We start from the raw sequence: 56,565 nt of genomic DNA on the forward strand, positions 1-56,565 counted from the left end.
TTTATGCGGTGATGAATTCGGGCTTCAAGAAGGTCAAGGGCGGCATTGGCATGGCAACAGTCGGCGCCAATGCGGTCTTTGCTGCCGTGACCGGATCCTCGATCGCCTCGGCATCGGTGTTTTCAAAGGTCTCTGTGCCGCAAATGCTGGCCTATGACTATAACCCGCGCTTTGCCGTCGGCGTGGTGGCAGGGTCTTCGGTTTTGGGCATGATCATTCCGCCTTCGGCCATGCTGATCATCTATTCCTTTGTTGCCGAACAAAGTGTCGGCGACATGTTTCTGGCAGGCGTGGTGCCGGGCCTTCTGCTGGCAGCTGCCTATGTGATCGCCATCTTTCTGATGGGCCGATTTGCACCCGCTTATGTGGGGGGACGGCCGGCGGAGGAAACCGAATGGATGTCGCCTTGGGAAATTGCGGAAAAGACCCTGCCGACGCTGTTTCTGATTTCCGTGGTTCTGGGGGGCATCTACACGGGTTGGTTCACGCCTGTTGAAGCCGGTGCCGCCGGTGCGCTTCTGGGCCTGGTTATCGCCGCCTTCCGGCGCCGTCTGTCGTTGCAATCGCTTTGGAGCACGCTTCTTGAAACGGGCCATATCACGGCTTCCATCCTGTTTCTGATTACCGCCGCTTCGATCTACAGCCGCATGCTGGGCCTTGCTGGCCTGCCGAATGAACTTGGCGACCTTTTGACCGAAACCCAGATGAGCTTTTTCTGGGTTATGGTCATCTACGTGGCGCTGATGATCTTCCTCGGCACTTTGTTGGACACAGCCTCGATCATCCTGATTGTCGTGCCGCTGTTTTTGCCTCTCGTCGAACCCATGGGACTGTCTCTGATCTGGTTCGGCATTGTCACCGTCGTTGGCGCCGAGATCGGTCTGCTGACACCGCCTCTTGGCATATCCTGCTTTGTCATCAAGGCAACGCTCAACGATCCGCGGATCTCCCTCAAGGATGTCTTTATCGGAGCGTTTCCCTTTGCAGTGGTGATGCTGATCGTTCTCATTATTCTGATCCGCTGGCCTTCTCTGAGCCTGGCCATACTGAACTAGGAGCTCTGTCATGCGTCACGTGACCAAGGACAACATTACTGACGTCTTCATGAGCTATTTCGGGCCCGACACGGATCCGAGATTGAAGGAAATTCTGAAGAGCCTCGTTACACATCTGCATGCCTTTGCAAAAGAGACCAACCTGACGCACGCAGAATGGCAGAAAGGGATCGAGTTTCTTGAATGGGCAGGCGATATCTCGGACAAGGAGCGCCATGAATTTGTGCTCCTATCAGATGTTCTCGGACTTTCGTCTCTGGTCGATATGCTTCATTCAAACCCGCAAGGCACGTCTTCAAGTGTGCTCGGACCGTTCCACATTACCGGTTCGCCGCCGCTGGCAATTGGAGGAGATCTCAGGCAAGACTTCAACGAGCAGGTTCTGCTTGCCAAGGGAACCATTCGGGATGACAAGGGCCAGCCGATCGAGGGTGCTGAACTCGACATCTGGCAAACGGCGCCAAATGGGCTTTACTCCAGTCAGGACCCTGATCAGGACACTTATTCCTTTCACGGCATTCAAACGACCGGCAAGGACGGACGATACGCTTTTACCACCGTCAAACCGGTAAGCTACACGGTTCCAAGTGACGGTCCGGTGGGCGACATATTAACGGCAAGCGGGCGGCACCCGTGGAGGCCCTCGCATCTCCACTATATTGTCAAAGCGCCAGGTTTCCGGCCGCTCGTTACGGAGATCTTCCCCGACGACGATCCCTACCTGGACCAGGACACGGTTTTTGGCGTACGTGCTGACCTCGTCATGACCTATGTCGAAGAAGCTGCCGGAACCTTTCCGGCGGAAGGCTTCGAGCTGTCCGGAAAAGTGGACGGACCGTATCTTGTGGCAGACTTCGATCTGGTGCTTGTTCGAGAATAGGGCTTTCAAAAGGCGGCATCAGGCTCAAACGAAACCCTGTGCAGTGAGCGCGGGTCAATGAGGCCTGACGGCAGAAGACGAGCATTTCAGCGTCGAGCCTCCGGGCGACCAAGCTGAAGAAACATACGGCAATATCACCGCTTTGCTTTTTGCGCTTATTCAGCAGCTTCGAGCGTAAAGTGCCTTTCCAGGAATGCGCCTGTCCGCTTGTAGTGATCCAGAAGCAGGGCGCAGGCTTCGTCCGCATCGCGATCGACCGCCGCGTTCATGATATCCTGATGCTCCTTGCCGATATCCCTCTTGGAATAGTTCAGCGCTTTGCCAGCTAGATACCGGTAGCGAATGTTGAGATCGTAAAGCTGGTTGCAGAACTTGAGCAGCACCGGCGAGTTGCATGCGCTGATGAGGTTCATGTGAAAAGCCTTATGAAGCTCCTCAAACCGCTCCACGTTGGCGCGCGGTTCGCGTATCATCCGGTGGTGGCTGATCACGAGCCGGTCTTCCCAAGCCTGATCTGCGACAGCCAGGCTTTCACGCATCGCCATCTCCTCAAGTTGGCAACGCAATTTCAGAATTTCGCTGAAGTTGTGCGGGCTGATTTCGGCGGTCCGGAAACCGCGCTGATCAAGGCGTTCCACCAGCAGGTCCGAGACCAGCAAAGTCAGCGCTTCGCGAATGGGAGATCCACCCATGTCGAGGATCTTGCGAAGATTCTCGATCTTCAGCTTCTGGCCAGGAGGCAGTTCTCCTACCAGGATCATTCGCCTGATGGACAAATAAGCGCGTTGCGTCGCAGAAGGCTCTTGTGCCGGATCAATGTGGGTTTGAATATTCATACCTGATAATATCGATATTATGGCTGTTGCGCCACTTTTAACTAGAAGTATTCCAGGTAAGGTCAAGCGAATCTGATAGGGAAATCGCCAATTTAAGCAATTGCATGCTGATTTTCAGTGCAGATCAGTTTTGAGCCTGATTCTCAATCAGAGTCTTGATGGCGGCTTTCCGGTCAACCATCCCGGGATGAGTGGAAAGAATATCGGTTCTCTCGCAGGATTCTCCGCAATCGGCGAGGACTTTGTCCAGGAGGCGCGTGACCGCGAGAGGATCTCTGCCTGATTTCAGCATCAGGTCAACGCTCACCCGGTCCGCATCGTGCTCGAACTCACGTGAATAGGCTCTGGATTGCAGAATGCCTGCCTGAGCGACCAATTCATCCAAGAGCTGACCGTCATCGCCCGTAACAGCGCCGACCAGCAGGTAAAAACCGGCAATTCGATAAATCTGTTGAAGAGAATGCTTTTCGGTGACATGTCCTATTTCGTGAGCAAGCACACCGGCCACTTCATCGAGTGTCTCGCTGAATTTGATAAGCTCATCTGTAACGACGATCGTCCCACCTGGCAGGGCAAATGCATTGGCGCCGAATACGCCACCTTTTCGAAACTCCAGTTTCATTCTGTCCGGTTCAAGGTCCGCGGTCTTCAGCAATTCCTCGAAGACAGTCTGATACTTTTGCCTTTCTTCGTCCGGCAATTCGGACGCAGAAAAGACAGACCTGTCGAGGGTCTGGAGAGTGCCGTAGTCGAGGATATCGGAATAAACAGTCGGAGTGACATGTGCCGCTGCCAGGGCGGCCAACGGCAAACCCCAACGATAGGCACTGAAGACGACGATAAGACACAGGACGAAGGCGGCTGCGGCCCACTTCAGTGAGCCTTCGAAACGGTTCAACTGGTCGACGAAACCGCCCTTGTGCCCGAAAAGCTCGTCAATACCGGCGTCGTCGTCGGTTTCGAAAACGGCTCCACCAGCGAAATAGACCTTCCTTGAAAGTCCATGAAGCTTGTCGCTGATACGGTCAAGTTCAAGCATTCTCGTGCTGGGCTGTCCATCGATATCGACAAGGATCAGCTCCCCGGTTTTTTTAATCTTTGCCGGGAGGCTTTTGGCCTCGCCGCTTTCGAAAAACTTGCCGTTTACTGTCTGCATGTTTGTTGGTTGCCGGTCTGGTTTGGGTACGGGCTCATAAATCAATTCTATCAGGCATCAATCAGGCGCGGACATCCGAGGAGAACCTGCAGGGTCATGCTTATGTATGGCTCAAAGACGTTGACACTGCAGTTCAAGACCTGATTGGCGTCCTTCGGATCGTCCGACACAGGATTGTCTTCTACGTTGCATTCTGTCCTGGACGGCCTGAAAGCATATTTTTATGCGTCCGTACTCCGGGAACAACCTGCTTTCATGCGCATTCACATGAAAGCAGGTTTTGGGTTCGGTGCCAGTGCGGCAATTGCTCCTTTCGCTCTAAAGCCCGAATTCGATGCCTTCCATGGCGGTGAACTCGGCAGCTGCAGCTGAACCTTCCTGGATGTTGTCACCGACAAAAGTGTCCAGCGGCTCCAGTGATTGCAATTGCGTCTGGTCCGCAAAATAGCGCCAGGTGCGCACTGCGGCCCAGGGGCGCATCAGACCCAGTGTGAACAGGATGACGACAAGGTTGGACAGCAGGATCCAGAGGTAACGCCGGCGGCTGAGGCTTGAGCGAAGACGGTGCCGGTTCTCGTTCAGTGTTGTGCTGTTGAAGGCGATATTGCGGACACCGGCAGCATAAAAGATGAAGGCAAGGACCGGCGCTGTATAGATCAACACGCCGAACAAAAGGAAGCTGAAGGCGAAACCGGTGGGAACAGCGTCATCACTTTCAAAGGCCGTTCCGATGCCGGAAAAATCGATACCAGAGAGCAGTGCCACCGCAACGGAAATGATCCCGATGACAATGAAACCGAGGAACATGACAAGGATGGTCATACCCCAGTTGGCATAAAGGTCGCCGAGGTTTGGATCAGTCTTGAACGAGGAGTTTCCATAACGCAGGCGATTGCCGATATAGGCGTTGTGCATGCGTGAGGCCACGGGTGCCAGGACGCCGGCTGTCAACACTGCCACCATCGGCATGACGAGGAAAACAAGAAAGGCTTTCCAGTAAGACGGTTCGAAATTGAAGCGCAGGTTCCGGTAACTTGTAACGCGTGCATTGAATCTGATGGATCGGTTGAACAACCAGGGAACGAAGCCGAGATAGATCAGGATCAGAATACCGGCTAGGGCGGGGGATATGAACGCAAGCGCTTGGTAGATCACGAGCGCGATGATCACGATGATACGGCCGATCAGAATGTTGATCGGTCTGGCGTGATACTCGAAATTGTGGCCATCAAGAACCGTGTTTCCGTAAAAGTAGCGTTGATGCCGAACTTTGGCCCAGGCGCTGTAAATGCCGATAGTGACAATCGTGAGCAGCAGATTGACGATCCAGATGCCGAAATACTCGCCCGCCCGGCCGTTAAATTGAAACGGATGGGTCACAGGCGTTGGTTGGGGGGTCGTGTCCATGTCTTTGGCCTATTTGAATAGAGAAACCTGAATGCTGAATAGTATGCCTTTGCGAGAATGGGCATTAGCACGGAATGATTTGCTGGTATGTGATCTGGATACCAGAATGGTCTGATTAATGGAGTTCAGACCCGAGCACAATCATACGTTTCAGCATGGTTAAGGACACCGGCCTCGAAACCGGTTGCCGGGCCGACCAACCTGGTATGTCTCGGATTGGATATGGTGGGAGTGGGCGAAGGCAGGCGGCCAGGAGATCCGCGATACTGCGGACTTTGCAGACTGGCTATCGAGCCTGTATAGAGAGTGCGAATTGCGTATCAGCTGCCAGATTGTCTTGCGCTGTACCAGGCACATTCAACAAAAAGAAAAAGCCCGATGAACGATTTCCTCGTTGCCGCACTCTATTCGTTTACACAGCTCGATGATTTCGAGGCGCTGCGTGACCCTCTGAAGGCATTCTGTGTCGCGCAGGATGTGCGCGGCAGTCTTTTGCTGGCATCTGAAGGCATCAACGGCACAATCTGCGGTCCGGAAAGCGGTGTGCGCGCAGTTCTCTCTCACTTGCGCGCGGACCCTCGTTTGAAGGATCTGCATCACAAGGAATCCTGGACGCATCGCCACGTGTTCAAGCGCATGAAAGTCCGTTTGAAACAAGAGATCGTGCGCCTGGCTGTCGACGGTATCGATCCGAATGAGATCGTCGGAGAATATGTGAAACCTGAAGACTGGAACGACCTGATCTCCGATCCGGATGTTGTCGTGATCGACACGCGCAATGACTATGAATTCGCCTTTGGCACTTTTGAAAAGGCGCTCAACCCGGAAACGCAATCATTTCGGGAATTCCCGGCTTGGGTGGAAGGCCAGAAAAGCTTGGAGAAGAAGCCCAAAGTGGCGATGTTCTGCACCGGCGGTATCCGCTGTGAAAAAGCAACCGCATGGATGCTGAAAAACGGGTTTGACGACGTCTATCATCTTGAAGGTGGCATCTTGAACTACCTGGAGAAGGTTCCTGAGGAAAACAGTCTGTGGAAAGGCGAATGCTTCGTTTTCGACGACAGGGTTTCGGTGGACCATCAGTTGCAACCACGCTGGGGCGAGTGGGTGCCGGAAGAAGCCAAGCACATAATCAATGAAGACACAGACTACGAAAAAGGTATCAGGGGCGACGAAGCCCAGACTGCGCAGACCAAGGTTTGACACGAGTTCAGTCCCGAATTGGCACGAAACGCGTTAACGATTGTTAACTTTTTCGCTTTAACCCATTGAAGAACTTCCCTAAAGTCAATGAGCAGAGCCGTTTCTGCACCAGACTGGGGGAAGTATCATGCGTCGCAGGTTCTGGAGCGCGGTCGCCGCGCTGGTGATTAGTCCATTGATGGGGTCAGCTGCATTCGCTGGCGGCCAGGCGCTTTCCTGCTATGAGCAGGCAACCGTGCCAGCTGTCTACAGGACTGTTCATGAGAAGGTTCTGGTACAGGCCGCGTCCAGCTACGTGGTGAAAAAGCCCGCCGTCTACGGCTATCAGAGCCGACGTGTTCTGGTCCAGCCTGAGCGTGTGACTTACCGCAAAAGCCCAGCCGTCTATCAGACGCAGCACCGCCAGGTTCAGGTGCAGCCAGCAAGCATCGGTTGGGAATACCGGATGATCAAAGGCCGCAATGTCTTGTGCAAGATCAAGCACCCAGCCGTTTTCAAAACCGTCAGTCAGAAGGTTCTGGTTCAGCCGGCATCGAAAGTTGCCGTGCGTCACCCAGCTGTCTACAGCTCGGTCAAGGAAAAGGTCCTGATCCAACCGGCAAGGAGCCATGTGGTCCAGAAGCCGGCAGTGTACAGAACAGTAAGTCGTCAGGTGCAGGTTCAACCCGCCAGGACAGTCTGGAGACCGGTAAGGGTTCGCGGCTGTCGTTATTGAGGCACCTTGCGATGATCTCTTATGTTTCCGGAGAAGGCCGATGATTTGTACCTTGATAGCCTCTTCCATTCTTTTGAGTGTCGAAGGCGGTTCGATGGCTGTTCTCATTCCGGAAAATCAGTCTGTGCGGATTTTCAACGAGAAGAACGCCAACGGTGAAAATGCGGTCGTGCATCTTTTCGGTGAGACCAAGATTCAGGTGCCGGGTGTGACCGCCGAACAGGTGATTGCTGCGCTGAAATCATGCGGCAAGGATCAACGCTGACAGGCGATCTACGACCCAGCGCTGAAATCACCACTCCGTGGCGGTTTCAGACAGCTTGTCCGCCAGAAAATCGACAAAAGCCCGGACCTTCGGCGCCAAGTTACGTTTGGAATTGTACAGCGCATAGACGTTGATGTTGAACGCGTTGAAGTCGGACAGGGTGGTTTCCAGCCTGCCTTCTCGGCGCTCCTTGGCGATCATGTATCCCGGTATGAGCGCGATTCCGCTTCCTGCAAGGACGATATCCTTGACCGCTCGCGCACTGTTTACCGCAAGCGGCCCGTTGACCTGAACGGATCGGATTTCCCGATCCATCTTGAAGGGCCAGGAATAGGCGTTTTGAAAGTTTGTGTCGATTACACATCGATGATGTTCAAGGTCGGTTGGATGTGCTGGTTTCCCGCACCTTCTGAAGTATTCGGTTGAGGCGCATAAGTGGATCGGGGCAGGTGCGAGCTTCCTTGCGATCAACGCTGAGTCCGCCAAATCGGCAATTCTGACGGCGACGTCAAAACCTTCGTCGACAAGGTCGATGTGCCGGTCTGTCAGATTTAGATCGACGGAGATCTCCGGGAACTTTTCGGTAAAGGCCGGCATCAGTGGGGCTATGAACATCTCGCCAAATGTTGTCGGCGCTGTCACCGACAGTCGGCCACGAGGGCTGGCTGCCTGGTTCTGGATCAAGGCCTCCAGTTCCTCAACATCTTCCAGGATCTGCCCGCACCGCCCATGGAAGATGCGACCAGCCTCGGTCAGACTGAGGCTTCTCGTTGTCCGGTTCAAAAGCCGTGTTCCCAAATGCGCCTCAAGCGCCTGTACCTTTTTGCTGGTCAATGTTTTCGACAAGCTCAGTCTGTCGCCGGCCTTGGTAAATGATCCTGTTTCAACCACGGCCAAGAAGGCGCGCATGCAATCGATAAGGTTCATATTGTGTACTTTTTTGATACTATAAGTTTCTAGTTCAGTTATTTATCGCATATTTTTCTTCAATTATGTCTCTGGAGCAACAAAAATCTGACTTCAGGGAATTTGTGATGATCGATACCAGGACCGCCCCTTATGCCGCGCTTGTGTTGCGCGTTTCGCTAGGGCTTCTCTTCCTTGCCCATGCCGGGCTCAAGTATTTCGTCTTTACGCCTGCCGGCACGGCTGGCTTTTTTCAGTCTCTTGGACTTCCAGGGGCTTTGGCCTACGTCACAATTCTGGCGGAGGTTATCGGTGCGCTGCTGCTCATCAGCGGGTTGTTTGCCCGGTATGTAAGTCTTGCGCTTTTGCCCATCCTTCTTGGAGCAATCATCTTTGTTCATGCGCAAAACGGCTGGCTGTTTTCCAATGAGAACGGCGGTTGGGAGTTTCCCGCGTTCTGGGCACTGGCGCTGATTGTTCAGTCTCTGCTTGGAGGCGGGGCCTATGCGCTCTCATTTGATGGTGGAAGAATAACTCTGCAACAGGAACCGGCGGCCTGACCATTGGCCCCTTTGACTGCTTAGCGAAAGGCAAGATCATGCTTGTTGATGGAAAGTGGAGTGCCGACTGGCACCCTTATCAAAAGAACGACGACAAGGGACGGTTCGTTCGCCAGACGTCCAGCTTCCGTTCGTGGATCACGTCTGACGGTAGTGCCGGGCCGGAAGGCCAGGCCGCGCACAAGGCGGTCGCCGGTCGTTATCATCTCTTCGTCAACTACATTTGTCCCTGGGCCGGGCGCACCCTGATTGCCCGCAAACTCAAAAAGCTTGAAGAGCTCATCTCAATATCTGTTCTGGAACCTGTGATGACCCGACAAGGCTGGAGCTTTGGCGCATTCCCGGGGTCCACTGGTGCGGACACGGAGATCGGGGCAAAATACATGCACGAGCTCTATTCAATGGCCGACCCGGGATATAGTGGTCGGGCTTCAGTTCCAGTGCTTTGGGACAGGGCAAGACAGACGATCGTCAACAATGAGTCCGCCGATATCATCAGAATTTTCGACACCGGTTTTGAAAGTCTGACCGGAGAGAAACCAAGCCTGACACCGACTGAAAAGAAGTCTGAAATTAAGGCGCTGAACAAGCTTCTTTATAACACTCTCAACAATGGTGTCTATCGGGCCGGCTTCGCGAGAAGCCAGGCTGCTTATGAAGAAGCGGTCAAAACCATTTTCGCGACGCTCGATACGCTTGAGACGAAATTGTCCGATGGGCGTACATACCTGACGGGAGACGATATCGTTGAAAGCGATATCCGTCTTTATGTGACGCTGGTTCGCTTTGATGCAGCTTATGTCGATCTCTTCAAATGCAACTTGAAGACTATTCGCGAGTATCCAGCCTTGAGCGGCTACCTTGCGCGGCTCTACAAACAGCCCGCATTTGGTGACAACACGCGGATAGATCACATCAAGGCGGGCTATTATTCAATCGAGGCGCTCAATCCCGCAGGTCTTGTTCCTGTAGGACCGGCATTGCCGTTTTTGAACAAAGGTGCTGTGGAACCAACACCGGACCGGTCAGCGGCCTGATGTTTTAAAGCGATAGGTTTTCCGGCCAATTTGGCCGTGGCCTTCGACCAGGAACAGGCCGCCTGAGAGTGTGTCAGGCTCGATGGCTGTTGGATCCGCCGGTTGCTTGATGCTGGTCACGATCAGATGATCCAGTTCCGGGCCGCAAAAGCAGGGCATGGTCGGTTTCTCAACGGGCATCCTGATCGCCTGTAGAAGATTGCCGTCAGGCGCAAAGCAATTCAGGACACCTGCTGAAACGCCTGCACTCCAATAGTTACCGGCAGCATCGACAGTTGCCCCATCGGGACGTCCGGTTTCATTTGTCTGCTGGGCAAAGAGCATCTTGGATCCGAGCGTGCCTGCGACAGGATCGAAAGAATAATACTCGATCCAGCCCGGTGAGGTATCGGAATGGAACATATACGTTCCGTCCGGCGTCCAGGCGAGGCCATTGGAACACAACAGTTCGTCGCGGATTTCAGCAGCCTCTCCGGAGGCATCGACCCGGTAAAGGCCGGCAATCGGATCGCGCGGCGAGTTGGTGTCCATGGTTCCGACCCAGAATGCTCCGTCCGGGCCGACCTTTCCATCATTCAAACGTGTGCGCGGCTGGTCAGGCTGGATCTCCGCCAGCACCTCACTGTTGCAGCTTTCCGTATCGAACAGCAGCACCTTGTCCCAGACCGCGACGATCAGTCTTTCGTCCTCTGTCAGGCCAAAGGACCCGACCTCATTGTCGAAATGCCAGGTTGTGATGTCATGGCTCTCCCAATCCATCGACTGGATCGTGCGGCCCTGAATATCAGCCCAGAGCAGGCGGTTTTTTCTGTCATCCCAGGTGGGGCATTCGGCAAGCTGGTAGGTCGTGTCGATAAAACGGGTGATCGTGTGAGACACCGGCGCGGGTTCCTTGAAAAACCAAGTCTTTGAATGGAGGCGGACTATAGCGGGCGGGGCTCGCGGCGTCGAGACTTCAAAAGGACGCCAGGCTGCCAGTGCAGCAGCGGATGAACATGGCCGCGACAACGTCCTTTGGTGACCACAGAAGCGGACGGACAAAGCTGCGCGTCATCCGTCGAGAAAAACAAATGAGTGCCTTGCCGAGGCCTACTCACCGTTGAGTGGTATTGCTGTGCGTCGGACGATCGGCCGGATTGCGAAGGAGGATTTCATGCGAAGGACGCCTGGCAACTGAGCCAGATGATCCCGATGTATCCTCTCAAAGTCCATTGGGTCATGCGCCGTCAGACGCAGGATATAGTCCGCATCGCCGGCCATTAGATAACATTCCATGATCTCGTCTGAGCGGGCGACCGCGCGCTCAAAATTCTCGAGCGTCTCCTTGGACTGTCCGACAAGCGAAATCTCGACAAAAACATCCATGTGTCTGCCGAGTTTCTTCTGATTGAGAAGTGCAACATATTTTTCGATGATCCCGGCGTCTTCCAGAGTGCGCATCCGGCGCAGGCATGCTGAAGGAGAAAGACCCACCTTGTCGGCAAGGTCCGCATTGGCGATGCGCCCTTCGCTTTGAAGCACATTCAGGATTTTTCGGTCGAGACGGTCGAGCTGCATTATGTTGCACCGCATATATTGCTGTCATGTAATGACAAGTTAGCAGAAAATTCGAAGATCGAGAACTCTTGCGCACAAATCGTGTGCTGCTTGTCATTTTAAGAACAGTGAACGCAAGCACATTCGACAAGAAGGCGCGTAGAATTGAAAGCAATCAAAAACGCTTTCAGAGGAGACGGAAATGCGTATTGGTGTGCCGAAGGAAATCAAGAACCACGAATACCGGGTCGGTCTGACACCGGACAGCGTTCTTGAAATGATTGCACATGGTCATGAAGTCGTTGTTGAAACGAAGGCTGGTGTCGGGATTGGTGTGAGCGATGCCGACTATGAAGCCGCTGGGGCAAAGATCCTGCCGACGGCGAAAGAGGTTTTTGACGCCGCTCAGATGATTGTGAAGGTGAAGGAACCGCAGGCAGGCGAACGCGCGATGCTGCGCCCGGATCATATTCTTTTCACATACCTGCACCTGGCTCCGGATGCCGAGCAGACAGCTGATCTGGTAAAGTCCGGTGCAACCTGCATTGCTTATGAGACTGTGACCGATGCGCATGGCCGTTTGCCGCTTCTGGTCCCCATGTCCCAGGTGGCGGGTCGGCTGTCGGTGATTGCTGGTGCCAAGGCGCTTGAAAAAGCCCATGGCGGCTCCGGCACCCTGATCGGCGGTGTTCCCGGTGTCGAGCCGGCGAAGGTCGTCGTGATCGGCGGCGGTGTCGTTGGCGCTCATGCCATTACCATGGGGATTGGACTTGGTGCCGATGTTACCGTGCTTGATCGCAACACGGCGGTTCTTGGTGAACTCGCTCTTTCATTCGGCCCGGCCCTCAAGACAGTTTATTCCAGCAGAGCAGCGCTTGAGAGCCATGTGCTGGAAGCTGATCTTGTTGTTGGCGCAGTTCTGGTTGCCGGTGCAGCAGCTCCGAAGCTTGTATCGAAGGATCTCGTCGGCCGCATGAAACCGGGTTCGGTGCTGGTGGATGTGGCCATCGACCAGGGCGGTTGCTTTGAAACATCACGGGCAACAACCCATTCAGATCCGACCTATATCATCGACGATGTTGTTCATTACTGCGTTGCCAACATGCCTGGCGCAGTGCCGAAAACCTCGACCTATGCGCTCAACAACGCAACGCTTCCGTTTGCGCTGGCACTTGCGGACAAGGGCGCTAAGCAGGCACTGCTCGATGACCCTCACTTCCTGCCGGGCCTGAACGTCATTGGCGGTCAGGTAACCTGTGAAGCTGTCGCGACTGCACTTGGATATGACTATGTCGATCCGAAGGTCGCACTGGAACAGGCTGGCGCCAGCCAGGCGGCCTGATCTGACACATACGAATCTGAAAGAGCCGGCTTTTCGAGCCGGCTTTTTTGTTGATCCAATCCTTGCCAAAAAGCAGGTGGGCAAAACAGTAAAAGCGTGAATTGTGGCCGCGTTCTAAAGGCGCGTTCCTGAATGCTCAAAGCCTTGAGTGGCTATTTTGTCGGTTTGAAAATCGTATCAATAGCTTCAAACATGGTGTGGTAGAGCCCGACTTCGTCTTTGGCGAAATCCCCGTGCGGCACGGTTTTCTTGGCTTGGTTGAGCAGGTCGGACTTTATGGCGTCCAGGTCAATCCCTGCAGTCTCGGCATGTTTTTCAAGTTCAACATGCAGCCGTTTGGCAATACCGGCATAGGCGACAATTGCCGTCACCATGTGGGTAGGTTCCTCCGGTATCTCAATTTTCATGAACTTTGGGTCCCTTGCGCTATCTTTGGGGGCATGCCGATGTATTGATAGTCACTCTATACATCCCGCCATCCATGTCTCCGATCAAATCTTTCTGAATGTGACTAGGATCACTTTCATGGATGCCATCTCAGAAGACACTGTTTCTGGAAACCAGGTATCAGTTGAGTGAACGTGCCACCGGCACAGAAGGCGAGTGAGTGGTTTGCCATGTTGAACTTAAAATCACCGGAGTTAAATTCTGTCGCCGTGTTAAGGCAGTTGACGAACAGCAATTATCTGAAGCGTGGCCGCAGAGGCCCAGAAATTGCGGCCGCACAGAAGGCGCTGGATCGGTTGGGATATGACATGACCCACTCAGAAAGCGTTCCCGGCGTCTTCGACGGTGTTTTTGGTGGTGGCACTGAAGCAACCATCAAGCTGTTCCAAAACCATCAGTACATAGTGGACGATGGGCTGGTTGGTCCGACTACAATCGGAAGGGTCGACACGGACCTTGCGTCTCTGCCATTTCCAACCGCCTCTGAGTTGGACGACACCTTCAAGATCATGGGTTCGGCTAAACCTGCCAACTTGAAAGAGGGGCACATCTGGCGGCCTTCCAGTTACGTACGCGCCGTGCGGGAGCAAATGGAGGATCTGTTCAAAACCGGAACCGTGCCGCGCGTTGTCTTCCATGCCTTTGGACCACTGCCGCGGAAAATTCGAGTTATCCCTGAGGGCGACCTGAAAAAAGCAGATGCCCGTTTCAAGCCGGCGAACGCAGGTCAGCCTCCACGTCTGTTCTTTACGCCTGGGAAGTATGTTCCGGGTTCGCCGTCCTACCTGGGGCCGGGCTTCAAGGCGGGAATGACACTGCTTCATGAGATTTTTCATGCAATGCGTGATTCAAATGGGAAATATCCATCCGATCAGAATGTTGCCGGACTGCATCCGGCGACCCATCCACCGGGAGAAGAAACGGGCTCGGTCAAAGCGGCCGATCGAAAGTTCTGGTTCAAGAACCGGGGCGAGTTTCTTGCAATCACTGTCGTCAACATTTTCAGGTCTGAGCTCAACCAGGAACCCCTTGGCAATGGACGGGTCGTCAAACTCTTGCGAAAGGATCATGGTTCTTCCTTCGAATTTCAGAAGATGGCCAGCCCTGAATTGTTTCACAAGAACCCAGAGTTTAGGGACCACCTCGACGAGCTGAAAAAAGAGCAAGGTGGCCTTTTCTTTCGCCTTGCCAAGGTGGATGCGCCTTTTAACCCGATTAGGGATTTCAGTTGAAGGCGATCTTTGAGTGTAGGTGCTATGAAGCTGCTGCGTGCGACGCGTTGCTAAAAGCAAAAAGACTGCCGCCAAGTTCAAGCAGAAAATCAACTCTGCCGCTGTCTTCGGCACGCGCTGGGTTACCTGCCTCACGATTTCAACGGTCATGGGTTGTCTGGGACACCCGTTCCAAACCATCAGAATTCGTATGATCGTGTTCAGAAACTGGTGCGTTTCAGCGATTGCAGTTGTTTTTCCATGTTCTTCGCTATCGCATTCAAACCAGCCCTTGAGGGCTTTAGAACTATGTTTTTCCATAGGTTTTTATTTGCCCAGTGCTGATCTACGTTTTGTAGATACTATATTTTTTGGAGAGCATTTATGGCTGACAATCCCTGTGATGTCCCTTGGGACAAATATTGGAACAAGGAAATCTGCAGTGTAATTTCAAACGCAAATGCACTCGGAGGCGAATTTGAAAATGCAGCAAAAGACCTTCGAGCACTCGCGCGGGCTACGAGCGACATTTACGCAGAGGGCAAGCTGAACGCAGCAGCAGACAGGCTCGATAAGGCAAGCAAGGCGCTGAAGCAGCCCAATAAAATCAATGAAGCATTCAAGGCTTTCAACGCGATCAAGGCCTTTCATGAGAACTACAAGAAAATCACCCCTCAGTTGATTGAAAAGGATCCCGATGCGGCTGCCGATGCGTTTGGAAGAGTGCTGGCTGCAGGGGGAGAGGCGTTCGACAAGATGGGCCCACCTTTCAGTGTTTACAGCAAGTTTTTAACGGATGCAGGTGAGCTTATAGATGGCGTATTGCACGGTCTGATGCCTGACAAACGCAAGGGTGCCGCTTGGGAAATGTACCGGAAAGCGATGAACGGCGAATTGAGGGGCGACAAGCATTTGCGGTGATGCTCAAGCGCACCTTTACCCAGTAAATCACAATGAAAGATATCAAGAGAGCGGAGCCGGGGTTCTGACACTCGGCTCTGCGAGTGGGTTAAAAGACTGTGAGGTAGCTGGCTGCTTTCTCATGCTGCAAATTGTCGTTCGTCGACAGGTTTTAAACCGGAGAAAGAAAGCTTCGCAAAAGTCTCGCTGCCCCTTGATGCCTCGGCAATAGCAGAATGTCCGATCCCCTCGCCAAACGTGATTGTCAGGCGGATTGGTCAAAGACCGCTTGCCGTTCCGCGCCTTTGATGTCGCGCAGTGCGTAGAGTGTAATTGTACTGCTTACACCGTTCTTTCGCAGACCTATGACATAGTTCAGCACTTCTTCCTTGTGCCACCGCATAAGATCTCTCAAACACCATCCCACTCCAGTCTGCACCAGGTGTTCTGGATCGTTTATCAACGCGTCACAGTTCGCGAGTGCAACATCCTTGTACAATCCAGACTTTGCAATTTTGCGGGTGAAAATGACGACGCTTGCTCTACGAAGCCATAGATCATCATCGCAGTTCCACGAAACAAGCAGTTCAAGCAGCTCAGCTTCATGGATCTTTAGCACCTGGTTCAAGAGTGACCCGGTATACGCGTCTATCTTGCTCCAACCCTGAAGACCTCTGATCAAGTCCTCCAAGAGATCAAACCGGTCCGGAGTGAAATACTCGGGAATACGTTCCAGCAGTGTCAGTGCAACAGTCTTTTGCTCACCGTATCCGGAGAAAACAAGTCGCTTTGCCAGACAAACCTTCTGTTCATTGTCGAGAATGGAGAAGTCAGTTTTCAGGTCAGAGAGCACACGTTTCATTTCCGGTGCTCTGACCCCATACCCGAGATAGCGTGGATCTGGCTCGTTCGCATCCGCTACATATGGCGAAGAGTCTCCGAGTGTTCTGAGTTTCAAAACGACCCGTTTGTGCAGCTCATCAATTGGAGTGTTCAATCAATGCCCTCCCAGCTGGTAATGCCTGTCTGACTTTAAAAACGAGCAAGCAATCTTCTGCATTATCTGCACAACCAACATCTAGAACGATTGCAGTGACATCGAAAATTACTCTGTTCGCAGACAATCGCAATTTGTAAGGACATAGCCAGATTGAAGGCAGCGCTCAAAACCGGTGGGCGTGAGCTGGACGCACGATTGCGCTCGTATTCCTCCTTATTGAAAGTTGTGGTTTCGGTTGTTATTTTCGCTCTATGGGGGAATTTGGGGGATTTAAGGTTGCGTTGCGCGGCCTGTTAAGGCGGATCGCATATCGTCTCATCAAACGGGATCTTGAAAAACAAGCTCCCGGCGTGAAAGTCGTTTTGCCTGAAGGTGAAAATCAAAAGCCCAGGGAACGTGAGAAGTAGGTTTTTTCAGGGTAGGTGCAACCGAACGGTTCTTGGGTGCTCTAAAACGGGCTTGGCCCGGACAAGCACGCAATGAAAGGGCGGCAGGGTATTTGGACGAAAACGAAGACCTGCTTGACCCTTACGGACTTCAACTGCGCCAAAGTCGCTTCAAACGAATTAGCCTCTGTGCTCGCAGCGATATCTTTGAGGTTTCAAGGACATCGAACTTTGTAAGGCGTTCCATATTCATCATGGGCGATGCAATTTCGTGGGGTAGTGACGACGCCGACAATGCCGCCGCCTACAGCGCCAAGGGCTGCGCCGGCTATGGTTGCGTTGACAGTCGATCCGGCAACCGCGCCAATCGTGGCGCCGGTCGCTGCGCCAAGCCCGGCGCCGATCAGCATTCTGTCCCGCTGGCTCTCGGTATTGGCGCAACCTGCCAAAAGAACGGCGAAAGCTGCCGCAGTTAGGATGGGTTTCATCCGAGTTTGCCCCCTGGCGAAATTCAGTCCGCCAAGGGTGGGGATTTATGGTTAACAGTTCCTTACCAGCCTCGGGTTATCCAAGGACGGATAGGCTGTTAAGGGCAGACAACCCTGTAGGGATTGCCGTAGCGGTCATACGCGACACAGTTTTTCGGTGTCGTTGCTGCCCCGACAATCGCGCCGCCTGCTGCGCCGATGGCAGCGCCGGCAAGCGCAGGTCCTGCACCGTTGCCGGCCGCAGCGCCGATGATCGCGCCTGTTGCCGCTCCAAGACCGCCACCAACAAGCGCGCGATCCCTCTGGCTGTCTGACTGGCAACCTGCCAGAAAGGCTGCCGATGCAGCAATAAGAAGCAGTTTTTTCATCATTTCCATCCTACCGGTCACATCACCGAGGTGTTGCCTGTGCGTCGCGTCTTACGGGCAAGCCACGCGGTACGGGTTACCGTAGCGGTCATAAGCAACGCAGTTTTTCGGTGTCGTGGCAGATCCGACAATCGCACCGCCGGCACCACCGATGGCTGCACCTACAAGCGCGCCGCCGACATCACCAGTGGCCGCGGCACCAATGGCTGCACCTGTTGCCGCGCCAAGGCCGCCGCCGACGAGGGCGCGGTCGCGCTGGCTGTCAGACTGGCATCCGGCCAGCGCAAGGCCGACTGCAGCGAGCAGTACAAGCTTCTTCATGGAATTCGTCTCCTTTCCGGCCGCACGTGACGGCGTGTCAATTCATTAAAAGTCTGACCGAAGGTAAGCTGCTTTGCCGTTCGGGGCAATCGTTCATTCTTCCAAGCGTTTTGCGGCCACCGGGATATCTGATCAGAGTTCTTCAACGATGTGAACCAGATAGCGCCGTTAGGGCGAAAGTATGACGCTGACACGCGTTCCAGAGCGCCCGTTGCCATAAACGTTAAAGTGTTGCTTTTCGACCGCTCGGAAATCGTTCAGCTTCTGAGCGCTGCCAACAGTCCTTTTGTGGAGGCATCTTTGGTGTCTGCACTCGCGTCGCCCTTGACCATCGGCAGTAGCGCGGTCGCCAGTTCCTTGCCCAGCTCAACGCCCCATTGGTCGAAGGAATTGATGTCCCAGATAACGCCTTCGACAAATACCCGGTGCTCGTAAAGCGCGATCAGGCGACCGAGTGCAAAGGGCGTCAGGCTGTCATGAACCAGCGTGATAGACGGACGGTTTCCCGGAAAAACCTTATGAGGTGCCAGCCGTTCGACTTCGTCATCGGTCTTGCCGGAAGCTTTCAAAAGAGCTTTTGCCTCTTCCAGCGTTCTACCCAGCATCAAGGCCTCTGACTGCGCAAGGCAATTGGCGACAAGCAAGTCATGATGGTGCTTCAGATCGTCTTCGTGCCCATTGGCTGCGATCAGAAACTCACAAGGGATAACTGTCGTGCCCTGGTGGAGCAATTGGTAGAAAGCATGCTGGCCGTTTGTGCCGGGTTCGCCCCAGACGAGTGGGCCGGTTTCCTGAGTAACGGGTGTGCCATCCAGTTTGACGCTCTTGCCGTTGGATTCCATATCCAGCTGCTGCAGATAGGCGGGCAGTCTCGACAGGCGCTGGTCATAAGGCAGGACAGCCCGTGCGCTGTATCCAAGAACATCCCGGTTCCAGATGCCGATCAAGGCCATCAATACAGGAAGATTGCCAGTAAGGTCGGCCTCCTGAAAGTGCTTGTCCATGGCATGGGCACCTTCCAGAAAGTCTGAGAAGGCATCGGGACCAATGGCAATCATCAATGGCAAGCCAATGGCCGACCAGACGGAATAGCGGCCGCCTACCCAATCCCAAAACCCGAAGACGCGCGACTGATCGATGCCGAATGCGGCTACTTTGTCGAGCGCGGTTGATACCGCTGCGAAGTGGCTGCCGACCGCATCTTCGCCAAGCGTGTCGGCGATCCATTTGCGTGCGGTTTGCGCGTTGGTCATGGTTTCAATGGTGGTGAAGGTTTTGGAGGCGACAATGATCAGCGTTGTCGCAGGATCCAGCTTTGCCAGCGTATCGGCAACATGGGCTCCATCCACATTGGACACATAATGGAGTTCCGGCCCATCGTGATAAGGTGCCAACGCCAGCGTGGTCATGACCGGGCCGAGGTCTGAACCGCCGATGCCGATATTGACGACATCGGTAAAGGGGGTGCCCGTGGACGATGTCAGCTCCGCGGATCGCACCGCTTCGGAGAAGTCTGCCATGGCGTCCAGAACTGTACGCACATCCGGCATAACGTCAGTGCCGTCGACAATCACGGGATCGTCCGACCTATTGCGCAAGGCCGTGTGCAGCACGGCCCGGTTTTCCGTGCCGTTGATTTTTTCACCGGAGAACATTGCGGTGCGCCGGCCTTCAACGTCGGCAGCTTTTGCCAGATCGACAAGCTGAGCCAAAGCTTCGGCATCGATGATCGATTTGGAATAGTCGAGAAGAAGATCATCGGTTTTTGCTGAAAACGCATTGAAGCGTCCGGGGTCGTTCGCGAACAGATCCCGAAGCGTGGTGTTTTTCAGTTTCTCGGCATGCTGGCTGAGCGAAACGAATTGGGCTTCGAGTGCCATGAACGTCTCCTTAAATCGGTTTAATCATCTGAATTTAACCGTATTTTGGTTTCCGCGCTTCCATTAGCACAGGCTGTTCGGAAGGGGGAGGTCAAAATAGAAAATATGCTGCCGGCGACGGTCTCGCGATTTCCAGCCGGGTTCCACCACGCGAGCCTCGCGCGCTTGTGACAAGTAAATTGCGTGTTGTGTCAATTACAAATTTTTTCAGGTGTGCCTACCATTGCAACCTGAGGGGGACGTGATTCTCTGCCCAATCTTGCAGGGCAAGACCAGTTTCTCAATGTTTGGCAACGAGCCGGAGCAAGGTTTGCGGCATGACGACGGAAAGCAGTGAAAATACCCTGTTTCACCTCAAGGATCAGCCGGATGCCGAGGAGGAAGTGCTCGTCGTTGATTTCGACAACCTTTCAGTGGTCAACGCCGTGGTCTCAAATGTCAATGAATGGGGGTGCCGTCTGACATCTGTCGATATTCAGCAACTTTACAAGAATATTGGCATTCGGGCCAAGGACGCTGGCAAGCTGGTCAAGGCGCACGTGACTTCCGTGAAGGGTAACGATGCGGCCGTCGTTTTTGCCAAGCAGGAGAAAATGGGTTCCGACAAGCGCCGTGAAAAGCGCAACGACGTCAAGATCCCAGTCAAGATTGCTGACCTGGACGGCATCACCGAGATCGAAGGAACCATTGTCGATGCCGGCAAGAACGGGTGCCGCGTCAAGGCCAAAGGCCTGACGGCACTGCCTGAGGAAGTCCTGCTGACGATGAACAAGTTCGACAGACCGGTGGTTGCCGAATTTGCCTGGCGAAATGAGTCCTCTGCCGGAATGCGCTTGTTGTGGAACAGAACGCTTGAACAAGACGACACCACGGCAGGTGGCGCAGCCGATGATGCCGATATGTCTTCGGAAGACGATCCCATGCAATCGGCAACCGAGTTCTGAGCTTCCCGTAAGCGAAGCCCAGCCTGATCATCGGATTTCTAGTCGTTCAGACCAGCGGCTGCACGCGCGCGTTCCTCGATACCCGACCAGTCTTCTGAAGCGATCGCCTTGGCATCGGCAATCCAGGAGCCGCCGACGCACAGTACGTTCGGCAGTTGCAGATAGTCCGGTGCCTTGTCCAGACTGACGCCCCCCGTCGGGCAGAACTTGGCTGTTGCGAGCGGCGAGGACAGGGACTTCAGATAAGAAGCGCCACCAGCCTGTTCGGCAGGAAAGAATTTAAGACGCTCGTAGCCACGCTCCAGGAGCCTCATGACCTCCGATGCGGTCGCCGCACCCGGCAGGAGAGGCACGCTGTGCTGATCAGCTGCATCCAGCAGCGCATCGGTGGCACCTGGTGACACGATAAATCGTGCACCGGCCGAAACGGCAGCATCATACTGCCTGTCATTCAGAACTGTACCGGCACCGACGATTGCACCATCCACGTGCTCGTTTACCGCATCGATTGCTTCCAGCGCGTGTGGGGTGCGGAGCGTGATCTCGATGGCTGGAAGGCCGCCCCGGACGAGCGCCTTGGCCATTGGCACAGCCTTTTTCGGATCTTCAACGACCAGAACCGGGATCACCGGAGCAGCGCACATCACACGTTCGATCTTTTCAATGTCCTGGGCCATATCGCCTCCAAAGTCTCTTTCTGGTCTCTTTGTTGAACGCAGTGGACAGGGCCAAACCTACCAGCGTCTCTGCCTCGGCCCTGAGGGACTGATTGTGTGTCCCTGCTTTTCGCTGCGTTCCTGCCGGGTGGTCGGTGGTGTTGTCCACCCTGGCTCTCGCATAGATTTTTCCTTAAGCGCCAAACACATGGGCGCCGGTATCGGCAGTGCCGACGGCGTTGCGGAAGACTGAGAAGAGGTCACGGCCAACGCCATCCTGGTGTTCGCTCAGATCTGCTTCTGCAAGCGGCCGCGCATTGAACTCCGCCTCATCAACCAGAACAGTCAATTCACCGCTGATCGCATTGACGCGGATCATATCGCCGTCGCGAATTTTCGCGATGGGTCCACCGGCAGCAGCTTCAGGTGTCACGTGAATGGCCGCCGGTACCTTGCCGGACGCGCCAGACATGCGACCATCGGTGATCAGCGCTACCTTGTGGCCTCTGTCCTGCAGAATGCCGAGGCACGGGGTCAACTTGTGAAGCTCGGGCATGCCGATTGCCTTTGGCCCTTGAAACCGTACAACCGCGGCAACATCTCCGGTCAGTTCCTTGTTGTTGAAGGCAGTCAGAAAATCGTTCTGGTCGTGGAAGACACGGGCAGGGGCCTCAATGATGTGACGTTCCTTGGCCACCGCGGATATCTTGATAACTGCCTTGCCCATGTTGCCGGTCAGCATTTTCAGCCCACCCGTTGGCTGGAAGGCTTTGGAAACAGGCGCGAGGACGGTTTCATCACCCGATGTCTGAGGCACCGCTTGGCGTTGCAGATTGCCTTCTGAATCGAGTTTCGCCTCAACGGTGTAGCCGGAAAGATCGGTGCCATAGACGGTCTTCACATCCTGATGCAGGTAGCCTTCACCAAGCAGTTCGCGGATCAAGAAGGCGAGGCCGCCTGCTGCCTGAAAGTGGTTCACGTCTGCCTTGCCGTTGGGATAAACACGCGCCAGGAGCGGGACAACGTCGGAAAGGTCCGATATGTCATCCCATGTCAGGCGGATGCCGGCTGTCGCTGCGATTGCGACCAGATGCATGGTGTGGTTTGTGGAGCCGCCAGTGGCGTGCAGGCCAACAACGCCGTTGACGATCGCCTTTTCGTCGATGACCTCCCCAACCGGTGTGAATTCATTGCCAAGTGCGGAGATGGCAAGAGCGCGTTTTGCGGCTTCTTTTGTCAGCGCGTCGCGCAGCGGTGTGCCCGGATTGACGAAGGATGCACCTGGCATGTGCAGGCCCATGATCTCCATCAGCATCTGGTTCGAATTGGCGGTGCCGTAGAAGGTGCAAGTTCCCGGAGAGTGATAGGCTTTGGACTCGCTTTCCAGTAGCGCATCCCGGCCAACCTTGCCTTCGGCGTAAAGCTGTCTGACCTTGGCCTTGTCATCGTTCGAAATACCCGTCGTCATCGGGCCCGCCGGAATGAAGACAGTTGGCAGGTGGCCGAATGACAAGGCCGCGATGGCAAGACCTGGAACGATCTTGTCGCAGATCCCGAGAAAAACCGCTGCATCGAACATCTGGTGCGACAGGCCAACGGCTGCACCCATGGCAATCACGTCGCGGGAGAAAAGCGACAATTCCATGCCTTCCTGACCTTGGGTAACACCGTCGCACATTGCCGGGACACCACCTGCAACCTGAGCCACTGCGCCAGCTTCCCGCGCAGCGTCACGGATCAGAGCAGGATAGGTCTCATAGGGCTGGTGAGCCGACAGCATGTCATTGTAGGAAGTGATAATCCCGAGATTTGGCACGACGTCGCCGGACAGAGCGTTCTTGTCGCTCAGACCGCATGCGGCGAAACCATGCGCAAGGTTGCCGCAGGAGAGGCGGGAGCGTTGCGGTCCCTGGTCGGCTGCCTTACCGATGCGCTCCAGGTATCTTGAACGGCTGTCATGGCTGCGTTTGACGATCCGTTCGGTGACGGCGCCGATGCGGTCCTGGATGGTCATTGCTTTGATCCTTTGCTAGCCGACTTGCGGCCTGGCTGTTCTTCTTCCAGCGAAAGCGGAGGACTGTTTCTGGCAATCCCCGCAATTCGCGGTATCTAGGTCAGCGTTTCGGCAGGCGGTCAGCCTGCTCATGTCCGTTTATTCGCTGTCGTCTTCCGACCATGTGCGGCCGTCGCGTTCCACCAGTGCGATGGAGGCCGACGGCCCCCAGGTTCCGGCGGTATAGCCCTTTGGAGCTTCCTTGGAGGCTGTCCAGGCTGCCAGGATCGGATCGATCCAGGCCCACGCAGCGTCGACTTCGTCGCGGCGCATAAAGAGTGTCTGGTTACCCCGGATCACATCCATGATCAGGCGTTCGTAGGCGTCAGGATTGCGCACTTTGAAAGCTTCGGCGAAGCTCATGTCGAGCGGGACCTGACGCAGGCGCATTCCTCCCGGGCCGGGGTCCTTGATCATCACCTGCATCTGTACACCTTCATCCGGCTGCAGACGGATGATAAGGCGGTTGGCCGTGATGGTTCCAGCTTCCACGTCGAAAATAGAATGGGGGATCGGCTGAAACTGCACAACGATTTCAGACACGCGCTGGGCCAGTCTCTTGCCGGTGCGCAGATAAAAGGGAACGCCGGCCCACCGCCAATTGGCGATTTCCGCCTTCAGTGCGACAAAGGTTTCCGTGCGGCTCTCGTTGTTTCCGAGTTCTTCAAGATATCCGGGAACAGCACCGCCTGCGGACGCGCCTGCACGGTACTGTCCACGAACGGTCAACTTGTCCGCGCTTTGCGCGTCGATCGGGGCAAGGGCTTTCAGAACCTTCAGTTTCTCGTCCCGAACGCTGTCTGCGTTCATGGACTCAGGCGGCTCCATCGCCACCAGACACAGCAATTGAAGGATGTGGTTCTGGACCATGTCCCTCAATGCGCCAGCCGTATCATAGTAACCGGCACGTCCGCCGGTTCCGAGGGACTCAGCAACCGTGATCTGGACGTGGTCTATATGGGCGGCATTCCAGAGTGGTTCGAACAGGGCGTTGGCAAAGCGCAACGCCATCAGGTTTTGAACCGTTTCCTTGCCCAGATAGTGATCAATCCGGAAGATCTGGTCTTCCGCGAAAACAGCGCCCACTGTGTCGTTGAGCGCCTTGGCCGATGCGCCGTCCTTGCCGATAGGCTTTTCCATCACAACGCGCGAGTTGCTGTTGACGACGCCGATACGTCCGAGGTTCTCGGAAATTGTGCCGAAAAGATCGGGGCCGACCGCCAGATAAAAAGCACGGATCACTTCGGGGCGTTCGACGAGAATTGTCTTCAGGTCTTCAAAGCCCTTGGCGGTCGCAATGTCGATCTTCACATAGTAGAGACGTGCCAGAAACTGCTTGAGATGTTCGTCGTCCAGGTCTTTGACGTGTTCCTTGAGTGCTTTTTCGGCGTAGTCACGGAAGTCGTCATGTGTGTAGTCGCGGCGAGCGCTGCAGATGATGCGCGCCTTTTCCGGCATCTGGCCATCCGCATCGCGATGATAAAGGGCCGGCAGCAGTTTACGGTGGGCGAGATCACCGGATGCGCCGAACACAACCAGATCGAAATCTTCAACTTCAATGACGCGTACCGCCATGGACAAATCCCTTCTAAACGGTCGACCGATTAACAGGTAATGGGTTCTCCGGCCGATTTCGGGTGTCTTTTAAATCGATTTAATTAACTTGTCAGCCCCTCATTTGAGCGCTGCCCATTCTTTTTCCAGTTCGGCCTTTCTCGGCAGGTTCGCACCGCGCCGCGCGCAGGTAACGGCCGCTGCCTGAACCGCAAACTCGACAAGTCTTTTTAGCTGGCCTTCATCCAGCGCGGCAAGAGCGGAGCGGTTGGTTGCTCCGAGTTCTTTCAAGCCTGCCAGAAGCGCAGCCTGAAAAGTGTCGCCTGCTCCGACCGTATCTTCGACCGCAACCTTAATGCCGGGCACGGTGAGTTCAATGCCGGGGGCAAAGACTGAAGCACCTTCTCCACCTCTTGTGACAATGACGAGCGCAGCGCCTGATCGCAGCCAATTTCGAGCAGTGTCTTCAATGGAAATATCCGGTGTGATCAGCGCAAGATCCTCGTCACTGACTTTGACAATGTCTGTCAATGGGATGAGCGCTTCCGTGTTTTGTCGCCAGAGCGCCATGTCGGAGACGACGGTTGGACGGATATTCGGATCGAAGGAGACAAGCGTCCGCGCCCGCTCGCGCTCAATCAAGGCCCGTAACGCACCTGCTATTGGGTCGACGAGCGCAGTGTAGGAGCCGATGTGCAGGAAAAGCGGTGGTGTGCCGAAGGTAGGCAGATCGGCTTCCGTGACCATGCGATCCGCCGCATTGGAGCCGTAAAACGTATATGCAGGAGACCCATGTTCGTCCTTCTGGACCAAGCTCAACGTTGTCAGATAGTCCGTTCTTAGAATGTAACGGTCCGAAACGCCTTCGGTCCGGAACTTTTGAACCAGCCGTTCCCCAAGAGCATCTTTTGAAATGCCACCGAAGAAGGCAGAGTCCTCGCCAAGACGGGCCAGACCCATGGCCACATTGAAGGGGGATCCGCCAATGCGGGCATCAAAACCGATGCTGTCGTCGTTCGTCGCTTCGCCGAACAGGTCAAAAAGGGCTTCGCCACAAATCAGAAACATTCGCTTTCCAAATCACTCGTTGTTTTCAAGCCGGCCCGTTGTTGCCGAGCAGGCTCAATTGAAGCTTTAGGGTGCCGTTCAGGCGGCAAGGTTTTCAGGCGGGTCCATCGCGCCGGTCATGATGGCAACCGCGTCCGACATGGAAAAATCGGAAGGCTTGATCACGCAGGCGCGCCGTCCGAGCCGGTGTATGTGGATCCGGTCGGCCACCTCGAAAACATGCGGCATGTTGTGGCTGATCAGGACGATAGGCATTCCACGTGCCTTCACGTCCTTGATCAGGTCCAGAACGCGCCGGCTTTCCTTGACGCCGAGGGCCGCCGTCGGTTCATCCATGATCACCACTTTGGAGCCGAAAGCAGCCGCACGGGCCACCGCAACGCCCTGCCGCTGTCCCCCGGACAGGGTCTCCACGGCCTGATTGATGTTCTGGATCGTCAGGAGACCCAGCTCGTTCAGCTTGTCCCGGGCGATTGCCTCCATACGTGCCCGGTCCAGCTGGCGGAGCCATTTTCCGCGAAAGCCCGGTTTCCTGAGCTCACGCCCCATGAACATGTTGTCGGTAATCGACAGAGCAGGCGACATGGCGAGCGTCTGATAGACGGTTTCAATACCGGCCTCCCGGGCGTCGATCGGTGAGTTGAATTGAACAGTCTTACCATCCAGCAGAACGTCGCCTTCATCTGGAAGCACCGCCCCGCTGAGGGCTTTGATCAAGGTGGACTTTCCAGCGCCGTTGTCACCAATGACGGCCAGGATTTCACCTGGGTAAAGTTCGAAATCGGCATGGTCCATGGCCACAACACGGCCATAGCGCTTGACCAGATTGCGCGCTTGCAGAACAGGTTCCATCAGACCGACACCTTTCTGATCCACTGATCAACTGCGACCGCTGCAATGATGAGCAGGCCAATGAGCAGGTAAGTCCATTGTGCGTCCGCGCCCAACAGGCGCAGGCCAAGGGTGAAGACACCGACGATAAGAGCTCCGAAGAGCGTGCCGACAATGGAACCGCGTCCGCCGAAGAGCGAGATGCCGCCAATCACCACAGCTGTGATGGATTCGATATTGGCAAGCTGGCCGGTGGTCGGCGAGACGGAACCGATCCTTCCGATCATGGCCCACCCTGCGAAGGCGCAGATAAGCCCGGAAAGCATGTACACCGAAATCAGCACCTTCTTGACCTGCACTCCGGAGAGTTGTGCGGCTTCCGGATCATCTCCGACTGCATAGACATGCCGCCCCCAGGCGGTTTGCCGTAAAACGTAAGCGAGGACGCAAACGAGCAGCACCAAGAAGATGACGCCGTAGGTGAAAATTGCACCGCCGATATTCACCTTGGTCCCAAAGATCTGAAGAAGAGGCGCGGCCTTTGCAATTTCCTGAGACCGAATGGTCTCGTTTGCGGAGTAGAGGAAGTTGGTGGCCAGAACGATTTGCCACATGCCGAGCGTAACGATGAAGGGCGGCAGTTTCACGACGGCGACAAGAAAACCGTTGATGTAGCCGCAAAGCGTACCGCAGATAAGACCGCACACGACGGCGACTTCCACAGGCAGTCCGTAGCGGAATGTGAATTGCCCCATGACGACGGATGACAACACCATGATAGCACCGACGGAAAGATCGATGCCGGCTGTCAGGATCACAATGCTTTGCGCCGCAGCCACAATGCCGACGATCTGAACCTGTTGCAGGATCAGGGTCAGGGCGAATGGCGAAAAGAATTTCGACCCCAGCAGAAGCCCGAACACGATGATGGAAAGCACCAGCACGATGAGCGGAACCAGTGCGGGGGTCTGGTGGAGCGCGTGCTGGATCTTTTGTCCAAATCCGCGGTGTTGGTCGTCGAATGAGGCGACTGCTTGCGGACTGGACGCGGTAGCGGCTTCGTAATTGTCCGCTTTTTTGTCGTCAGTCTCAGTGTCTGAGGTCATGCCCGTTTGTTCCTCTGTCACAAAAAGAAGGGGCAAGGCTGCCCATGCCCCTTCCGAATTCGTGTCTTGTGACCTTAGCCCCAGCAGAGCTCAGTGCCCTTGGTAGTGTCGATCGACTCAACACCATCTGCCGGTTTGTCAGTGACAAGGGCAACGCCGGTGTCGAAGAAGTCCTTGCCCGGGGTCGGCTCAGGTTTCGCACCGCTGTCGGCCCAGGTCTTGATGGCCTCAATACCAAGCGAGGCCATCAGCAGCGGGTATTGCTGGGACGTCGCACCGATAACGCCTTCCTTGACGTTCTGAACGCCCGGGCACCCGCCATCGACGGAAACGATCAAGACGTCATTCTCGCGCCCGATGGCCTTCAGGGCTTCATATGCACCAGCGGCTGCAGGCTCGTTGATCGTGTAGACAACGTTGATCATCGGGTCCTTCGCGAGAAGGTTTTCCATGGCCTTGCGACCGCCTTCCTCGTTACCCGCGGTCACGTCATTGCCAACGATGCGCGGGTCTGTCTCGTCGCCCCACTTGTTCGGATCGCCAAGATCGATGCCGAAACCCTGCAGGAAGCCCTGGTCACGCAGCACGCCGACGGTCGGCTGGCTGATGCCAAGATCGAGCATGCCGATCTTGGCATTGGCTGCATCGTCGCCCAAAGCGGCAGCAGCCCATTTCCCGATCAGCTCACCGGCAAGGAAGTTGTCGGTCGCAAAAGTCGCGTCTGCCGCGTCGATCGGAGACAGAGGCGTATCGAGAGCAATCACCAATAGACCGTTGTCGCGAGCCTGCTGGACGGCCGGGACAATGGAAGATGTGTCTGAGGCGGTCAAGAGAATGCCTTTTGCGCCATCTGCGATACAGGTTTCAATGGCGGCAACCTGGGTCTCGTGGTCACCGTCAACCTTGCCGGCGAAGGACTTGAGTTCGATGCCAAGCTCTTCCGCCTTAGCTGTCGCGCCTTCCTTCATTTTCACGAAAAACGGGTTGGTATCCGTCTTTGTGATCAGGCAGGCTGTGATGTCTGCGGCGACTGCCGGTGTGGCAGCCATGGCGGCGAGAACGGAACCTGTAGCAAGTAGTTTGCGGATCATTTGGTTTTCCTCCCTGGCCTATTTCATGTCGGACGATTGGGTGTGGCCAGATGTGACCCCAACCGTGCTGCCCTTGCCGGAAAACTGGCTCTTTCTTCCGAGCTGCCACTTCCAGCGGGTCCGGTGTCTTTCCCGCCGGTCAGGATCGTTGCCCTTGGCGAGAAATTAAAGAATTGCGGCAGACTGGCGGCGCCGATAGCGCCTGCGTCATGCCTGAAACTACCGATCAAAATTTGTGGCGACTGCCGTTTTTCCGGAGCTGCGTCTTCGACGGCCTTTTGCAGAGCTTCCTGGAACATTTCGGGGAATGGTCCACCCAGATCACCATCGATCACGACCAGCGGCGCGTCGAGAAGGGCATAGGCAGAACGCAGAGCCAGCGCGAGTGCCGAGACGCAATCCGCCATCCATTCCTGGAATTTGATGTCATTGTCGGTCACTGCCGCCTGCAGATCCGATCTGTTCAGACTGGCAAAGTCGCCTGGAGACATGTGGCGGGCAAAAGCGACAAGAGACGCCCGCGTCAACAAGAGATCCCACTCCGTCCGTGACTTTGGCGCCGTATCCAGCGTGCTTGGAGGAACCGGCATCATGGCAACATCGCCGGCATTGCCGGAAACTCCGCGGACTACGTCACCTTTCAGGATCAGTCCTCCACCGATTGCAGGGCCCAGGAACATGTAGAGAAAATCGTCGTTCTGGCGACCGACACCATAAAAGAGTTCCGCAACCGCAGCGGCAGTGCCGTCGTTTTCGCTGAAAACGGGCATGTTCGAAACCTCTTCAAGCGCTTCGGCGAGATCGAATGCTTCCCATTTCTTGAAGTCGGCTTCCGGCAACCCAAGCTCATGAAGCCAAGCGCCGAGATTGAAAGGCTGAGCAAGTCCAATACCCGTAATGCGAGCTTGCTCCTCTTCACTGAGCTGCGCTTTCAGGCTTTTCAGGTCCTCAGTCAGGATCTGGACTGTGACCTCGGGGGAGGGCAGGATCCTGTCGTGAACACGGCGATCGATGATTTCGCCAGCGAAATCCATCAAAACGGTTTCCATATTGGTTCTGTCCAGGCGGACACCGAAGGAATACGCTCCACCCGAAGCCAGGCGCAGAATGGTTGCCGGTTGTCCACGGCTGCCGTCATGACGCTTGCCGGCTTCGATGATCAAGCCTTCTTCGATCAGGTTCTGGATGATAGCGCCAATGGCTGCGTTGGTCAGCTGAACGGCCCTTGCCAGCTCGGCTTTCGAAGCCTCTCCGGCACGACGCAGGATCTGCAACACGATACGCTCGTTGTATCTGCGCAATTGTGCGGAATTGGAACCACGGCCACTTTTGCGGGTGTCCACCACCTTCCTCGCTCCTCCTCCGGCCACCTTCTGCGGGTGGTTCATAATAATTTATTTTGATGAAATTATTTGTCTGAACGACCTTCCTGTCAATTGGAATTCTCTGCTGCAACGCATGTGTTTTGTGTTGTGCTGCGGTAACCGACTGTCACGCATGAAGAATGTTCACCTGAAGGAATGATAGGCCAAGGTGACTTTAGGTTACTTTTTTGGGTTCCGCCTCTCAGTGGATAATATTTGACGATTTAAATAGGGTCTCGGCCAATTTCCGGGGCAGGGCAGAAACGAAGCCATTGTTGCGTCCCGCAAGTTGCGTATTGTCGGAAAACGATAAGAATCGGAGAAATGACCAATGCCGGTAACCCACGATGAAGCCTTCCTTGCGCGAGCGATTGCAGCAGGTGCAGGAGACGAGCCAGCTGATCTGGTTGTGAAAGACTGCACTCTTTTCAGTGTCATCGACGGCAGCAGCGTGAAGACCGATATCGCGATCGTTGGTGACCGAATTGTCGGCACACACGGGAGCTACTCCGGCAAGGCGACTGTGGACGGGCAGGGGCTGACCGCGGTGCCTGGTTTCATCGACACACACCTTCATGTCGAAAGCTCTCTGGTCACGCCATTTGAATTCGATCGCTGTGTGCTGCCGCACGGTGTGACGACGGCAATTTGTGACCCGCATGAGATTGCCAATGTGCTCGGTATTGAGGGCATTCGATACTTTCTGGACAGTTCCCTCCAGACCGTTATGGATCTCAAGGTCAACCTGTCTTCCTGCGTCCCGGCAACCGCGTTTGAAACCGCAGGGGCGAAACTGGAAATCGAAGATCTGCTGCCGTTCAAAGACCATCCGAGTGTCATTGGCCTTGCAGAATTCATGAACTTTCCGGGCGTGCTGGGCAGAGATCCCAACGTCCTGGCAAAACTTGCGGCATTCCAGGATGGACACATAGACGGCCATGCACCTTTGGTCGCCGGCTATGCTCTCAACGGATATCTGGCGGCCGGAATTCGGACGGATCATGAGGCTACGACGGCTGAAGAAGCGCTTGAGAAGCTCGCCAAGGGCATGACGATACTGATCCGGGAAGGGTCGGTCTCCAAGGACCTTGAAGCGCTGGCACCCATCCTGACCTCAGATGTTTCTGCCTTTGTCGCGCTTTGCACCGATGATCGAAACCCGTTGGATATTGCGGAAGAGGGCCATCTGGACAGCATGATCCGGCGTCTGATCGCGAAAGGTATCCGGCCGGTGGATGTTTACCGAGCAGCAAGCTGGTCGGCAGCCAATGCTTTTGGCCTCAAGGACCGGGGAGTAATCGCACCTGGGAAGCGGGCGGACATTGCGCTCTTGAGCAATTTTGAAGACTGCCGGGTGGCGCAGGTAATCAGCAGCGGCACTACCGTCGGGAATGACAGTTTTGAGAAAAGGACCATCGTGCCGCCGGTCGGACTCGACAGTGTCAGGGTTTCACCGGTCGATGCAGCAAAGTTCGACATTCCCGCCCGAAACAGCGAGGCTGATGTCATTGGCGTGGTGCCTGGAAAGATTATCACCGAACATCTGAAACGGACCCTGCCGGTTACCGGTGGCAAGACACATGCTGACCTCAATCAGGACGTGCTCAAGGTCGCCGTTGTTGAGCGCCACAAGGGAACCGGCAATATCGGTCTCGGCTTCGTCAACGGGTTCGGGATGAAACAGGGCGCCATTGCTTCTTCTGTTGGGCACGACAGCCACAACATCTGTGTCGTAGGTGCTGACGAACAGGCGATGGCGCATGCGGTCAACAGGGTGATCGTCATGAAGGGCGGATTTGCTGTTGCGGACCGCGAGGGTGTGAAGGCAGAGCTTGCCCTGCCGCTGGCGGGATTGATGAGCCTGGAGCCCTTTGAGACCGTCCGCGGGGATCTGGAAATTTTGCGCGCGGCGGCCAGAGACCTCGGATGCACACTTGAAGAGCCCTTTCTCCAAGTCGCTTTTCTGCCTTTGCCTGTCATTCCGCACCTCAAGATCACGGATTTTGGCATATTTGACGTCAACAAATTCGAGTTGGTTGATCAGGGGGCATGACGAGAACCAGTCAGTAGCGACGAAGCCTCTTTCTAAGGCGTGCCCATTTTAGCAAAGGACGGACCGCGAGGACGGCTATGATCAAGCCTGCAAACAGAGACCAGAGCAAAGCTTTCCCATCGACCGCAATCTTGTCCATGTTGCGGTAGGTATAGGCGATCTGAGGGTTGAATGGCAGATAGGTTACCAGCAGCTCGCCGGTGTGCTCACGGTGAATGTCCTGAGGCTTCATTGTGAAGCTGAAGACCTGAGTTGTAGAGTTCGCAAGTTCAGCTTCGACGACAACAGTAGCACTGTCCCACGTGCCGGTGTGGGCCTTACCATTTTCGGCGCTCTGTTCTGATTGGGCAGTCGAATCTTCGATTTTCCCGGTATCTTCTGAGATACTCAAGATGGTTCCTGAAACGGTTTCCCCAAAGCCGTCCAGCACCCAATATTTCAATCCGGTATGAAAATGAACGAGGATCGAAATCAGGACGGCAGCTGCTGCAATGGAAAGGATGGCCAAATGCTGGGCATATCTGTCTTCGGCAGCTTCTTTTGGATTGAACATGGTTTCGAGTTTCTGATTTTGTCTTCGCAACGGGAATACACTTTATAGTAGTAGATATTCACATAGCAGGATCTTGGTGCCAATGATTCTCACACTGGCGGTCTCCGGATATCGCTCCCTGCGGGACATTGTTCTGCCGCTGGATCAGATCACGCTGATCACCGGCCCGAACGGCAGCGGGAAATCCAGCTTGTATCGTTCCATCCGGTTGTTGGCAGAAGTCGCCCAGGGCCAGGCAATTGCCTCGCTTGCTGCCGAGGGCGGCTTGAACTCGACACTTTGGGCAGGCCCGGAAGCATTTTCGCGCGCGATGAAACGGGGAGAAGCCCCTGTTCAAGGGACTGTCCGGAAGAATGTGGTCAGTCTGAAGCTCGGATTTGCCGATGAAGACTATGGCTATGCGATTGATCTTGGATTGCCTGCAGACGCGGGCAGGTCGCTGTTTTCGATGGATCCTGAAATAAAGGCAGAAGCCCTGTGGGCCGGCGAAGCATTGTCCCGTTCCAATGAAATTGCGGGGCGAAACGGACCGACAGCGCGTGTTTTGAATGCTCAAGGACAAAGGGTTCCGGTTTTTCAGAACCTTGCCCGTTTCGACAGCATGATGACCCATGCCGCTGACCCCAAGGATGGGCTTGAATTGCTGGTAATGCGTGAACGCATGCGGGCCTGGCGGTTCTACGATCACTTGCGCACCGACCGCGAAGCACCTGCAAGATTTCCAAGGATCGGCACCAGGACACCAGTGCTCAGCGCGGACGGATCTGATCTCGCTGCAGCCTTGCAGACTGTCCAGGAAATTGGCGATGAACGTGAACTCGCGGATGCGATAGACGATGCGTTTCCTGGCGCTTCTGTAGAGGTCGCCGTCAATGATGGGTACTTTGAGTTGCTTATGCAGCAAAAAGGCCTGCTAAGGCCGCTGAAATCGAGTGAATTGTCGGACGGGACGCTGCGTTATCTGTTGTTGACCGCCGCTCTCCTGTCACCTCGACCAGCGCCTTTGATTGTGCTGAACGAGCCGGAGACAAGTCTCCATCCTGCGCTCCTGGAACCACTGGGCAGGCTGGTTGCCAGGGCTGCAGAAAAAACCCAGGTTATCGTGGTGTCGCATGCAGCCGAACTTGTTGACACCCTTGCATCTCAACGAGGGTGTCTTCGTTATGAATTGCGCAAGGAACTGGGTGAGACGGTTGTGGACGAGGTGGACACACCCAAATGGAATTGGCCAAAGAGATAATGGTCCATGATTTGATGATTGTGAATTAAGTTTTTGAATTTCTTTTACTATTGCCATATTTGCGAGGCGCATTACCTAAGACTAATGCCTCGTGCCTGCGAAAAAAATGAAAGGGTGTCGTTACGTCGCGAGTTGACGTGAACGGAAGGTTGCGTCATGTCAGAAGAGCCCCTTAGAGGCGGCGCTGAGCTGACTGACGGAGCTGAATGGGAAAAGAGATCTTCGCGAGAGCCCTGCTTTCATGAAGGTTTTTGGGAAACGGCCTGGATGTACAGCAGCGCGACAAGAATGCGTTGGAGAACGTTATGACGACTGCGGAGGAGTGGAACGAGGCGTTTACGCCCCGTCCGGTACACGAATATCTTGAAACCACAGTTGCCGAATTCGGGTCTCGGCCAGCTGCCGATTTCATGGGCAAGGTCTGGACCTATGCCGAGCTGGGCGAGCTTGTCGACGAAACCGCCGCGGGCCTCCAGGCCATGGGCGTCGGTCCTGGTGTGCATGTTGGGCTGTGCCTTCCAAATACGCCGTTCTATACAGTTTTCTATTTTGCGATCATGAAGATCGGTGCAACGGTCGCCAACTTCAATCCGCTCTATGTCGAACGTGAAATCGCCTTCCAGGCCCGCGATGCGGATGTACGCATCATGGTGACGATGGATCTGAAAATCATCTACGACAAGGTGGAGGATGTCCGGAAGGAGAAGATCCTCGACAAGATTATCGTTTGCCCGATGTCCTTTTGTCTGCCGACGGTCAAGAAGGTGCTTTTCAGCCTTTTCAAACGCAAGGAATTGGCTGACATCCCGAATGATGAGGCGCATATCCGCTTTGAGGATCTGCTTGCAAAGGGACAAAAGCCGAAACCCGTCAATATCGATCCGGCAGAGGCCATCGCTGTCCTTCAATATACCGGTGGCACGACAGGTGTGCCAAAGGGCGCGATGCTGACGCACAAGAACCTGTCTGCAAATATCGAACAGATGCGATGCGTCTTTGAAAAGGCGCGGGCAGGGGAAGAGAAGATGCTCTGCGTTCTTCCCTTCTTTCACGTGTTCGCCATGACGGTTGCGCAAAATCTGTCGATCATTCTTGGTGCTGAAATGGTGCTTCAGCCAAGGTTTGAGCTGAAGTCGCTTCTGAAGGCGATCAAGCGCAAGAAAGTGACTCTCTTCCCGGGAGTTCCAACGATCTACACGGCGATCAACAATTCGCCTCTCACCGAAAATTATGACCTCTCCAGTATTAATCTGTGCCTTTCCGGTGGTGCACCGCTTCCGGTCGAGGTGAAGGAAAGTTTTGAAAAACTGACCGGATGCATCCTGGTAGAGGGTTACGGGCTTACAGAGAGCTCACCAGTTGCTGCCGTCAATCCACTGGATGAGAACAGGCGCGCAGGCTCCATAGGGCGCCTGGTGCCTGGTACCTCGTCCAGGTTCGTCAGCATTGAAGACCGCCAGACCGAGGTTGCTGAAGGCGAGAAAGGCGAATTGCTCCTTCACGGTCCCCAGGTGATGAAGGGTTACTGGAAGCGTCAGGACGCCACCGACGAAGCCATCACGCCGGAAGGGTATCTCCATACCGGCGACGTCGGATATCAGGACGATGATGGCTTTATTTATCTTGTTGATCGGATCAAGGACCTGATCCTGTGTTCCGGTTACAATGTCTATCCCCGTGTCATCGAGGAAGCGATCTACCAGCATGAAGCGGTAGACGAGACCATCGTCATCGCGATCCCCGATGAGTATCGCGGCCAGTCGCCGAAGGCTTTCATCAAACTGAAGGATGGCTTCTCATTGAGCGCGGAAGACGTCAAAACCTTCCTCAAGGATCATCTTTCTTCTATCGAAATGCCAAGGGAATTCGAGTTCCGGGATGAATTGCCGAAAACCATGGTGGGCAAATTGTCGAAGAAGGAGCTGGTTGAAGAAGAGGCTCGGAAACGCTCTGACACACAGGCAAAAAGCGCCTGACGTCAGAGCGCTGTGACTTTTTGTTCAAGTCGCGGTTTCAGTTTGAATAGCCGCGCCCGTCCGAGGCGCGGGCGAGTTCCTTGCCTCTCCGGGCTTCACGGTGAACGGTGTAAATGGACGCGGCGATGATGATGCCCGCACCGATAAGCGTTTCGGTGCTCGGCCATTGGCTGAAAACAACAGCACCAAAAATGGTGGCATAAAGAAGTCTCGTGTAGTCCAGAGAAGCAATGGCAGTGGCTTCGCCAGCCTTGAACGCCTTGATATTGGCGAGTTGGGCTGCCCAGGAAATGACGCCGATCACGATGAGGATGAGCCACTGTTTCGCGGACGGCGACTGCCAGGTCAGTACTGCCGGTATGCTCATGATGAGTCCGACGCCCAGGGCCTGGTAGGTCAGAATCGTGACCGGTGCGTCAGTCCGGGTCAGGATGCGAACAACGATCATCACCATGCTCGCACCGGCTGCGCCGGCGATAGCGAGTGCAGCATAGGGATCGACAAGTGTGTCACCTCCCGGTCGCAGCATCAGCAGAACACCCAGAAATCCGATGATGGTTGCCCCCCAGCGATGCAGTCCGACGGTCTCCCCAAGCAGCCAGATCGCGAAGATCGTGACGAAAAACGTTTTGGAGAAACTGATCGCCGTCGCGTCGGCCAGAGGCAATTCGATTATCGCGGTGAAACCGCAAAGCATTGCGGTTGAAGCAAAAAGGATACGGGTCAGTTGCAGCCAGGGCCGCTGCGTTGCCAGTGAATTCGGCAATCCGGTCAGGATAGTCGGGGCCACAATGGCCAACATGACGAGCTGCCGAACCAAAAGGATCTGGAAGACACTGAGCTCCTGACCAACGAATTTGATCAGTGTGACCATGATGGAGAACAGAAAAGCCGCCAACAGAATCCAAAGTGCTCCGATCGTGTTTGAAGGCAGCCCCTCGGTCAGCTTGGCCAGCCTGGCTGCCAGTCTGTTTGTCGTGCCGGAGCGCGGCTGCCCTGCACCCTTGTCGGGCGCCGGGTCTTCTGGGGACTTATTCATATCTGGTCCTGAGCCGCATCTGCCTCAAATGGCAATAGGATGGGAGCAAGGTGCTCCAAGACGATGGGCAATTGGTTTTGTTTGCAGCAAGACTAACCAGATTTCGCCAGAAGAAAAGGCACAGGTTTGAATTCGCGGTTCAGGAGAGGGTATCTTTAGAATTCGCGAATTGGATAGGGGAGGATAACTTGCGCAAGATTCAGACACAGGGCGTGCATCACATCACGCTTGTCGGAGCGGACAGACAAACCTCCATCGACTTCTGGGAAGGTTTGCTCGGGATGCCATTTGTCTTTGAGCAACCCAATCTCGATGACCCCAATCAGAGCCATCTCTATTTCGATCCGGGTGACGGGCGCTTGATCACCATTTTTACGAACGAAGATCGAAAGCCTGATGCAGAACCCGCGCCGCAAGCAATCGGCTGTGTGCACCATCTGGCGCTTGACGTGTCTCAGGCAACATTCAGGCAGATTGCGGACAGGCTGGACGTGCGTGGAATTTCCCATAGCGGCCCGAAAGACCGCGGTTTCATGGATTCAATTTATTTTCGCGATCCGCTAGGGTTGTTGATCGAATTGGCCAGCTACCGGTTTCAACCACCTGCTGGAGTTTCCATGGGAGAAGTGATGCTCGAGGCTCACAAGCTCCGTGTTGCGCAGGGAGACTACAACATCCAGGAAAGTCATCTAGCCGACGCAATCGAGAACCTTACACGTGAAACACGCAGAAGCCTTTCTGAAGACCGGAGCGCCAAAAATCCTTACGAGAGCTCATGATCCGGTTTAAGGGCAGGTCACACGCCGACTGTTGTTTTGCCCGCATTGTTGACGGAAGCCAAAAGCTTGGTGCAAACTGCCGGAAGTAGAGCGGTCCAAAAAGGCCACTCAGAGTAGTTTTGACTAAGTCGTATTTGCAGCGCAACCAATTGGACAATAGGCTCGTGGACTGACTGTCCCTCTGGCATCTGCTGGTCGCGGGCACTATGTTCCAAGAAACAGCCACCTTCGCTGCGCGGCAAGTTCTCAGGGAAGTTCTTCCCAAAAATACAGGTCCAAATTCATGAACCAGATGGTCACTCCGAAATTCGGTGTCGGCGCTCCATTGCGTCGGAAAGAAGACGAACCGCTGATCACAGGCAAGGGGATCTACACAGGCGACTATATGCCGGACGGCTGTCTTCATGGTGTTGTCGTTCGTTCAGCGATGGCTCACGCCAAGATCAAGGTCGAGAACGCTGATGACATCCGCGAGATGGACGGTGTGCATATGGTTCTCACCGGCGCGGACGTTGCGGGAAAGTCTTTGTTGACGGCTGCTCGCATCAAGCAGCTGGATGGGACGCACTACGAAGCGCCACCTCAACCGCTTTTGTGTGAAGACACCGTTCGTTTCGTCGGCGATGCCATTGCGTTCATCGTCGCGGATGATTTGAACCTTGCCAAAAGCGCTGCAGAGATGCTCGAAATCGACTACGAACCGCTCGATGTGGTCATTGGTATTGAAAATGCGTTGGACCCGGATGCGGCAAAGGTCTGGCCAGAGCTGGGAACGAATGTCTCTTTCACGCTCGGACATGGGGACCAGGCCAAAACACAAGAAGCCTTCTCCAAAGCCCACAAGACCGTGTCGATTGAAGTGGTCAACAACCGGATTGTCGTCAACTACATGGAGCTGCGTGGCTGTGTCGCTGAATACGATACGCCGGGCAGACGTTTCAAACTGACGCTCGGCACCCAAGGTGGTCACGGAGTGCGCGATATTCTCTGCAGCACGCTCGGACTTGAGGCTAGCGAGATCCAGGTGATTACGCCTGAAGTCGGCGGCGGTTTCGGGACCAAGGCCTTCTGTTATCGCGAATACCCGCTGGCGATGATTGCTGCCAGGTCTCTAGAACGGCCGGTGCGGTGGGCAGGTGAGCGAATGGAGCATTTTGTGACCGACGCGCATGGCAGGGACAACCTGACCCATGCCGAGCTCGCGCTTGACGAGAACAACCGTATCCTGGGCCTCAATGTGCATGTGAAAGCTGCCATGGGCGCCTATCTGAACCAGTTCGGTCCGTTCATCCCCTATCTAGGTGCCTCAATGGCATCCGGGCTTTATGACATCCCAGCTGTTTTTGCGAAAATCGATGGTGTCTATATGCACACGGTGCCGACCGATGCCTATCGGGGTGCAGGACGCCCGGAAGCTGCTTATGTGCTTGAGCGCCTGATCGACAAGGCGGGCGAGGAAACAGGCCTTGGCCCGATCGAATTCCGGAAGCTCAATTTCATCCGGGCAGATCAGCTGCCTTATACAACTCAGACCGGCCGTCTTTATGACACCGGAGACTTTGCCGGCCATCTTGATAAAGCACTTGAAGTGGTGGACTGGGACGGTTTCAAAGCACGCCAGGCTGAAAGCGCTCAATTCGGCAAATACCGTGGTATAGGCATCTGTTCCTACGTCGAGGCTTGTGCCTTCGCTGGCAGCGAGGAAGCCACGCTGGAACTTGATGACAAGGGAAGCCTGACTCTCCTGATTGGGACACAAACCAACGGTCAGGGCCACGACACGGCGTACAGCCAGGTTGTTGCCGAACAGTTCGGTGTTAGCATCGAGGATGTCACTCTGATCCAGGGCGATACAGACCGTGTGCGCAAGGGCGGTGGAACCGGTGGTTCCCGATCCATTCCGATTGGGTTGCCGTCAGTGCGCGATGCCAGCGTCTCGCTGGTTAAAAAGGTCAAGGAGCTGGCTGCTGACAAACTTGAGGCCGGCATAGAAGATCTTGAACTTGAGAGCGGTGTGGTGCGCGTTGTCGGGACGGATCAGCAGGTAACTCTCGCTGAGATCGCTGCAAGCACCGGTGAGACCCTTTCCGCTCGGGAAGAGGTTGCGCAGTCGGAAAACACCTATCCGAACGGCACTCATATCTGTGAGCTTGAGATCGATCCGGAAACCGGTGACATCACCGTCGCGAACTATGTCATCGTTGACGATTTCGGTGTAACCGTGAACCCATTGCTGCTGACGGGACAGGTGCATGGCGGTGTGGTCTCGGCCATTAGCCAAGCCCTGTGCGAACACACGGTTTATGACGAAGAAGGACAACTGCTGACCGCCTCACTGCTGGACTATCAGTTGATCCGGGCTGCGGATTTGCCGGACATTCACTTTGAAACGCGCAACATTCCTTCCACCACGAATGCCATGGGTATCAAGGGCGCGGGCGAGGCCGGAACAATCGGCGGCCTGGCTGCGGTCATGAACGCCATTCAGGTGGCCCTGAAAGACGGGGCGGGCGTTGAAGAGGTTTTCGATATGCCCGCGACGCCGCTCCGGGTCTGGGACGCAATCCAGGCGGCCCGGTAAAGTTGAGTTTCGTTTGTGAGAAGAGGCATCCAAAAGATGCCTCTTTTTTTGTGCAAGCCACAACAGCGCCACACAGGAAATTGAGCGTTATTGTGTCTCCAGGGACTGCGGCAGGACGCTGCGGTGTCTATAATTGTGTGAATAGTGTTATTCAGCTTCTTGCTTGATTTCGTCGTTACCAAGCACAGTTTGACTATCCGGCGGCTCCGATCGTCACTCATTGAATTCGAACAGTCAGGAATTTACTTGTGTTTCAATCCTTCTTTCCGAAACCAAAACTGTTTTTCCTGTCTGCCGCGATATGGTCGCTTGCTGCGGTAATTGTCTGGTACGGCTTTGCCAGTGACCTTGGCCCAAGCCTGGGTCTTGGAGCGGCATCTGAAGGACCACCCCCGATTGATCTCAGATTCTTTGTGACGCCCGACTTCTTGTGGTTCTACATCTACTACGCCGTTTGCACGGTGCTTTTCGGCGGTTTCTGGTGGTATTTCGAGCGCGATCACAGATGGCATGTATGGTCCGTCTGGGGCTCTTCGCTGATCATTTTCATCACCTATTTCTCGGTCCAGGTTTCGGTGGCGATCAACAATTGGCGGCGGCCCTTCGGGGATACGCTGCAAAATGCGCTGGAGGGCGACAAGGGCGTTGTTGCCGCCGATTTTTACATGCTTATGCTGATGTTCGCGCAGATTGCAGGGTTGTCGATGGCCCTGTTTGTGATGAACAGGTTTTTCGTCAGCCACTATATCTTCCGCTGGCGAACCGCGATGAACGACTATTACGTCGCAAAGTGGGGCAATGTCCGCCACATTGAGGGCGCTTCACAGCGTATTCAGGAAGACACGATGCGCTTTGCCTCGATCATGGAAGGCCTGGGTGTTTCCATGATCGATGCCGTCATGACGCTGATTGCGTTCCTTCCTGTCCTTTTCAGCTTGTCGACTTACGTCAGCACGTTGCCTATCGTCGGCGAGATCCCTGCGCCGCTCTTCACTGCCGCTATATTGTGGTCTTTGTTCGGAACCGTTCTGCTTGCTGTGGTCGGGATCAAGCTGCCCGGGCTAGAGTTTCACAACCAAAGGGTTGAAGCCGCGTACCGGAAAGAACTGGTCTATGGTGAGGATCATGAGCACAGGGCTCAACCGCCAACCCTCACCGAGCTGTTCAGCAATGTGAGGAAGAACTACTTCCGTCTCTATTTTCACTACCTTTATTTCAACCTGGCGCGCGGGTTCTATCTGCAGGCCGACAACATGTTCACCTATTTCATTCTGGTGCCAACGATTGTCGCCGGCACGATCACGTACGGTATCGTCCAGCAGATTCTGACCGCGTTTGGGCAGGTCTCGAATTCCTTCCAGTATCTGGTGAATTCCTGGTCCACGATTATCGAACTGCTGTCCATCTACAAACGACTCAAAGGCTTTGAAGTGTCCATCGCCGAACGCGAAACGATGCCGCCTGAAGAACTCGCGAGACTGTTGTCGGAAAAAGAGGCAAAGCTTTAGGCTGCGAACACCCAAATTATTTTTTCACGTGTCAGTCAGGTCCAGATTTGCGACGAAGGGCTTCAGAACCATGTTTTTTCATGGTTCAAAGGCCGTGACACTGCAGATCAAAGACTGATTGGCAGAGGCCATTTCGAAAGTTCCGGCGATTTGAGACAAAGTTGCCGGACTGTTTTTGATCCTGTTTGCCACAATGAGGTGGGAACAGGTCGTCCTGCGCTTGTTCTCGCGCCTCCCGATGACGATTTTCAAGAGCAGCGTTGCAAATGATGCGCACAGGACAGATACTGTTTGGGCTACTCATTTAAGACCCCGCTCCAAAATGTCTTTTCAAGGCGATCCTTTACTTGATGCGGCTGAACCTTCAGTCGATGGCAGTTTCTGTTCAACGTCACGTGATTTCCAATCCGGTGCATCACGGGCAAGACGTATTCATTGCGCCGGTTCCTGGAATTCCACATGACGCTAGCAAGCGTGAAAACCCGATTGAAAAGGCAGCCCGCTCCGACAGGAATGACGCGACACGCGCCCATGCTCGGTATTTCGCTGAAACTTGCTTCGACAATCGCCTTCTTCGTCATGGCAACGGCTCTGAAGATTGCAGCTGAAACAGTACCAATTGGTCAGCTTGTTTTCGCGCGAAACTTTTTCGGCCTTTTTCCGGTTCTATTGATGGTTGCCTTTCGGGGTGAACTTGGACTTGCCTTTGAAACACAGAATCCGAAAGGCCATCTGACGCGCGCAGCCGTCGGACTTTCAGCGATGGTCTGCGGTTTTACCGCGCTCTATCTGCTGCCGTTGCCGGATGCGACCGCGATCGGTTTTGCCACGCCCCTGATCGTGGTTGTCCTCGCGTTCTTTCTGCTTGGCGAACAGGTCCGCATCTATCGCTGGAGCGCAGTCGGCGTTGGCTTTCTCGGCATTCTTGTCGTCTTGTCACCCCACCTTGGTGAAGGGCAGCTCGACAATGCCTCTGCTCTGGGCGCGCTGATCGGTGTCACGGGCGCGGGTTTTGCCGCGCTGGCCATGATCACTGTACGCAAGCTGTGCGAGACAGAACGCACGTCAACCATTGTGACCTGGTTTGCCGGTGCAGCCACCCTGCTGTCCCTTCTGACCTTTCCGCTGGGGTTGTTTGCGCCGGGTCAGGCCTGGGTGTGGCCGGATGCATCTACTGCGGGTCTGCTGGTTCTGATCGGGCTCGCGGGTGGTGTCGGACAGATCTTTCTGACGCAAAGCTATCGCTATGCGGAAGCCTCAACCATTGCACCATTCGATTACGTCAACATGCTGTGGGCGATTATCGTCGGTTGGCTGATTTTTTCCGAAGTGCCGGTCACCGAAGTGGTGCTCGGCGCGATGATCGTCATTGCCGCCGGTATTTTCGTGATCTACCGCGAGCACAGGCTTGGCCTCGACAGAACCAAGGCACGACGAGCGTCCTCACCGTCGAAGTCTTGATCCAGGGATCAGGCTTTTACCAACCACTGCCGATTACTGCGGTTTGTAGGGGTAGGTTTCGACCGCGCTTTTGGTTCCGTCCGGAAAGACAAGCTGAACGCTGATGGATTGAACCGATCCGTCCGGCAATTCCAGGTATGGCTTGTCTTTCAAGACCGCGTTTGGATTGTCCGGATCACACTCATCCAGTTCCCAGACTTCTTCCAGCGGTCCTCCGTTCAGGCCGAAGAAGACATAGTCGATGCCACATTTCCAGGCTTCAAGATGGGTGAAATAAATAAGGTCCTGGCCTTCCCAATCCCGGAAAGCCACCCAGCTAGTCTTGGTAACGCCAAGAATTTGTTTGATCTGTTCCGGCGGCATGCCTTGTGCCTTGGCCGGCAAACCTGCGGCAAGCGGCAGAGTGCAGAGGGCTGCGGAGAACAGGGCTGATTTCATCATGCGCATTTGTCGGCTCCTGCTTGCGGCGCTTTAAAAGGCTTTGAACGTAATGATTGTTTTGGTGTCCTGAATGCCATCGATCGGATGGACCTTTTCATTGACGAAATGGCCGATGTCCGCATCGCTTTCGACATAGAACTTGATCAGCAGATCATAGTCGCCACTGGTGGAATAGACTTCTGACGCGATTTCCGCATCTGCGATAGCGCTGGCAACCTGATAGGTCTTGCCCAGTTGGCATTTGATCATCACGAAAAACGGGGTCATGCGGAGCTCCGGACGTTTGGCGCGTTGGAAAAGACTGCTCTCAAGGACATCGCGCATCTCCCCGCCGCAGTCAATTGCAGATCCCGACAAGCCTTTGGGCAGGTACTTGCAATCCGCCGTCAGCCTTGTTAGCAGTGCAAGCATCTCATGGGGGTGCCCGGCCATTGTGGCGCGGGCTGAGAGGCGACTTGCCAACTCCTTGAACCTGATCCGGCTGATACCGGCGGAGGGATTTGAGATGACGATGTGTCTGGCAACAGCCCTGTTCAATCTCGCAGAGTTTTGCAGTCTGAAACCAACGATGTCCGGGAGGAGCACATGAGCCTCTCCATCGCGGCTTCAACACAAGATCTCCAGCCCGAGACGGTTTTCGAACTTCTGCAACGTGTGCGCAAACGTGAACCGCGCGTACACGCAATAACCAATGCTGTTGCACAGGGCTTTACTGCCAATGTGCTGCTCGCGCTCGGTGCCATTCCTTCGATGACCATTGCTCCCCAGGAGGTTGCCAGCTTTGCTGCCGGTGCAGATGCGCTTCTGGTCAACCTTGGTACGCTGGACGAAACCCGCCGGGCGGCAATTCCCTTGGCTGTTGCCGCTGCACGCGACAATGAACACCCCGTTCTGATCGATCCGGTTTTTGTGAACCTTTCATCAGTGCGATGTGCGTTCGCCAAGGAACTTTTGGTCTGTCAGCCGGATCTTGTTCGCCTGAACGAGGCTGAACAGAGCGCGCTTTTTCAGGAGCGGGCAGATGCCGAGGCGCTGATTGCAAAGGGAACTGTTCTTGCCGTGACCGGGGAAAGGGACAAGATCGAAAGCCGAGAGAGAGATTTTCATCTTCTCAACGGCGATCCCCTGATGGCGCGGGTGACGGCAACCGGGTGTGCCGGAGGCGCGGTCCTGGCGGCATTTGCAAGTGTTGAAAAGGATACCGCGCTGGCAGCGGCTGCCGGTCTGTCGGTGTTCAACATTGCGGGTGAAGTTGCTGCCGGTCAGGCTGCTGGTCCGGGAACGTTTGTGCCTGAACTGCTCGACGCACTTTACAACCTCAGCCTCAGCGATATCGAAGCCAGGCTCCGCAGCGCTTAAGAACCAAGATTTTCTGATTTTCGAAGGAGGACACCATGACCGCGATTGCGGTGACGATTGCAGGCTCTGATTCCGGCGGCGGCGCCGGCATTCAAGCTGATCTGAAATCCTTTTCGGCAAACGGTGTTTACGGTGCCAGCGTCTTAACGGCGTTGACTGCGCAAAACACCCTTGGTGTGAGCGCCATTCACGATATTCCACCCGAATTTGTGCGCGCCCAGATGGATGCCGTCTATTCCGACTTGAAAGTTGGGGCAACCAAAATTGGCATGCTTTCACAGGTTCTGATCATAGAAGCCGTTGCTGAGGGGCTTAATGCCCACAAAACCGGGCCGGTTGTCCTTGATCCGGTAATGGTTGCCGCCTCCGGCGACCCTCTGCTTCAAGCCAGCGCAGTCTCCAGTTTGATCGAGGTCCTTGTGCCCCTGGCCGAGGTGATTACGCCCAATCTTCATGAAGCGGCCAGAATGCTTGAGACAGGTGTCGCCGAGACAGAAGCGCAAATGCAGGAACAGGCTGAAAGTCTTCTCCAACTTGGGGCGCGCTCTGTTCTCCTGAAAGGGGGCATGGAACCGGTCAGGAGAGTGCAGATCTTTTCCTGACGGCGAACGGGTCAGCGCTCTGGCTACGCGAAACACGCATTGCCACGAACAATACCCACGGTACCGGTTGTACGCTGTCATCTGCGATTGCGGCAGGGCTTGCCAAAGGGCAGGGGCTTGAAGCCTCGGTCAGATCAGCAAAGACCTACATTCAGGCAGCAATTTTGGCTGCCGATACGCTCGACATAGGCCAGGGACACGGGCCGGTTCACCACTATCATTCCCTTTGGAGCAAATGAGATGACGGATACGAAATCGTTAGAAAGACGTCTCATCAACCGCCGGTCCATTTTGGCGACATCTGCCCTTTCCGGCGCATCCGTCCTCGCTGCGCCGGCAATCGCAGACGATATGGCTCCCATCGAATGGAAGATGGTGACCTCCTGGCCCAAAAATTTGCCCGGCCCAGGTGTGAGTGCGCAGCGGATAAGCGATCAGGTTGCGGCCATGTCCAACGGCCGGTTTAAGATCCGGCTCTATGCAGCAGGCGAATTGGTCCCTGCCCTTGGGGTGTTCGATGCGGTGTCGGCCGGAACGGCGGAAATGGCCCATACGGCGTCGTTCTTTTGGCAGGGCAAGATACCGGCTTCGGTTTTTTTCACAGCCATCCCCTTTGGACTGTTGCCTTATGAGCATATCTCGTGGATCGAACGTGGTGGTGGGCAAGCACTTTGGGACGAGCTTTATGCCCCGTTCGGTTTGAAACCTGTCATGGCGGGCAATACGGGCGTCCAGATGGGGGTGGTACAAAAAGAAGCTTCAAGGGCTCGATGACTTGAAGGGGCTGAAAATCCGCATGCCGGGTCTCGGCGGTGAAGTCATGCGACGCCTCGGGGCGACGCCTGTTGGATTGCCACCAGGCGAACTCTTTCAGGCACTTCAATCCGGTGTTCTCGATGCCACCGAGTTTCTCGGTCCCTGGTCCGATCGCGCGATGGGATTTCAGAAAGTCGCCAAGTCCTACTATTCGCCCGGCTTTCATGAACCCAACGGGACCGGCGAAGCCCTTTTCAATCAGGATGCATTTGATCGGTTGCCGAAAGACCTCCAGAGTATCTTGACAGAGGCATGCCGCGCGGAGAACGGACGGGCGCTTGCTGAAAGTGATTGGGAAAACGCGGGCTCGCTGCAGCTGCTTCAAGAAGAAGACGGTGTCAGTGTGTTGCCATACCCAGATGATGTTCTGAGTGCTCTGAAAGAGACCGCGGGCATTGTCCTGGCAGAGTTTGCGGAGAAAGACCCCTTGGCGAAGCGGATATTCGAAAGCCACCAGTCCGCGAAACGCAGACTAGGTCCCTGGAGCAGTGTCGCGATGCGAAGCTTCATGACAGCCAGAGACGACAGCGTGTAAAGCGATATCCGGCAAGGCCGTACCCTCCCGGTATGGCCTGTCGGTCTCGCAACCGCATCTGAGGCAAAGAGCACCAACAACCATATTGACGAATAGGGCGATGACACACGGAGGTTGTGCCGTCGAAGTCAGTGGTTTCTTTTAAAAATCGATCTGATTTCGAGGCGAATTCAACTCCTTGGAGACAAATTGGAACCTTGGAACAGGCGATAATCTTCCAAAGTGCGTTTCAATGGATTGTGCAAATTACCAGTGTTTCTGCGGAAATATGTCCAGCAAGGGCGGCATATTCCCCTAGGGTACGTGTGGCAAAGCCGCAACGTCCACAGGTTAATTGACGTTATCGGAAGGTCTTCTCGTGACTGCCTGTTTTTTGTGCAATCGTGTGAAAGTGTGTCGCCAACATGACAAACAGTCTCGGAAGAGAACCTTTCGTCAGTGTTATGATCCAACCCAAGAGAATAACCTGTCTGATTGAGGCTTATTTCGCGCTGCAGCATAGTTTTTCTTAAAGCTGATTGAGTTTTTAAACGTGTTGAATCGACCTTCGTTCTCCGGGAAACCTGTCTAGAGATGTCACGAAACATCCTTGGGCATGAGGACGGGAGAAAACGCAATGCCGTGGGCAGACAAAAGAACACTACTACTTACAACCTCTGCAATTATTCTATCTGTAGTTGCGACCAGTGCGCATGCAGGCGGCTTTGCTCTTAGAGAGCAAAGTTCCTACTATCAGGGGCTGTCATTTGCAGGCTACGGGACCTCGGGCGGTGGTATATCCTCCATGTACTGGAACCCGGCATCGCTTATAGGTGCGCAACAGGGGCTGACTGTTGAGGCGCACAATTCGGGGCTTTTTCCGGTATCAGATATCAATGGAACGCTCAGCGGGGGAGCGCTTGGAACATCCTCTATCGGAAGCGGTGACATCGCGTCCGATGCGTTTATTCCCGCGTCCTATGCCGCTTATCGATTGAACGATCAGTTGATCTTCGGTGTCGGCGTCAATGCGCCCTTTGGTTTGTCTACCAAACCGGAGCAGAACTGGGCGGCACAGTTCTATTCAAGATCGTCGTCCGTTTTCTCGTTGAACGTAAACCCGGCGGTGGCTCTCCAGATCAATGAGATGTTCTCTTTGGCCGTTGGTATTCAGGTTCAATACCTGGATGTCTCGCTGAAGTCGGCAGACGCGACCTCTGGAGCAGGGTTTCCGCGTTCGAACGAAATCTCGGGCAGCAGCATTGGCTACGGTGTTACGGCCGGCCTGACAGTACGCCCCATGAAAGGTACGGAAATCGGTGTCGGTTATCGTTCCGGCGTCGGCCATGATCTTGATGGTGACCTGTTCGTAGGCGGCGTGACCCGGGCCATCGGCCTTGGCGTAGTAACACCCGACATGGTCAACGTTTCAGCCCGGCAGCAGATCACTGACAAAATTCGTGTATTGGGAACAGTTGAGTGGACAAACTGGAGCCGGCTGAAATCGCCGCGTGCAATTTCCGATGCGACCGGCGCAGCACTGACCACGCTTCATTTCAACTATGATGACGGCTGGTTCTTTTCGCTCGGCGGTGAGTACGACTACAACGAAAAGCTGACTTTCCGCGCTGGTCTTGGCTACGAAATCTCACCGATCGACGAGGATATCCGGTCAACACGTTTGCCAGACAACAATCGCTGGTGGCTCTCAGCAGGTGCGAGCTACAATTTCAACAAGCACTTGTCTTTTGATTTGGGGTACACGCACATCATTCCAGAATCGACGAAAATCAACATCGATTCCAATCACCAGGACTTTAACGCCGCCTTCGGCACCTACACCGCCGACGTCGACAGCCACGTGAACATCATCTCCGCGTCAATGCGCTACAAATTCTGATCAAGTTAAAGTGGAATGCAAAAGGCCGGGGAAGACCCCGGCCTTTTTTATCGGAACGGTCTGTTAAAACGCTGCCGGATAAAGGCCTCCGTCGATCAGCAGGTTCTGTCCGGTGATGTAACCGGCGTATTGCGAGCACAAGAACGCACAGGCTTGACCGAACTCTTCCGCGTTGCCAAATCGTCCTATCGGGATACCTGCGGCTTGTTCTTCGCGGATCGTTGCGACGCTTTTGCCGGACTGCTTTGCAGAAAGTTCAAAGCCGCCTTTCAGACGGTCTGTGTCCATCTTGCCCGGCAGGATGTTGTTCACGGTAACGCCGTGGGGCGCCAGTTGGCGGCTTACACCGGCCAGAAAGGCTGTGAGGCCTGCCCGAGCTCCGCTGGATAGATCCAGACCTTCAATCGGCATCTTGACCGAAAGAGACGTGATGTTGACGATCCTCCCGAAACCGCGCTCCTTCATTGAAGGCACTACGGCCTGGATCAATTCGATTGGCGTGACGAAATTCTGGACAGTGCCTTCGAGCAGCGCTTCACGTGTGAGCTCGGTGTAATCCCGGCGAGGAGGGCCACCGTTGTTGTTGATCAGGATGTCTGGGGCAGCGCAGGCCGCAAGCAGAGCATTCTGGCCTTCGCGGGTTGAGACGTCAGCGGCAACGCTTTGGACATTCACATCAAAGCGTTCCTGAATGGCGGCTTTGGTTGTCGCAAGTGCGGTTTCGTCGCGCCCGTTCAAAACAATGTCGCACCCTGCTTCCGCCAAGGCTTCCGCACACCCTCGACCCAGACCTCGGCTGGATGCACAGATGATGGCCTTTTTACCCTTTAGACCCAAGTTCATTTTTTGTCTCCTCTGTGGGAAATCGTGTTGCCCCTTTTGGCTGCCAACGAATGCGCCGTCAATCCGGTAGCTGAAACAGCCAAGTGCGCGCAGGGGAATGGTGTAACGTTTGGGTGTTCAAGACGGATAGCGGTGCGTTCGGCGAGCTGATCCAGTGTTAATCATAAACGTTGGAAATCGAAACCACGGCAGTACCCCAAGCTTTTTGTCATAATAGTGATACCTGAATCGCGTCTAAAGCGCTCCAAAAGGAATTTGGAGAAATGCCATGTCTGCATCGGAGGCATCGCGCCACTACAGGGCTCTGTTCATATCGGATGTTCACCTGGGCACCCGCGGTTGCCAAGCTGAACTGCTGCTAGACTTTCTGAAGGAAAATGACGCCGAGACGGTCTATCTCGTTGGAGATATTGTCGACGGCTGGCGGCTGAAGCGCTCCTGGTACTGGCCACAGTTCCACAATGATGTGGTTCAGAAAATTCTTCGCAAAGGCCGAAAGGGCGCACGCGTTCTTTATATTCCCGGAAATCATGACGAGTTTTTGAGAAATTTTCTGGGAACCCATTTTGGTGGTGTCGAGGTGGCGGACAGCATCGTGCATGAAGCGGCCAACGGGAAACGGTATCTGGTTATCCACGGAGACCAGTTCGATGTTGTGATCAGGCACGCCAAATGGCTCGCATTCTTCGGTGACAAGGCCTATGTGACTGCGCTCAACGTGAACACCTGGCTTAATCTGGTGCGCCGCCGCCTGGGCCTGACATACTGGTCACTCTCGGCCTGGGCGAAGCTGAAAGTCAAAAATGCGGTAAGCTTCATTGGCCGGTTCGAGGAAGCCCTTTCTGAAGAAGCGCGGCGCCAGGGTGTTGATGGTGTCATCTGCGGACACATTCACCATGCCGCAGACCGTGATATGAACGGAATTCACTATATCAACACCGGTGACTGGGTGGAGAGCTGCACTGCGGTTGCTGAGCACCACGATGGTACGTTTGAGGTGATACGATGGGTGAACAGCGCCCGGATGGGAGCCGTGCCGGTGGAGACGAAGGAAGCTTCGGTCGCCGCATGAGTTCCATTCTGATTGTGACGGATGCCTGGCATCCGCAAATAAACGGTGTTGTTAGATCCCTGGAGCGAACCGCTGAGGAGCTGGAAGCTATCGGCGTTCGCGTTGAAGTCCTGTCGCCCCAGGCCTTTCTGACGCTGCCATGCCCCACCTATCCCGAGATACGCCTGTCCCTGGCGCACCGGGGCATGGTTCGCCGCAAAATCGAGGAATACAACTGCGAGCATCTGCATATCGCAACTGAAGGACCGCTCGGTGTGCTTGCTGCAAGCGTTGCCAAAAAAACGGTCAACCCTTCACGACGAGCTACCACACACGGTTTCCGGAATATGTCTCCGCTCGTCTGCCCGTTCCGCTGAACTGGTCTTATGGCTGGCTTCGTCGGTTCCATAACTCCGGCTGCGGCTGCATGGTTGCAACCCGGTCTCTTGAACAGGATCTCCGCGAGCGCGGGTTCAAGAACCTTATGCGCTGGTCCCGCGGCGTCGATGAGCAGCTCTTCAAGCCATATGAAGGTTCTGTTCTGCCTGCCGACTTGCCAAGACCTGTCTTTATGTATGTCGGGCGTGTCGCGGTTGAAAAGAACATCGAGGCGTTCCTGAATCTCAAGCTGAAGGGCTCCAAAGTTGTCGTTGGCGGCGGCCCTCAACTTGAAGTGCTGCGCCGCCAATATGCCGACGTCCACTTCACAGGCGCAATGGTTGGAGAAGTGCTTGCCCGGCACTATTCCGATGGCGATGTTTTTGTATTCCCTTCGCTCACCGATACGTTCGGCAATGTCATGCTGGAGGCACTTGCCTGCGGCGTACCGGTCGCGGCATTTCCAGTGATGGGACCTCTGGATGTCATTGGTGATACCGGTGCGGGTGTTCTGTCTGAAAATCTGCAGGAAGCAGCTGAAGCAGCGCTTGATATTCCCCGCGAACACTGCCGCAGGATTGCAATGAATTACACCTGGGCTGCAAGTGCGCGCCAGTTTCTGGACAATTGCATAAGGGCACGTGACCTTCACAATACCCAATTTGCCGAAGCGAACGCTGCTGAATGAAACCAGGAGGTGTTTGGTGTTTCTTCAGGGCGCGGTTGTTCATTTGTTGCTGGCTTGTTGAATTTGAACCGATTTCTCACTAGTCATCGGACTTCCCTACAGCGATTGAGGTGAGCGCCGATGAACGAGACTGATGCCACGCCTTCCTACGGTGAATTGGCCGCCTATTCCGGAAAAGCCATATCTTTTGCAGACATAGAAGCAGCAGCTGAGCGGATTCGTGAAGAAGCGCTGCTGACACCTGTGCTTCGCCACCCGTTGCTTGATGAACTTACCGGGGCGACCGTTCTGATCAAGCCGGAAAACCTGCAGAGGAGCGGGTCGTTCAAATTTCGTGGTGCTTTCAACCGCCTCAGTCTCATTCCTGAAAACGACAGGCAAAAAGGCGTCGTTGCGTGTTCATCGGGCAATCACGCGCAAGGCGTTGCCGCCAGCGCCCGTTTGCTTGGGATGCCGGCAACGATTGTCATGCCGCAGAACGCCCCTGCGATTAAACTGGCGCGCACGCGCGAGTTTGGCGCTGAGGTCGTGACTTACGATCGTGAGAATGAAGACCGCGATGCCATCGCAGCGAGAATCGGTGCGGAAACCGGGGCGACCTTCGTGCACCCCTATAACGACCCTGCGGTCATTGCGGGGCAAGGAACCGTAGGCTTGGAATTGGCTGCCCAGGCTACCGCCTTGGGATTGCAACTGGATGATGTTCTGGCCTGCACAGGCGGCGGAGGCCTATCAAGCGGTATCGCGCTTGCACTTTCACACAAGGCGCCATCTGCCACATTTCACACGGTCGAGCCGGAACTGTTCGATGACTATCAGCGTTCGCTGGAAGCTGGTGTGCTTCTGTCGAACAGCCGGAAAACCGGTTCGGTCTGTGATGCCTTGCTTTCCGAGAGCCCGGGGGAGGTCGGCTTTTCAATCCTTCGTCAATTGGCCGGCAAGGGCGTCACCGTCTCGGATGACGAAGTTCTGGATGCCGTCGCATTTGCTTTCAGGGAGTTGAAGCTTGTTGTAGAACCTGGCGGTGCAGCAGCGCTGGCTGCGGTTCTCACCGGCAAACTTCCGCTTCGCGGCAAGGTCGTTGGGCTTGTCCTGACTGGCGGGAACATTGACATCGACATGCTGTTGAAGGCGAGTTCGCGTTGACACTCCAAAAAGCGGGCTGGACCTCAGGGTAAGACAAATACAAAAAAGGCGCTGCACAATATGCAGCGCCTTTTCTTCACCCAAACGTTGGATCAGTTGAAGAGTGCCTGACGCTCGGCTTCTGACAACTGTCCCAGAGGATCATCGCCTTCGGCTTCGGTCGTTTCAGCCGTTAATTCCCACTCTGCGTCAGCTTCCGCTTCTGCTTCCGCATTAACGTCAGACAGGACTGCAACGTCGGCTTCTTCGCTCTCGCCGACTTCGTTGTCGAACAACTTTTCAATAGCTGCTTCGTCCAACATGGCGTCAGGGTCCGCGCTTTCAAGTTCAGCTTCTTCGACGATTTCCGGTTCGTCTGCCTCGGCCGAACCAGCTGAAGCGAACATGTCATCTATTGCGGCGGCATCCATTGGTTCAGCGCCACCGGCCATGATCGCATCAACGTCGGATTCACTGGCCATAATGGCGTCGACGTCTGCTTCGCTTGCCGGTGTTGCAGCCGGTTCCGCTGCAGGTGCTTCGGCACTGTTTTCTTTCAACGCCGCATCGAAGACATCATCGCTTGCAGACATCAGTTCATCGACGTTGTTTTGGGAAACGCCTGTGCCTGCGCGTTGCGGTCCGTTCAGAAGATGCGCATCCGGGCGCGAGTCGACAGGGCCGGCGAGCGCATCTGGCTGAACATCTTCGATGCCCCAGATGTTGATCATCAGATTAATGCGGCTCTCCAGGTAGCGCAGTACCTGAACAACCTTGTTGGTCCGCTGACCGGTCAGGTCCTGGAAGGAGCATGCCATGAAGATTTCGGTCGCTTTTGCGTCGATATCGTCGCAAGTGGCATCATCGGCACCGTTTTCGCGAAGAACCCAGGCCTTTTCCTGGATTTGTTCCGCTGCCTCGAGGATCGACTGGGTCGCGCCTTCTGTCTGCGTGACGATCGCGTCCAGTTCGTGAGAGGCATCGACAAAACGGTTGCTGTCGTCCTCTTCCTGCTTGATATTAGCGATCTCCGACTTCGTTCGTTCGATGGCCTCATGCATGTCTGCGATGTCGAGGCGAATCTTGTCGAGGTCGGGCACCTTGCGCTGTCGTGTCACGACTTTCTCAAGTCGCTGGATTGCGCCAAGGATCTCCGTTGTCTCCGGGGTCTTTTGCCGTTTGAGGAATTCCGTCAGGAACCGACGCCCGCGGTCGGATTCCATCAGGGTTTGCTCAAGAGTCTGATATTCAGCGTCGCTGATCAGCTCTGTTTGTTCCTGTTTTGCTTCCGCTTTCATGTGGACGCGAATCTCAACTTGCCTAAGGGTCGTTGGTTGCCGTAACACGGTCAACTTCGCCCAAAGAGTAAGATGAAAATCGTTAACATCTTTTTGCGGTGGCCGCTTTCCAGGGTTTTCATGCCACACATTTCGTTCCCTATCGGTGCAAGAGTCTCAGCACTGTTTGCTTGCCATTTTTTTGGATTTGGCCTGTTCCTGCCGTTTTTCCCGGTTGTTCTCGGATTGAAGGGCTTAAGCCCGGTTGAAATCGGATTAATTCTGGGAATCGGTACGATTTCTCGCATTGGTGCGAGTCCAATCCTTTCGAATCTGTCCGACAGGTCTGGCCAGCGACGTTTTTCGGTCATGATCTACTCTCTTGCGGGAGCCGGGTTGCTTGCACTTTTCTTTCTCCCAGGCGGACTTTTGATGCTCGGTGTTGCGGTCATCGGATTTATGGTGATGAACGCCCCCATTGTTCCCTTGAGCGATGCCTATGCGCTGGATGTTCAGCGCAATACAGGTGCAGATTATGCGCGTATGAGGCTCTGGGGATCAGCAGGGTTTGTGGTTGCAACACTTGCCGGTGGAGCACTGACTTCGGAAGGATCTGCCTGGCTGCTGGTCGTTGCGATTTGTGCTGCAAGCCTTGCAACATGCGCTGTGGTCATGAGCTTACCGCGTCAACAGCGCGATGAACACGACGCCCAAGACGAAGCGGAAGACGCCCCGACACCCTTTCGAACGGTGTGGTTTTGGCCTGTCCTGACCGTCTTGGGGCTCTTTCAGGCCAGTCACGCCGCGTTTTACGGTTTTGGCACGCTATACTGGCAATCGAAAAATGTGCCTGACCTGGCAATCGGAGGGCTTTGGGCCATCGGCGTTGTCGCTGAGATCGGTCTTTTTGCAATTGCCGGTAAGTTGGCACAGCGTTTTGACCCTCCGGTCTTCCTGTTTGCAGCCGGTGCAGCAGCGGTGGTCCGGTGGGGTTTGTTTCCTTTTGCTGAGACGCTTGAAACAATGGCCGCGCTGCAACTTCTGCACGGATTGAGTTTTGGCGCTGCGCATCTTGGCGCCGTGGCAATCCTTGCCAAGGTCGTGCCCAGCCGATGGGCCGGAACCGGGCAAGGATTGTTGGCGACTTCGGTCGGCGTACAAATGGCCATAGGACTGAGCGTCTGCGGGGCGCTTTATGACATCAATCCAAATTGGCCATTCTACCTTATGGCATTGGTGGCTCTTACCGGTACGGTCTTCATGCTCGCGCTGACGCCTTTGGTGCGCCGGCGTACGAAAATCGGTTAGCCCCAAAGGTCGGGCTGTGGCGGATAAAGCGTACTTCCTTCAAAATGAAGGCCTGGGGACCTGTCTCGAGCCAGAAGAAGCGGGCCATCCAAGTCTACAAAATCAGCATCCTGTGCGATCAGCACTGCTGGTGCCATGGCAAGGGATGTTCCGAGCATACAGCCGATCATGACCTTGAATTCCATTGCCTTTGCTTCCTGAACAAGCTGGAGCGCTGCAGTCAGTCCTCCGGCCTTGTCCAGCTTGATGTTGACCGCGTCGTATTTGCGGCGGAGTTCATCAACGCCTTTTCCAGGATGAAGGCTTTCGTCGGCGCAGATGGTCACAGGATGATTGGCGTCTGCCAGCAGGCCATCGCTTTTGGCAGGCAGAGGCTGCTCGATCAAGGCAACGCCTGCCGCCTCGCAAGCCGACATGTTTTTGTCAAAGCAGCTTTCGTCCCAGGCTTCGTTTGCATCGACAATCAATGTACTGTTCGGCGCGGAGGCACGAACAGCCGCAATGCGT

Annotated in this window: 54 protein-coding genes, 1 pseudogene and 1 riboswitch (2 of these 56 only partly in view); of the genes and pseudogenes, 28 read left to right on the forward strand and 27 right to left on the reverse strand. The window is 55.0% G+C overall.

Annotation, left to right across the window (positions count from 1 at the left end):
• Both ACZ1HV_RS25160 and ACZ1HV_RS25165 read left to right on the forward strand, forming a co-directional pair.
• Positions 1-1,055: the 3' portion of a TRAP transporter large permease gene (locus ACZ1HV_RS25160; RefSeq protein WP_298819270.1), read on the forward strand. Its footprint begins 253 nt before the window's first position; only the last 1,055 of its 1,308 coding nucleotides appear in the window; its start codon lies beyond the left edge, outside the window; it ends in the stop codon at positions 1,053-1,055.
• 10 nt (positions 1,056-1,065) lie between these two features.
• Positions 1,066-1,935, forward strand: coding sequence for a dioxygenase family protein (locus ACZ1HV_RS25165; RefSeq protein ID WP_298819273.1), 870 nt, complete (start codon positions 1,066-1,068; stop codon positions 1,933-1,935).
• 155 nt (positions 1,936-2,090) lie between these two features.
• On the opposite strand, the gene ACZ1HV_RS25170 is transcribed toward ACZ1HV_RS25165, so the two are convergent.
• From ACZ1HV_RS25170 to ACZ1HV_RS25180, 3 genes are all read right to left on the reverse strand, one after another.
• Positions 2,091-2,771, reverse strand: a complete 681-nt coding sequence (locus ACZ1HV_RS25170) for a GntR family transcriptional regulator (RefSeq protein ID WP_298819275.1) — start codon at positions 2,769-2,771, stop codon at positions 2,091-2,093.
• A gap of 124 nt (positions 2,772-2,895) precedes the next feature.
• Positions 2,896-3,927, reverse strand: coding sequence for a M48 family metallopeptidase (locus ACZ1HV_RS25175; protein WP_472716669.1), 1,032 nt, complete (start codon positions 3,925-3,927; stop codon positions 2,896-2,898).
• 318 nt (positions 3,928-4,245) lie between these two features.
• Positions 4,246-5,334, reverse strand: a complete 1,089-nt coding sequence (locus tag ACZ1HV_RS25180) for a YjgN family protein (RefSeq protein ID WP_298819278.1) — start codon at positions 5,332-5,334, stop codon at positions 4,246-4,248.
• 378 nt (positions 5,335-5,712) lie between these two features.
• Here ACZ1HV_RS25180 and trhO point away from each other — a divergent pair, with 378 nt between their 5' ends.
• The 3 genes from trhO to ACZ1HV_RS25195 all read left to right on the forward strand — a co-directional run bounded on the left by trhO (position 5,713) and on the right by ACZ1HV_RS25195 (position 7,517).
• Positions 5,713-6,537: an oxygen-dependent tRNA uridine(34) hydroxylase TrhO gene (gene trhO, locus ACZ1HV_RS25185; protein WP_298819280.1), complete on the forward strand. Its 825-nt coding sequence runs from the start codon at positions 5,713-5,715 to the stop codon at positions 6,535-6,537.
• A gap of 127 nt (positions 6,538-6,664) precedes the next feature.
• Positions 6,665-7,252: a hypothetical protein gene (locus tag ACZ1HV_RS25190; RefSeq protein ID WP_298819282.1), complete on the forward strand. Its 588-nt coding sequence runs from the start codon at positions 6,665-6,667 to the stop codon at positions 7,250-7,252.
• Between the two features lie 40 nt (positions 7,253-7,292).
• Positions 7,293-7,517 (forward strand): hypothetical protein, encoded by a 225-nt coding sequence (locus tag ACZ1HV_RS25195; protein WP_298819284.1) that lies wholly within the window; start codon positions 7,293-7,295, stop codon positions 7,515-7,517.
• A gap of 27 nt (positions 7,518-7,544) precedes the next feature.
• Here the strand turns inward: ACZ1HV_RS25195 and ACZ1HV_RS25200 are convergent, their stop codons facing one another.
• Entirely contained in the window at positions 7,545-8,444 is a 900-nt protein-coding gene (locus ACZ1HV_RS25200; protein ID WP_472716670.1) for a LysR family transcriptional regulator, read from the reverse strand.
• 107 nt (positions 8,445-8,551) lie between these two features.
• Between ACZ1HV_RS25200 and ACZ1HV_RS25205 the strand changes: the two genes are divergently transcribed.
• Complete coding sequence (locus ACZ1HV_RS25205) at positions 8,552-8,983, forward strand: DoxX family protein (protein WP_472716671.1); 432 nt, start codon at positions 8,552-8,554, stop codon at positions 8,981-8,983.
• A 38-nt stretch (positions 8,984-9,021) separates the two neighbouring features.
• Positions 9,022-10,020, forward strand: a complete 999-nt coding sequence (locus ACZ1HV_RS25210) for a glutathione S-transferase family protein (RefSeq protein WP_472716672.1) — start codon at positions 9,022-9,024, stop codon at positions 10,018-10,020.
• Here the strand turns inward: ACZ1HV_RS25210 and ACZ1HV_RS25215 are convergent.
• Together ACZ1HV_RS25215 and ACZ1HV_RS25220 are read right to left on the reverse strand one after the other, a co-directional pair.
• Complete coding sequence (locus tag ACZ1HV_RS25215; protein WP_472716673.1) at positions 10,009-10,899, reverse strand: SMP-30/gluconolactonase/LRE family protein; 891 nt, start codon at positions 10,897-10,899, stop codon at positions 10,009-10,011. The genes ACZ1HV_RS25210 and ACZ1HV_RS25215 overlap by 12 nt on opposite strands.
• A 210-nt stretch (positions 10,900-11,109) precedes the next feature.
• The gene (locus ACZ1HV_RS25220; protein ID WP_298983987.1) at positions 11,110-11,577 is read right to left on the reverse strand and encodes an Lrp/AsnC family transcriptional regulator; all 468 of its coding nucleotides are present in this window, start codon (positions 11,575-11,577) and stop codon (positions 11,110-11,112) included.
• 181 nt (positions 11,578-11,758) lie between these two features.
• Between ACZ1HV_RS25220 and ald the strand changes: the two genes are divergently transcribed.
• A complete protein-coding gene (gene ald / locus ACZ1HV_RS25225) occupies positions 11,759-12,898 on the forward strand; it encodes an alanine dehydrogenase (RefSeq protein WP_472716674.1) in 1,140 nt (379 codons plus the stop codon).
• 152 nt (positions 12,899-13,050) lie between these two features.
• Here the strand turns inward: ald and ACZ1HV_RS25230 are convergent, their stop codons facing one another.
• Positions 13,051-13,305 carry a hypothetical protein gene (locus ACZ1HV_RS25230; RefSeq protein ID WP_298819299.1) on the reverse strand — a complete coding sequence of 85 codons (255 nt, stop codon included), beginning with the start codon at positions 13,303-13,305 and terminating at the stop codon, positions 13,051-13,053.
• A gap of 210 nt (positions 13,306-13,515) precedes the next feature.
• On the opposite strand from ACZ1HV_RS25230, the gene ACZ1HV_RS25235 reads away from it, so the two are divergent.
• The gene (locus ACZ1HV_RS25235) at positions 13,516-14,577 is read left to right on the forward strand and encodes a peptidoglycan-binding domain-containing protein (RefSeq protein ID WP_472716675.1); all 1,062 of its coding nucleotides are present in this window, start codon (positions 13,516-13,518) and stop codon (positions 14,575-14,577) included.
• 363 nt (positions 14,578-14,940) lie between these two features.
• Entirely contained in the window at positions 14,941-15,477 is a 537-nt protein-coding gene (locus ACZ1HV_RS25240; RefSeq protein ID WP_472716676.1) for a hypothetical protein, read from the forward strand.
• A 244-nt stretch (positions 15,478-15,721) separates the two neighbouring features.
• Here ACZ1HV_RS25240 and ACZ1HV_RS25245 read toward each other — a convergent pair whose 3' ends face one another.
• The 5 genes from ACZ1HV_RS25245 to pgi form a co-directional block, all read right to left on the reverse strand.
• Complete coding sequence (locus ACZ1HV_RS25245) at positions 15,722-16,453, reverse strand: DNA alkylation repair protein (protein WP_472716677.1); 732 nt, start codon at positions 16,451-16,453, stop codon at positions 15,722-15,724.
• 604 nt (positions 16,454-17,057) lie between these two features.
• Positions 17,058-17,330, reverse strand: coding sequence for a hypothetical protein (locus ACZ1HV_RS25250; RefSeq protein WP_152500912.1), 273 nt, complete (start codon positions 17,328-17,330; stop codon positions 17,058-17,060).
• Between the two features lie 98 nt (positions 17,331-17,428).
• Positions 17,429-17,698: a bacteriocin gene (locus ACZ1HV_RS25255; protein ID WP_152504225.1), complete on the reverse strand. Its 270-nt coding sequence runs from the start codon at positions 17,696-17,698 to the stop codon at positions 17,429-17,431.
• A 51-nt stretch (positions 17,699-17,749) separates the two neighbouring features.
• The gene (locus ACZ1HV_RS25260; RefSeq protein ID WP_152500913.1) at positions 17,750-18,019 is read right to left on the reverse strand and encodes a glycine zipper domain-containing protein; all 270 of its coding nucleotides are present in this window, start codon (positions 18,017-18,019) and stop codon (positions 17,750-17,752) included.
• 257 nt (positions 18,020-18,276) lie between these two features.
• Entirely contained in the window at positions 18,277-19,899 is a 1,623-nt protein-coding gene (gene pgi / locus ACZ1HV_RS25265; RefSeq protein ID WP_472716678.1) for a glucose-6-phosphate isomerase, read from the reverse strand.
• A 317-nt stretch (positions 19,900-20,216) separates the two neighbouring features.
• On the opposite strand from pgi, the gene ACZ1HV_RS25270 reads away from it, so the two are divergent.
• Positions 20,217-20,843: a PilZ domain-containing protein gene (locus ACZ1HV_RS25270; RefSeq protein WP_298959725.1), complete on the forward strand. Its 627-nt coding sequence runs from the start codon at positions 20,217-20,219 to the stop codon at positions 20,841-20,843.
• Between the two features lie 38 nt (positions 20,844-20,881).
• Here the strand turns inward: ACZ1HV_RS25270 and eda are convergent, their stop codons facing one another.
• The 8 genes from eda to ACZ1HV_RS25310 all read right to left on the reverse strand — a co-directional run bounded on the left by eda (position 20,882) and on the right by ACZ1HV_RS25310 (position 30,548).
• The gene (eda, locus tag ACZ1HV_RS25275; RefSeq protein ID WP_472716679.1) at positions 20,882-21,520 is read right to left on the reverse strand and encodes a bifunctional 4-hydroxy-2-oxoglutarate aldolase/2-dehydro-3-deoxy-phosphogluconate aldolase; all 639 of its coding nucleotides are present in this window, start codon (positions 21,518-21,520) and stop codon (positions 20,882-20,884) included.
• Between the two features lie 172 nt (positions 21,521-21,692).
• Positions 21,693-23,513: a phosphogluconate dehydratase gene (gene edd, locus ACZ1HV_RS25280; RefSeq protein ID WP_298959727.1), complete on the reverse strand. Its 1,821-nt coding sequence runs from the start codon at positions 23,511-23,513 to the stop codon at positions 21,693-21,695.
• Positions 23,514-23,651: 138 nt separating this feature from the next.
• A complete protein-coding gene (gene zwf, locus ACZ1HV_RS25285) occupies positions 23,652-25,127 on the reverse strand; it encodes a glucose-6-phosphate dehydrogenase (RefSeq protein WP_298819322.1) in 1,476 nt (491 codons plus the stop codon).
• A 99-nt stretch (positions 25,128-25,226) separates the two neighbouring features.
• Positions 25,227-26,174, reverse strand: a complete 948-nt coding sequence (locus ACZ1HV_RS25290; protein ID WP_298819324.1) for a carbohydrate kinase family protein — start codon at positions 26,172-26,174, stop codon at positions 25,227-25,229.
• A 78-nt stretch (positions 26,175-26,252) separates the two neighbouring features.
• A complete protein-coding gene (locus ACZ1HV_RS25295; RefSeq protein WP_298819328.1) occupies positions 26,253-27,026 on the reverse strand; it encodes an ATP-binding cassette domain-containing protein in 774 nt (257 codons plus the stop codon).
• Positions 27,026-28,111 (reverse strand): ABC transporter permease, encoded by a 1,086-nt coding sequence (locus ACZ1HV_RS25300; RefSeq protein WP_298819329.1) that lies wholly within the window; start codon positions 28,109-28,111, stop codon positions 27,026-27,028. Before ACZ1HV_RS25300 ends, ACZ1HV_RS25295 begins: the two co-directional genes overlap by 1 nt.
• A gap of 74 nt (positions 28,112-28,185) precedes the next feature.
• On the reverse strand, positions 28,186-29,202 hold the full coding sequence (locus tag ACZ1HV_RS25305) for a sugar ABC transporter substrate-binding protein (protein WP_298819331.1): 1,017 nt from the start codon (positions 29,200-29,202) through the stop codon (positions 28,186-28,188).
• A gap of 23 nt (positions 29,203-29,225) precedes the next feature.
• A complete protein-coding gene (locus ACZ1HV_RS25310) occupies positions 29,226-30,548 on the reverse strand; it encodes an ROK family transcriptional regulator (protein ID WP_298819333.1) in 1,323 nt (440 codons plus the stop codon).
• A 349-nt stretch (positions 30,549-30,897) separates the two neighbouring features.
• Between ACZ1HV_RS25310 and ade the strand changes: the two genes are divergently transcribed.
• Positions 30,898-32,619 carry an adenine deaminase gene (gene ade / locus ACZ1HV_RS25315; RefSeq protein WP_472716680.1) on the forward strand — a complete coding sequence of 574 codons (1,722 nt, stop codon included), beginning with the start codon at positions 30,898-30,900 and terminating at the stop codon, positions 32,617-32,619.
• Between the two features lie 10 nt (positions 32,620-32,629).
• On the opposite strand, the gene ACZ1HV_RS25320 is transcribed toward ade, so the two are convergent.
• The gene (locus tag ACZ1HV_RS25320) at positions 32,630-33,172 is read right to left on the reverse strand and encodes a hypothetical protein (protein WP_472716681.1); all 543 of its coding nucleotides are present in this window, start codon (positions 33,170-33,172) and stop codon (positions 32,630-32,632) included.
• Positions 33,173-33,254: 82 nt separating this feature from the next.
• Between ACZ1HV_RS25320 and ACZ1HV_RS25325 the strand changes: the two genes are divergently transcribed.
• Both ACZ1HV_RS25325 and ACZ1HV_RS25330 read left to right on the forward strand, forming a co-directional pair.
• Positions 33,255-34,412 carry an AAA family ATPase gene (locus tag ACZ1HV_RS25325; protein WP_298819338.1) on the forward strand — a complete coding sequence of 386 codons (1,158 nt, stop codon included), beginning with the start codon at positions 33,255-33,257 and terminating at the stop codon, positions 34,410-34,412.
• A 305-nt stretch (positions 34,413-34,717) separates the two neighbouring features.
• Positions 34,718-36,388, forward strand: a complete 1,671-nt coding sequence (locus tag ACZ1HV_RS25330; RefSeq protein WP_472716682.1) for a long-chain-fatty-acid--CoA ligase — start codon at positions 34,718-34,720, stop codon at positions 36,386-36,388.
• Positions 36,389-36,425: 37 nt separating this feature from the next.
• On the opposite strand, the gene ACZ1HV_RS25335 is transcribed toward ACZ1HV_RS25330, so the two are convergent.
• Positions 36,426-37,427: a DMT family transporter gene (locus tag ACZ1HV_RS25335; protein WP_472716683.1), complete on the reverse strand. Its 1,002-nt coding sequence runs from the start codon at positions 37,425-37,427 to the stop codon at positions 36,426-36,428.
• Between the two features lie 188 nt (positions 37,428-37,615).
• On the opposite strand from ACZ1HV_RS25335, the gene ACZ1HV_RS25340 reads away from it, so the two are divergent.
• The 4 genes from ACZ1HV_RS25340 (at position 37,616) to ACZ1HV_RS25355 (ending at position 43,756) form a co-directional block, all read left to right on the forward strand.
• Positions 37,616-38,206 carry a VOC family protein gene (locus ACZ1HV_RS25340; protein ID WP_472716684.1) on the forward strand — a complete coding sequence of 197 codons (591 nt, stop codon included), beginning with the start codon at positions 37,616-37,618 and terminating at the stop codon, positions 38,204-38,206.
• Positions 38,207-38,489: 283 nt separating this feature from the next.
• Positions 38,490-40,787 carry a xanthine dehydrogenase family protein molybdopterin-binding subunit gene (locus ACZ1HV_RS25345; protein ID WP_472716685.1) on the forward strand — a complete coding sequence of 766 codons (2,298 nt, stop codon included), beginning with the start codon at positions 38,490-38,492 and terminating at the stop codon, positions 40,785-40,787.
• Positions 40,788-41,035: 248 nt separating this feature from the next.
• A complete protein-coding gene (sbmA, locus tag ACZ1HV_RS25350; protein ID WP_472716686.1) occupies positions 41,036-42,295 on the forward strand; it encodes a peptide antibiotic transporter SbmA in 1,260 nt (419 codons plus the stop codon).
• Positions 42,296-42,754: 459 nt separating this feature from the next.
• The gene (locus ACZ1HV_RS25355; RefSeq protein WP_298959749.1) at positions 42,755-43,756 is read left to right on the forward strand and encodes a DMT family transporter; all 1,002 of its coding nucleotides are present in this window, start codon (positions 42,755-42,757) and stop codon (positions 43,754-43,756) included.
• A gap of 33 nt (positions 43,757-43,789) precedes the next feature.
• Here the strand turns inward: ACZ1HV_RS25355 and ACZ1HV_RS25360 are convergent, their stop codons facing one another.
• Both ACZ1HV_RS25360 and ACZ1HV_RS25365 read right to left on the reverse strand, forming a co-directional pair.
• Positions 43,790-44,203 (reverse strand): hypothetical protein, encoded by a 414-nt coding sequence (locus ACZ1HV_RS25360; protein WP_472716687.1) that lies wholly within the window; start codon positions 44,201-44,203, stop codon positions 43,790-43,792.
• 24 nt (positions 44,204-44,227) lie between these two features.
• Entirely contained in the window at positions 44,228-44,464 is a 237-nt protein-coding gene (locus ACZ1HV_RS25365; RefSeq protein ID WP_298819352.1) for an Lrp/AsnC ligand binding domain-containing protein, read from the reverse strand.
• Positions 44,465-44,603: 139 nt separating this feature from the next.
• Positions 44,604-44,714, forward strand: a riboswitch (TPP riboswitch).
• Positions 44,715-44,782: 68 nt separating this feature from the next.
• On the opposite strand from ACZ1HV_RS25365, the gene thiM reads away from it, so the two are divergent.
• The 5 genes and pseudogenes from thiM to ACZ1HV_RS25390 all read left to right on the forward strand — a co-directional run bounded on the left by thiM (position 44,783) and on the right by ACZ1HV_RS25390 (position 49,388).
• Positions 44,783-45,556: a hydroxyethylthiazole kinase gene (gene thiM, locus ACZ1HV_RS25370; protein WP_472716688.1), complete on the forward strand. Its 774-nt coding sequence runs from the start codon at positions 44,783-44,785 to the stop codon at positions 45,554-45,556.
• A 35-nt stretch (positions 45,557-45,591) separates the two neighbouring features.
• Positions 45,592-46,397: pseudogene (thiD, locus tag ACZ1HV_RS25375) on the forward strand (bifunctional hydroxymethylpyrimidine kinase/phosphomethylpyrimidine kinase).
• 1 nt (position 46,398) lies between these two features.
• Positions 46,399-46,932: a hypothetical protein gene (locus tag ACZ1HV_RS25380; protein WP_472716689.1), complete on the forward strand. Its 534-nt coding sequence runs from the start codon at positions 46,399-46,401 to the stop codon at positions 46,930-46,932.
• 1 nt (position 46,933) lies between these two features.
• Entirely contained in the window at positions 46,934-47,509 is a 576-nt protein-coding gene (locus tag ACZ1HV_RS25385) for a TRAP transporter substrate-binding protein (RefSeq protein ID WP_472716690.1), read from the forward strand.
• 616 nt (positions 47,510-48,125) lie between these two features.
• Positions 48,126-49,388 carry an OmpP1/FadL family transporter gene (locus tag ACZ1HV_RS25390; protein WP_298819360.1) on the forward strand — a complete coding sequence of 421 codons (1,263 nt, stop codon included), beginning with the start codon at positions 48,126-48,128 and terminating at the stop codon, positions 49,386-49,388.
• A 63-nt stretch (positions 49,389-49,451) separates the two neighbouring features.
• Here ACZ1HV_RS25390 and ACZ1HV_RS25395 read toward each other — a convergent pair whose 3' ends face one another.
• Complete coding sequence (locus tag ACZ1HV_RS25395; protein ID WP_472716691.1) at positions 49,452-50,231, reverse strand: SDR family oxidoreductase; 780 nt, start codon at positions 50,229-50,231, stop codon at positions 49,452-49,454.
• Between the two features lie 268 nt (positions 50,232-50,499).
• On the opposite strand from ACZ1HV_RS25395, the gene ACZ1HV_RS25400 reads away from it, so the two are divergent.
• The 4 genes from ACZ1HV_RS25400 to ACZ1HV_RS25415 all read left to right on the forward strand — a co-directional run bounded on the left by ACZ1HV_RS25400 (position 50,500) and on the right by ACZ1HV_RS25415 (position 53,494).
• Positions 50,500-51,303 (forward strand): UDP-2,3-diacylglucosamine diphosphatase, encoded by an 804-nt coding sequence (locus ACZ1HV_RS25400; RefSeq protein WP_298959761.1) that lies wholly within the window; start codon positions 50,500-50,502, stop codon positions 51,301-51,303.
• A complete protein-coding gene (locus tag ACZ1HV_RS25405) occupies positions 51,300-51,659 on the forward strand; it encodes a hypothetical protein (protein ID WP_472716692.1) in 360 nt (119 codons plus the stop codon). The genes ACZ1HV_RS25400 and ACZ1HV_RS25405 overlap by 4 nt, the downstream gene beginning before the upstream one ends.
• 50 nt (positions 51,660-51,709) lie before the next feature.
• Positions 51,710-52,348, forward strand: a complete 639-nt coding sequence (locus ACZ1HV_RS25410) for a glycosyltransferase (RefSeq protein WP_472716693.1) — start codon at positions 51,710-51,712, stop codon at positions 52,346-52,348.
• Positions 52,349-52,468: 120 nt separating this feature from the next.
• A complete protein-coding gene (locus ACZ1HV_RS25415) occupies positions 52,469-53,494 on the forward strand; it encodes a threonine ammonia-lyase (RefSeq protein ID WP_472716694.1) in 1,026 nt (341 codons plus the stop codon).
• Positions 53,495-53,586: 92 nt separating this feature from the next.
• Here ACZ1HV_RS25415 and ACZ1HV_RS25420 read toward each other — a convergent pair whose 3' ends face one another.
• On the reverse strand, positions 53,587-54,771 hold the full coding sequence (locus ACZ1HV_RS25420) for a protein phosphatase CheZ (RefSeq protein WP_472716695.1): 1,185 nt from the start codon (positions 54,769-54,771) through the stop codon (positions 53,587-53,589).
• A gap of 120 nt (positions 54,772-54,891) precedes the next feature.
• On the opposite strand from ACZ1HV_RS25420, the gene ACZ1HV_RS25425 reads away from it, so the two are divergent.
• The gene (locus ACZ1HV_RS25425) at positions 54,892-56,058 is read left to right on the forward strand and encodes an MFS transporter (RefSeq protein ID WP_298960172.1); all 1,167 of its coding nucleotides are present in this window, start codon (positions 54,892-54,894) and stop codon (positions 56,056-56,058) included.
• Here ACZ1HV_RS25425 and dgcA read toward each other — a convergent pair.
• Positions 56,055-56,565: the 3' portion of an N-acetyl-D-Glu racemase DgcA gene (dgcA, locus tag ACZ1HV_RS25430; protein WP_472716696.1), read on the reverse strand. It continues 473 nt past the right edge of the window; 511 of the gene's 984 nt are visible here — the last part of the coding sequence; the start codon falls outside the window, past its right edge; its stop codon occupies positions 56,055-56,057. The genes ACZ1HV_RS25425 and dgcA overlap by 4 nt on opposite strands.

It is taken from the genome of Roseibium sp. JB4-4 (assembly GCF_055693425.1).

Coding starts and splice junctions, on each gene's coding strand:
- ACZ1HV_RS25165 (WP_298819273.1), top strand. CDS start 1,066: ATGCGTCACGTGACCAAGGACAACATTACTGACGTCTTCATGAGCTAT.
- ACZ1HV_RS25170 (WP_298819275.1), bottom strand. CDS start 2,771: ATGAATATTCAAACCCACATTGATCCGGCACAAGAGCCTTCTGCGACG.
- ACZ1HV_RS25175 (WP_472716669.1), bottom strand. CDS start 3,927: ATGCAGACAGTAAACGGCAAGTTTTTCGAAAGCGGCGAGGCCAAAAGC.
- ACZ1HV_RS25180 (WP_298819278.1), bottom strand. CDS start 5,334: ATGGACACGACCCCCCAACCAACGCCTGTGACCCATCCGTTTCAATTT.
- trhO (WP_298819280.1), top strand. CDS start 5,713: ATGAACGATTTCCTCGTTGCCGCACTCTATTCGTTTACACAGCTCGAT.
- ACZ1HV_RS25190 (WP_298819282.1), top strand. CDS start 6,665: ATGCGTCGCAGGTTCTGGAGCGCGGTCGCCGCGCTGGTGATTAGTCCA.
- ACZ1HV_RS25195 (WP_298819284.1), top strand. CDS start 7,293: ATGATTTGTACCTTGATAGCCTCTTCCATTCTTTTGAGTGTCGAAGGC.
- ACZ1HV_RS25200 (WP_472716670.1), bottom strand. CDS start 8,444: ATGAACCTTATCGATTGCATGCGCGCCTTCTTGGCCGTGGTTGAAACA.
- ACZ1HV_RS25205 (WP_472716671.1), top strand. CDS start 8,552: ATGATCGATACCAGGACCGCCCCTTATGCCGCGCTTGTGTTGCGCGTT.
- ACZ1HV_RS25210 (WP_472716672.1), top strand. CDS start 9,022: ATGCTTGTTGATGGAAAGTGGAGTGCCGACTGGCACCCTTATCAAAAG.
- ACZ1HV_RS25220 (WP_298983987.1), bottom strand. CDS start 11,577: ATGCAGCTCGACCGTCTCGACCGAAAAATCCTGAATGTGCTTCAAAGC.
- ald (WP_472716674.1), top strand. CDS start 11,759: ATGCGTATTGGTGTGCCGAAGGAAATCAAGAACCACGAATACCGGGTC.
- ACZ1HV_RS25230 (WP_298819299.1), bottom strand. CDS start 13,305: ATGAAAATTGAGATACCGGAGGAACCTACCCACATGGTGACGGCAATT.
- ACZ1HV_RS25235 (WP_472716675.1), top strand. CDS start 13,516: ATGTTGAACTTAAAATCACCGGAGTTAAATTCTGTCGCCGTGTTAAGG.
- ACZ1HV_RS25240 (WP_472716676.1), top strand. CDS start 14,941: ATGGCTGACAATCCCTGTGATGTCCCTTGGGACAAATATTGGAACAAG.
- ACZ1HV_RS25250 (WP_152500912.1), bottom strand. CDS start 17,330: ATGAAACCCATCCTAACTGCGGCAGCTTTCGCCGTTCTTTTGGCAGGT.
- ACZ1HV_RS25255 (WP_152504225.1), bottom strand. CDS start 17,698: ATGAAAAAACTGCTTCTTATTGCTGCATCGGCAGCCTTTCTGGCAGGT.
- ACZ1HV_RS25260 (WP_152500913.1), bottom strand. CDS start 18,019: ATGAAGAAGCTTGTACTGCTCGCTGCAGTCGGCCTTGCGCTGGCCGGA.
- pgi (WP_472716678.1), bottom strand. CDS start 19,899: ATGGCACTCGAAGCCCAATTCGTTTCGCTCAGCCAGCATGCCGAGAAA.
- ACZ1HV_RS25270 (WP_298959725.1), top strand. CDS start 20,217: ATGACGACGGAAAGCAGTGAAAATACCCTGTTTCACCTCAAGGATCAG.
- eda (WP_472716679.1), bottom strand. CDS start 21,520: ATGGCCCAGGACATTGAAAAGATCGAACGTGTGATGTGCGCTGCTCCG.
- edd (WP_298959727.1), bottom strand. CDS start 23,513: ATGACCATCCAGGACCGCATCGGCGCCGTCACCGAACGGATCGTCAAA.
- zwf (WP_298819322.1), bottom strand. CDS start 25,127: ATGGCGGTACGCGTCATTGAAGTTGAAGATTTCGATCTGGTTGTGTTC.
- ACZ1HV_RS25290 (WP_298819324.1), bottom strand. CDS start 26,174: ATGTTTCTGATTTGTGGCGAAGCCCTTTTTGACCTGTTCGGCGAAGCG.
- ACZ1HV_RS25295 (WP_298819328.1), bottom strand. CDS start 27,026: ATGGAACCTGTTCTGCAAGCGCGCAATCTGGTCAAGCGCTATGGCCGT.
- ACZ1HV_RS25300 (WP_298819329.1), bottom strand. CDS start 28,111: ATGACCTCAGACACTGAGACTGACGACAAAAAAGCGGACAATTACGAA.
- ACZ1HV_RS25305 (WP_298819331.1), bottom strand. CDS start 29,202: ATGATCCGCAAACTACTTGCTACAGGTTCCGTTCTCGCCGCCATGGCT.
- ade (WP_472716680.1), top strand. CDS start 30,898: ATGCCGGTAACCCACGATGAAGCCTTCCTTGCGCGAGCGATTGCAGCA.
- ACZ1HV_RS25320 (WP_472716681.1), bottom strand. CDS start 33,172: ATGTTCAATCCAAAAGAAGCTGCCGAAGACAGATATGCCCAGCATTTG.
- ACZ1HV_RS25325 (WP_298819338.1), top strand. CDS start 33,255: ATGATTCTCACACTGGCGGTCTCCGGATATCGCTCCCTGCGGGACATT.
- ACZ1HV_RS25330 (WP_472716682.1), top strand. CDS start 34,718: ATGACGACTGCGGAGGAGTGGAACGAGGCGTTTACGCCCCGTCCGGTA.
- ACZ1HV_RS25335 (WP_472716683.1), bottom strand. CDS start 37,427: ATGAATAAGTCCCCAGAAGACCCGGCGCCCGACAAGGGTGCAGGGCAG.
- ACZ1HV_RS25345 (WP_472716685.1), top strand. CDS start 38,490: ATGAACCAGATGGTCACTCCGAAATTCGGTGTCGGCGCTCCATTGCGT.
- ACZ1HV_RS25355 (WP_298959749.1), top strand. CDS start 42,755: ATGACGCTAGCAAGCGTGAAAACCCGATTGAAAAGGCAGCCCGCTCCG.
- ACZ1HV_RS25360 (WP_472716687.1), bottom strand. CDS start 44,203: ATGCGCATGATGAAATCAGCCCTGTTCTCCGCAGCCCTCTGCACTCTG.
- ACZ1HV_RS25365 (WP_298819352.1), bottom strand. CDS start 44,464: ATGACCCCGTTTTTCGTGATGATCAAATGCCAACTGGGCAAGACCTAT.
- thiM (WP_472716688.1), top strand. CDS start 44,783: ATGAGCCTCTCCATCGCGGCTTCAACACAAGATCTCCAGCCCGAGACG.
- ACZ1HV_RS25380 (WP_472716689.1), top strand. CDS start 46,399: ATGACGGATACGAAATCGTTAGAAAGACGTCTCATCAACCGCCGGTCC.
- ACZ1HV_RS25390 (WP_298819360.1), top strand. CDS start 48,126: ATGCCGTGGGCAGACAAAAGAACACTACTACTTACAACCTCTGCAATT.
- ACZ1HV_RS25395 (WP_472716691.1), bottom strand. CDS start 50,231: ATGAACTTGGGTCTAAAGGGTAAAAAGGCCATCATCTGTGCATCCAGC.
- ACZ1HV_RS25400 (WP_298959761.1), top strand. CDS start 50,500: ATGTCTGCATCGGAGGCATCGCGCCACTACAGGGCTCTGTTCATATCG.
- ACZ1HV_RS25405 (WP_472716692.1), top strand. CDS start 51,300: ATGAGTTCCATTCTGATTGTGACGGATGCCTGGCATCCGCAAATAAAC.
- ACZ1HV_RS25410 (WP_472716693.1), top strand. CDS start 51,710: ATGGTTGCAACCCGGTCTCTTGAACAGGATCTCCGCGAGCGCGGGTTC.
- ACZ1HV_RS25415 (WP_472716694.1), top strand. CDS start 52,469: ATGAACGAGACTGATGCCACGCCTTCCTACGGTGAATTGGCCGCCTAT.
- ACZ1HV_RS25420 (WP_472716695.1), bottom strand. CDS start 54,771: ATGAAAGCGGAAGCAAAACAGGAACAAACAGAGCTGATCAGCGACGCT.
- ACZ1HV_RS25425 (WP_298960172.1), top strand. CDS start 54,892: ATGCCACACATTTCGTTCCCTATCGGTGCAAGAGTCTCAGCACTGTTT.